The 56,884-nt window shown below is 66.8% G+C and carries 51 protein-coding genes and 1 tRNA gene (1 of these 52 cut by a window edge); 37 read left to right on the forward strand and 15 right to left on the reverse strand.

Features of this window, described 5'->3' with window-relative positions:
- The 4 genes from KBW98_RS06995 to recD all read left to right on the forward strand — a co-directional run.
- Nucleotides 1-2,919 (forward strand): CHASE domain-containing protein (locus KBW98_RS06995; RefSeq protein ID WP_211519410.1); only part of this gene is annotated, 2,919 nt, incomplete at its 5' end.
- 263 nt (nt 2,920-3,182) lie between these two features.
- Entirely contained in the window at nt 3,183-6,569 is a 3,387-nt protein-coding gene (gene recC / locus KBW98_RS07000) for an exodeoxyribonuclease V subunit gamma (protein WP_211519411.1), read from the forward strand.
- On the forward strand, nt 6,566-10,228 hold the full coding sequence (gene recB / locus KBW98_RS07005) for an exodeoxyribonuclease V subunit beta (protein WP_211519412.1): 3,663 nt from the start codon (nt 6,566-6,568) through the stop codon (nt 10,226-10,228). The genes recC and recB overlap by 4 nt, the downstream gene beginning before the upstream one ends.
- On the forward strand, nt 10,215-12,158 hold the full coding sequence (gene recD, locus KBW98_RS07010; protein WP_211519413.1) for an exodeoxyribonuclease V subunit alpha: 1,944 nt from the start codon (nt 10,215-10,217) through the stop codon (nt 12,156-12,158). Before recB ends, recD begins: the two co-directional genes overlap by 14 nt.
- A 48-nt stretch (nt 12,159-12,206) precedes the next feature.
- Here the strand turns inward: recD and KBW98_RS07015 are convergent, their stop codons facing one another.
- Nucleotides 12,207-13,142 carry a serine hydrolase gene (locus tag KBW98_RS07015; protein WP_211519414.1) on the reverse strand — a complete coding sequence of 312 codons (936 nt, stop codon included), beginning with the start codon at nt 13,140-13,142 and terminating at the stop codon, nt 12,207-12,209.
- Nucleotides 13,143-13,438: 296 nt separating this feature from the next.
- Nucleotides 13,439-14,449, reverse strand: a complete 1,011-nt coding sequence (locus KBW98_RS07020; protein ID WP_211519415.1) for a sulfate ABC transporter substrate-binding protein — start codon at nt 14,447-14,449, stop codon at nt 13,439-13,441.
- A 222-nt stretch (nt 14,450-14,671) separates the two neighbouring features.
- Here KBW98_RS07020 and KBW98_RS07025 point away from each other — a divergent pair, with 222 nt between their 5' ends.
- The 5 genes from KBW98_RS07025 to KBW98_RS07045 all read left to right on the forward strand — a co-directional run bounded on the left by KBW98_RS07025 (nt 14,672) and on the right by KBW98_RS07045 (nt 17,325).
- Complete coding sequence (locus KBW98_RS07025; RefSeq protein ID WP_211519416.1) at nt 14,672-15,205, forward strand: GNAT family N-acetyltransferase; 534 nt, start codon at nt 14,672-14,674, stop codon at nt 15,203-15,205.
- A gap of 69 nt (nt 15,206-15,274) precedes the next feature.
- Entirely contained in the window at nt 15,275-15,904 is a 630-nt protein-coding gene (locus KBW98_RS07030) for a DUF882 domain-containing protein (protein ID WP_211519417.1), read from the forward strand.
- A 116-nt stretch (nt 15,905-16,020) separates the two neighbouring features.
- The gene (locus KBW98_RS07035) at nt 16,021-16,314 is read left to right on the forward strand and encodes a DUF378 domain-containing protein (protein ID WP_211519418.1); all 294 of its coding nucleotides are present in this window, start codon (nt 16,021-16,023) and stop codon (nt 16,312-16,314) included.
- Nucleotides 16,315-16,319: 5 nt separating this feature from the next.
- Complete coding sequence (locus KBW98_RS07040; RefSeq protein WP_211519419.1) at nt 16,320-16,781, forward strand: metallophosphoesterase family protein; 462 nt, start codon at nt 16,320-16,322, stop codon at nt 16,779-16,781.
- 139 nt (nt 16,782-16,920) lie between these two features.
- Nucleotides 16,921-17,325 (forward strand): hypothetical protein, encoded by a 405-nt coding sequence (locus tag KBW98_RS07045; protein ID WP_211519420.1) that lies wholly within the window; start codon nt 16,921-16,923, stop codon nt 17,323-17,325.
- Nucleotide 17,326: 1 nt separating this feature from the next.
- Here KBW98_RS07045 and KBW98_RS07050 read toward each other — a convergent pair whose 3' ends face one another.
- Nucleotides 17,327-18,253, reverse strand: coding sequence for an SMP-30/gluconolactonase/LRE family protein (locus KBW98_RS07050; protein ID WP_373888917.1), 927 nt, complete (start codon nt 18,251-18,253; stop codon nt 17,327-17,329).
- 130 nt (nt 18,254-18,383) lie between these two features.
- Here KBW98_RS07050 and KBW98_RS07055 point away from each other — a divergent pair, with 130 nt between their 5' ends.
- From KBW98_RS07055 to KBW98_RS07070, 4 genes are all read left to right on the forward strand, one after another.
- Entirely contained in the window at nt 18,384-19,490 is a 1,107-nt protein-coding gene (locus tag KBW98_RS07055) for a Gfo/Idh/MocA family protein (RefSeq protein ID WP_211519422.1), read from the forward strand.
- Nucleotides 19,491-19,581: 91 nt separating this feature from the next.
- Nucleotides 19,582-20,388 (forward strand): transporter substrate-binding domain-containing protein, encoded by an 807-nt coding sequence (locus tag KBW98_RS07060; RefSeq protein WP_373888918.1) that lies wholly within the window; start codon nt 19,582-19,584, stop codon nt 20,386-20,388.
- Nucleotides 20,389-20,423: 35 nt separating this feature from the next.
- The gene (locus tag KBW98_RS07065) at nt 20,424-21,086 is read left to right on the forward strand and encodes an amino acid ABC transporter permease (protein ID WP_211519487.1); all 663 of its coding nucleotides are present in this window, start codon (nt 20,424-20,426) and stop codon (nt 21,084-21,086) included.
- A gap of 158 nt (nt 21,087-21,244) precedes the next feature.
- Nucleotides 21,245-23,368, forward strand: a complete 2,124-nt coding sequence (locus tag KBW98_RS07070; protein WP_211519424.1) for a bifunctional diguanylate cyclase/phosphodiesterase — start codon at nt 21,245-21,247, stop codon at nt 23,366-23,368.
- A 123-nt stretch (nt 23,369-23,491) separates the two neighbouring features.
- Here KBW98_RS07070 and KBW98_RS07075 read toward each other — a convergent pair whose 3' ends face one another.
- Both KBW98_RS07075 and KBW98_RS07080 read right to left on the reverse strand, forming a co-directional pair.
- Entirely contained in the window at nt 23,492-23,965 is a 474-nt protein-coding gene (locus KBW98_RS07075) for a hypothetical protein (protein ID WP_211519425.1), read from the reverse strand.
- A 198-nt stretch (nt 23,966-24,163) separates the two neighbouring features.
- On the reverse strand, nt 24,164-25,840 hold the full coding sequence (locus KBW98_RS07080) for an electron transfer flavoprotein-ubiquinone oxidoreductase (protein WP_211519426.1): 1,677 nt from the start codon (nt 25,838-25,840) through the stop codon (nt 24,164-24,166).
- 173 nt (nt 25,841-26,013) lie between these two features.
- Between KBW98_RS07080 and KBW98_RS07085 the strand changes: the two genes are divergently transcribed.
- Together KBW98_RS07085 and KBW98_RS07090 are read left to right on the forward strand one after the other, a co-directional pair.
- Nucleotides 26,014-26,790 (forward strand): SDR family oxidoreductase, encoded by a 777-nt coding sequence (locus tag KBW98_RS07085; RefSeq protein ID WP_211519427.1) that lies wholly within the window; start codon nt 26,014-26,016, stop codon nt 26,788-26,790.
- Nucleotides 26,791-26,814: 24 nt separating this feature from the next.
- The gene (locus KBW98_RS07090) at nt 26,815-27,237 is read left to right on the forward strand and encodes a thioesterase family protein (RefSeq protein WP_211519428.1); all 423 of its coding nucleotides are present in this window, start codon (nt 26,815-26,817) and stop codon (nt 27,235-27,237) included.
- A 177-nt stretch (nt 27,238-27,414) separates the two neighbouring features.
- Here KBW98_RS07090 and KBW98_RS07095 read toward each other — a convergent pair whose 3' ends face one another.
- The gene (locus tag KBW98_RS07095; RefSeq protein ID WP_211519488.1) at nt 27,415-27,975 is read right to left on the reverse strand and encodes a PAS and helix-turn-helix domain-containing protein; all 561 of its coding nucleotides are present in this window, start codon (nt 27,973-27,975) and stop codon (nt 27,415-27,417) included.
- 140 nt (nt 27,976-28,115) lie between these two features.
- Between KBW98_RS07095 and KBW98_RS07100 the strand changes: the two genes are divergently transcribed.
- Complete coding sequence (locus KBW98_RS07100) at nt 28,116-28,814, forward strand: CoA transferase subunit A (protein ID WP_211519429.1); 699 nt, start codon at nt 28,116-28,118, stop codon at nt 28,812-28,814.
- Between the two features lie 19 nt (nt 28,815-28,833).
- Nucleotides 28,834-29,484 (forward strand): 3-oxoacid CoA-transferase subunit B, encoded by a 651-nt coding sequence (locus KBW98_RS07105; protein WP_211519430.1) that lies wholly within the window; start codon nt 28,834-28,836, stop codon nt 29,482-29,484.
- A gap of 88 nt (nt 29,485-29,572) precedes the next feature.
- Here the strand turns inward: KBW98_RS07105 and KBW98_RS07110 are convergent, their stop codons facing one another.
- From KBW98_RS07110 to KBW98_RS07130, 5 genes are all read right to left on the reverse strand, one after another.
- Complete coding sequence (locus KBW98_RS07110) at nt 29,573-30,829, reverse strand: M56 family metallopeptidase (RefSeq protein WP_211519431.1); 1,257 nt, start codon at nt 30,827-30,829, stop codon at nt 29,573-29,575.
- Nucleotides 30,826-31,221 (reverse strand): BlaI/MecI/CopY family transcriptional regulator, encoded by a 396-nt coding sequence (locus KBW98_RS07115; protein WP_211519432.1) that lies wholly within the window; start codon nt 31,219-31,221, stop codon nt 30,826-30,828. The genes KBW98_RS07110 and KBW98_RS07115 overlap by 4 nt, the downstream gene beginning before the upstream one ends.
- Nucleotides 31,222-31,354: 133 nt before the next feature.
- Nucleotides 31,355-32,656, reverse strand: a complete 1,302-nt coding sequence (locus KBW98_RS07120) for a dicarboxylate/amino acid:cation symporter (protein ID WP_211519433.1) — start codon at nt 32,654-32,656, stop codon at nt 31,355-31,357.
- A 121-nt stretch (nt 32,657-32,777) separates the two neighbouring features.
- Nucleotides 32,778-34,061, reverse strand: coding sequence for an amidohydrolase family protein (locus tag KBW98_RS07125; protein WP_211519434.1), 1,284 nt, complete (start codon nt 34,059-34,061; stop codon nt 32,778-32,780).
- A gap of 167 nt (nt 34,062-34,228) precedes the next feature.
- The gene (locus KBW98_RS07130) at nt 34,229-35,023 is read right to left on the reverse strand and encodes a 3-hydroxybutyrate dehydrogenase (RefSeq protein ID WP_211519435.1); all 795 of its coding nucleotides are present in this window, start codon (nt 35,021-35,023) and stop codon (nt 34,229-34,231) included.
- Between the two features lie 126 nt (nt 35,024-35,149).
- Between KBW98_RS07130 and KBW98_RS07135 the strand changes: the two genes are divergently transcribed.
- The 6 genes from KBW98_RS07135 to KBW98_RS07160 all read left to right on the forward strand — a co-directional run bounded on the left by KBW98_RS07135 (nt 35,150) and on the right by KBW98_RS07160 (nt 41,219).
- On the forward strand, nt 35,150-36,028 hold the full coding sequence (locus KBW98_RS07135; protein ID WP_211519436.1) for an alpha/beta fold hydrolase: 879 nt from the start codon (nt 35,150-35,152) through the stop codon (nt 36,026-36,028).
- A 37-nt stretch (nt 36,029-36,065) separates the two neighbouring features.
- Nucleotides 36,066-36,416, forward strand: coding sequence for a RidA family protein (locus tag KBW98_RS07140; protein ID WP_211519437.1), 351 nt, complete (start codon nt 36,066-36,068; stop codon nt 36,414-36,416).
- 6 nt (nt 36,417-36,422) lie between these two features.
- A complete protein-coding gene (locus KBW98_RS07145) occupies nt 36,423-38,660 on the forward strand; it encodes a bifunctional (p)ppGpp synthetase/guanosine-3',5'-bis(diphosphate) 3'-pyrophosphohydrolase (RefSeq protein ID WP_211519438.1) in 2,238 nt (745 codons plus the stop codon).
- A 174-nt stretch (nt 38,661-38,834) separates the two neighbouring features.
- A complete protein-coding gene (locus KBW98_RS07150) occupies nt 38,835-39,641 on the forward strand; it encodes an ABC transporter permease (RefSeq protein ID WP_211519439.1) in 807 nt (268 codons plus the stop codon).
- A gap of 16 nt (nt 39,642-39,657) precedes the next feature.
- Nucleotides 39,658-40,590 carry an MlaD family protein gene (locus tag KBW98_RS07155; protein WP_211519440.1) on the forward strand — a complete coding sequence of 311 codons (933 nt, stop codon included), beginning with the start codon at nt 39,658-39,660 and terminating at the stop codon, nt 40,588-40,590.
- Nucleotides 40,587-41,219: a hypothetical protein gene (locus tag KBW98_RS07160; protein ID WP_211519441.1), complete on the forward strand. Its 633-nt coding sequence runs from the start codon at nt 40,587-40,589 to the stop codon at nt 41,217-41,219. Before KBW98_RS07155 ends, KBW98_RS07160 begins: the two co-directional genes overlap by 4 nt.
- 89 nt (nt 41,220-41,308) lie before the next feature.
- On the opposite strand, the gene KBW98_RS07165 is transcribed toward KBW98_RS07160, so the two are convergent.
- The gene (locus KBW98_RS07165; protein ID WP_211519442.1) at nt 41,309-42,238 is read right to left on the reverse strand and encodes an NAD(P)/FAD-dependent oxidoreductase; all 930 of its coding nucleotides are present in this window, start codon (nt 42,236-42,238) and stop codon (nt 41,309-41,311) included.
- A gap of 68 nt (nt 42,239-42,306) precedes the next feature.
- Nucleotides 42,307-43,230 carry a cation diffusion facilitator family transporter gene (locus KBW98_RS07170; protein WP_211519443.1) on the reverse strand — a complete coding sequence of 308 codons (924 nt, stop codon included), beginning with the start codon at nt 43,228-43,230 and terminating at the stop codon, nt 42,307-42,309.
- Nucleotides 43,231-43,361: 131 nt separating this feature from the next.
- Here KBW98_RS07170 and KBW98_RS07175 point away from each other — a divergent pair.
- From KBW98_RS07175 to KBW98_RS07240, 14 genes are all read left to right on the forward strand, one after another.
- A tRNA-Val gene (locus KBW98_RS07175) sits at nt 43,362-43,438 on the forward strand.
- Between the two features lie 223 nt (nt 43,439-43,661).
- Nucleotides 43,662-45,572: a threonine--tRNA ligase gene (gene thrS / locus KBW98_RS07180; RefSeq protein WP_211519444.1), complete on the forward strand. Its 1,911-nt coding sequence runs from the start codon at nt 43,662-43,664 to the stop codon at nt 45,570-45,572.
- Entirely contained in the window at nt 45,572-46,129 is a 558-nt protein-coding gene (gene infC / locus KBW98_RS07185) for a translation initiation factor IF-3 (RefSeq protein ID WP_335557177.1), read from the forward strand. The genes thrS and infC overlap by 1 nt, the downstream gene beginning before the upstream one ends.
- A gap of 719 nt (nt 46,130-46,848) precedes the next feature.
- Nucleotides 46,849-47,031 carry a hypothetical protein gene (locus tag KBW98_RS07190; RefSeq protein WP_211519446.1) on the forward strand — a complete coding sequence of 61 codons (183 nt, stop codon included), beginning with the start codon at nt 46,849-46,851 and terminating at the stop codon, nt 47,029-47,031.
- A 418-nt stretch (nt 47,032-47,449) separates the two neighbouring features.
- Entirely contained in the window at nt 47,450-47,635 is a 186-nt protein-coding gene (locus KBW98_RS07195; protein WP_211519447.1) for a hypothetical protein, read from the forward strand.
- Nucleotides 47,636-47,779: 144 nt separating this feature from the next.
- Nucleotides 47,780-47,959: a hypothetical protein gene (locus KBW98_RS07200; RefSeq protein ID WP_211519448.1), complete on the forward strand. Its 180-nt coding sequence runs from the start codon at nt 47,780-47,782 to the stop codon at nt 47,957-47,959.
- A gap of 61 nt (nt 47,960-48,020) precedes the next feature.
- On the forward strand, nt 48,021-48,935 hold the full coding sequence (locus tag KBW98_RS07205; protein WP_211519449.1) for a RimK family alpha-L-glutamate ligase: 915 nt from the start codon (nt 48,021-48,023) through the stop codon (nt 48,933-48,935).
- A 194-nt stretch (nt 48,936-49,129) separates the two neighbouring features.
- On the forward strand, nt 49,130-49,327 hold the full coding sequence (gene rpmI, locus KBW98_RS07210) for a 50S ribosomal protein L35 (protein WP_056135342.1): 198 nt from the start codon (nt 49,130-49,132) through the stop codon (nt 49,325-49,327).
- Between the two features lie 21 nt (nt 49,328-49,348).
- Nucleotides 49,349-49,708, forward strand: coding sequence for a 50S ribosomal protein L20 (gene rplT, locus KBW98_RS07215; protein ID WP_211519450.1), 360 nt, complete (start codon nt 49,349-49,351; stop codon nt 49,706-49,708).
- Nucleotides 49,709-49,837: 129 nt separating this feature from the next.
- A complete protein-coding gene (gene pheS, locus KBW98_RS07220) occupies nt 49,838-50,854 on the forward strand; it encodes a phenylalanine--tRNA ligase subunit alpha (RefSeq protein WP_211519451.1) in 1,017 nt (338 codons plus the stop codon).
- 41 nt (nt 50,855-50,895) lie between these two features.
- Nucleotides 50,896-53,322 carry a phenylalanine--tRNA ligase subunit beta gene (pheT, locus tag KBW98_RS07225; RefSeq protein ID WP_211519452.1) on the forward strand — a complete coding sequence of 809 codons (2,427 nt, stop codon included), beginning with the start codon at nt 50,896-50,898 and terminating at the stop codon, nt 53,320-53,322.
- Nucleotides 53,323-53,432: 110 nt separating this feature from the next.
- Nucleotides 53,433-53,801: an integration host factor subunit alpha gene (locus tag KBW98_RS07230; protein WP_211519453.1), complete on the forward strand. Its 369-nt coding sequence runs from the start codon at nt 53,433-53,435 to the stop codon at nt 53,799-53,801.
- Nucleotides 53,802-53,820: 19 nt separating this feature from the next.
- A complete protein-coding gene (locus KBW98_RS07235; protein ID WP_211519454.1) occupies nt 53,821-54,231 on the forward strand; it encodes a MerR family transcriptional regulator in 411 nt (136 codons plus the stop codon).
- Between the two features lie 192 nt (nt 54,232-54,423).
- Entirely contained in the window at nt 54,424-55,056 is a 633-nt protein-coding gene (locus tag KBW98_RS07240; RefSeq protein ID WP_027865355.1) for a response regulator transcription factor, read from the forward strand.
- Nucleotides 55,057-55,254: 198 nt separating this feature from the next.
- On the opposite strand, the gene KBW98_RS07245 is transcribed toward KBW98_RS07240, so the two are convergent.
- Together KBW98_RS07245 and KBW98_RS07250 are read right to left on the reverse strand one after the other, a co-directional pair.
- Entirely contained in the window at nt 55,255-55,980 is a 726-nt protein-coding gene (locus KBW98_RS07245; protein ID WP_211519455.1) for a hypothetical protein, read from the reverse strand.
- A gap of 73 nt (nt 55,981-56,053) precedes the next feature.
- A protein-coding gene (locus KBW98_RS07250) for a DUF418 domain-containing protein (protein WP_211519456.1) crosses the window boundary here: on the reverse strand, nt 56,054-56,884 show its 3' portion. Its footprint extends 753 nt past the window's final position; only the last 831 of its 1,584 coding nucleotides appear in the window; its start codon lies off the right edge, out of view; its stop codon occupies nt 56,054-56,056.

Genomic DNA, 56,884 nt, shown 5'->3' on the forward strand with positions numbered 1-56,884 from the left:
GCGCGCGGCGCCCAGGAGCGCCTGAACGTGGCGATCGCCTCGTACGGGCGTGCGGTGCGCGGCCTGGCGGCCCTGCACGCGGCCGGCGACACCCCGGACGGCTCGCTGTCGCGGCGCGCCTTCGAGCGCTACGTGCGCGCCCTCGACCTGGCGCGCGACTATCCGGCGATCGAGGCGGTGACTTTCGCCGCGTATGTACGCGAGGGCGAGCGCGCGGCCTTCGAGGCCGCCATGCGCGCCGACCGCAGCGTCGACCCGGATGGCTATCCCGATTTCACGATCCGCTCCGACGGTCCACGCCCCAGCTACGAAGTGATCGCCTACCAGTTCCCGTCCAGCCTGCCCAGCGGGCGGATCGGGGTCGACATCGCCGCCCAGCCGCTGGTGGCCAGGTCGCTGGCGCGTTCGCGCGACAGCGGCGGCCTGAGCGCGTCGGGCAACCCGGTCCTGATCCGGTATCCGGTGCCGCACAACGTGCTGGGCATGCGCCTGCCGCTGTACCGCGGCGGCGTCCTGCCGCCGACCGTAGAAGCGCGCCGCGCCGCCTACCTGGGCTCGGTGGGGATCGCGTTCTCGGTGCAGGAGCTGGTCAGCGGCGCGCTTGGCTTCCTCGAAGACCAGCCGGTGCGAGTGAGCCTGTACGGCAGCGGGCTGCCGACCGGCAGCACCGGCCTGGCGCCCGGCGCCGGCGACCGCCTGCTGTTCGGCGCCGATGTGCGGGCCGATCTGCGCGCCGGCCGCGGGCAGGAGGGAGGGACCGCGGACGGCCGCTTCGTTTCCCTGCTCGGGGTCGATTACGCCGGCAGCCAGTGGAAGGTGCATTTCTCGGCTCCGCACAGCGGCATGATGGTGGGCGCCGACCCCTATCTGCCGGGCGCCGCGCTGGTGCTGGGCTTTGGCGGCACCCTGCTGGTCTACGGCCTGTTCCTGGCCCAGTACAACGCGCGCCGCCAGGCGGTGCGCCAGCGCCTGCTGCTCGACTCGGTGCTCGACAACCTGGATGCCTGCGTCTACCTGAAGGACGGCGCGCGCCGCTTCCGTTACGTCAACGCCAAGGGCGCCGAGGGCCTGGGCCAGCCGGCTGCGCTGCTGGTCGGCCGGCGCGACCTGGACGTGATGCCCGCCGCCAGCGCCGACGCCCTGTGGGAGCGCGACCGGGCCGTGCTCGAAGGCGGCCAGCGCAGCGCCGGCCAGGTGGAGCAGGCGGCGCCCGGCGGCGCCCCGCGCCAGTTGTGGAGCGTGCGCGTGCCGCTCCAGGTCGGCAGCCACGACCCGGCGGTGCTGTGCGTGTCGACCGACATCACCGAGCTGCACCAGCTCAAGGCGCAGGCCGACGCCGCCAGCAAGGCCAAGAGCGACTTCCTGTCGAACATGAGCCACGAGATCCGCACGCCGATGAACAGCATCATCGGCATGACCCACCTGGCGCTGCAGGGCGCGCCCGACCCGCGCCAGCGCGACTACCTGGAAAAGATCCACCACTCGGGCCAGCACCTGCTGGGCATCATCAACGACATCCTCGATTTCTCCAAGATCGAGGCCGGCATGCTCAAGCTGGACCAGGTCAGCTTCATGCTCGACAGCCTGATGCGCAACGTCGAGACCCAGCTCGGCCAGGCGGCCGCCGCCAAGGGACTGGGCTTCGATGTCGACATCGCGCCCGAGCTGATGCGGCCCCTGCGCGGCGATCCGCTGCGCCTGGGCCAGGTGTTGCTGAATTTCGCCGGCAACGCCGTCAAGTTCTCCTACCGCGGCCGGATCGCGCTGCGGGTGCGGCTGGAGCGCGCCTTCGGCCCCGAGGTGCTGCTGCGCTTCGAGGTGCGCGACCAGGGCATCGGTATCGAGCCCCAGGCCGCCAGGAACCTGTTCACGCCTTTCCAGCAGGCCGACGGCTCGGCCACCCGGCGCCACGGCGGCACCGGCCTGGGCCTGGCGATCAGCCGCCAGCTCGCCGAGCTGATGGGCGGGACGGCCGGCGTCGACAGTAGCCCGGGGCTGGGCAGCACCTTCTGGTTCACGGCGCGCCTGGGCCTGGACGACACCGCCGGCGGGACGGGGGCGGGCCTGGGCGCCGCGCCGGCGACCCAGAGCGCGCGCCTGGATGGCTGCGCGGTGCTGCTGGTCGAGGACAATCCCTTCAACCAGCAGGTGGCGCGCGAACTGCTCGAGCAGGCCGGCGCCGCCGTGGTGGTCGCCAACCAGGGCGAGGAAGCGCTGGCGGCGATGGCCGGGCAGCGCTTCGACTGCGTCCTGATGGACGTGCAGATGCCGGTGATGGACGGCCTGGAAGCGACGCGCCGCATCCGCGCCAACCCGCGGCTGGCCGACACCCTGGTGGTGGCCATGACCGCCAACGCCGGGGTCGACGACCGCACCCGTTGCCTTGAGGCGGGCATGAACGAATTCCTGACCAAGCCGGTGGTGCCGGAGCTGCTGGCCGCCACCATCGCGCGCTGCCTGGGACGCACCTCGGCGCCGGTGCCGGACGTGGCCACCGTCAACCCGGCGGCGTCGATGGCCGCCGCGGCCGGGGGCCTGCTCGACATGGCCCAGCTGGGCGTGACCTCGAGCGGCGATCGCGCCAAGATGCGTAAATACGCCTTCATGTTCCTGGAGGCGGCGCGCGAAGCCCTGCCCGAGATCGACGCCGCGCTGGCCGCAGGCGACCTGGAGCTGGCGGCGCGCGTGGGCCACCGCATCAAGTCCTCGGCGCGCGCCGTGGGCGCGCGCGATTTCGGCGCCGTGTGCGAAGACCTGGAAGCCCAGCCGCGGCGCCAGCATGGCAAGAGCGGCCCCACCAGCACGGCCCAGGCCCGGGCCCTGGTGGCGCGCCTGCGCGCCATGCTGGTGCGGCTCGAGCGCGAGATCACGGCCCAGCTCGGCGACCGCGCCGGAGACCAGCGCGGAGACCCGCGCTAAGAACCTATCCCAGCAGGCGGGAGGAAGCTCATGGCGATGCATGGGAAGTGCAGGCAAGGCGCGAGCAGGCAGTGTGGCTGGCCACACAACGACGAGCAACGCCGCTTGCGCTTGCCAGGCGCGGCATGAGCGAGTCCCGCCTACTGGGATAGGTTCTAAGTGTGCCCGGCAGGGCGGCGGCGCGGCCCCTGTTGGCTGCCATGCACTACCGCCGAGCGCCCAAAACGGGTATCCTTTGCCCCTGAGCTGTCCGAATCGAACCCATGTCCTCCCCCATCAATCCCGGCTTGTTGATCTTGCACGGCAACCACCTCGAGTTGCTGCGCAGCGCCGTGTTCGACTGGATGAGGAGCCACCCGCTCGGGCCGCTGGAAGAAGAAATCATCCTGGTGCAATCGAATGGCGTGGCCGAGTGGCTCAAGATCGCCCTGGCCGAGGAGCTCGGGGTGTGCGCCGCCACCCGCGTGGCCCTGCCGGCGCGTTTCATGTGGGAAGCCTACCGCGGCATGCTGGGGCGCGAGCGCGTGCCCACCCGTTCGCCCTTCGACAAGGATCCGCTCACCTGGCGCCTGATGCGCCTGCTGCCCGAGCTGCTGCAGGAACCGGGCTACGAACCGCTGGCGCGCTTCCTGGCCGACGGCGACGCCGAGCGCCGCCTGCAGCTGGCCGAGCGCCTGGCCGACCTGTACGACCAGTACCAGGTCTACCGCGCCGACTGGCTGATCGACTGGGCCGCCGGGCGCGACCAGCTGCGCCGCGCCGTGGGCGACCCGGTGCCGCTGGCGCCGGACCAGAAGTGGCAGGCCTGCCTGTGGCGCGCCGTCCACGCCAGCGTGCCGCCGGAACAGCGTTTTTCGGGCCGCGCCACCATCCACCAGCAATTCCTGGCCGCCAACCTGGAAAGCCGGCGCCCGGTATCGCGTCTGCCCCGCCGGGTGATCCTGTTCGGCATGTCGACCCTGCCTTACCAGACCCTGCAGGGCTTTGCCGCGCTCTCGCTGCACACCCAGGTGGTGGTGGCGGTGCCGAATCCCTGCCGCTTCTACTGGGGCGACATCATCGAAGGCCGCGAGCTGCTGCGCGCGGCGCGCCGCCGCCAGCCGCTGCGCGCCGGCGCCGACCTGGCCAGCGTGCCGATCGAGGAGCTGCACGCCCACAGCCATCCGCTGCTGGCGAGCTGGGGGCGCCAGGGACGCGATTTCGTGCGCATGCTGGACGAATTCGACAATGGCGAAGGTGCGCGCCAGGGCAACCTGCGCGTCGATTTGTTCTCCGAGGACGACGGCGAGACCCTGCTGGCCCAGGCCCAGGCCGCCGTGCGCGACCTGCTGCCCCTGAGCGAGCACCCGCACGCGCCGCCCGCGCGGGAGGACCGCTCGATCGAGTTCCACATCACCCACAGCGTGCAGCGCGAAGTCGAGGTGCTGCACGACCAGCTGCTGTCCTGGTTCGCCCAGGACCCGAGCCTGCGCCCGCGCGACATCGTGGTGATGGTGCCCGATATCGACGCCTTCTCGGCCGCCATCCACGCCGTGTTCGACCAGCACCGCCGCAGCGACCCGCGCCACATTCCCTTCGAGATCGGCGACGTGCGCGACCGCAGCGTCAACCCGCTGCTGGCCGCCCTCGAATGGCTGCTGCGCCTGCCCCAGCAGCGCTGCCGCCAGAGCGAGGTGCGCGACCTGCTCGACGTGCCGGCGGTGGCGCGCCGCTTCGGCCTGCGCGAAGACGATCTCGCCATCCTGGGCCGCTGGATCGAGGGCGCCGGCGTGCGCTGGGGCCTGGACCGCGAGCACCGCGACGGCCTGGGCCTGGGCTCGGCGGGCGAACAGAACGCCTGGATCTTCGGCGTGCGCCGCATGCTGCTCGGCTACGCCAGCGGCGCGGGGAGCAGCTTCGGCGAGATCGAGCCCTATGCCGAAGTGGGCGGCCTGGACGCCGCCCTGGCCGGTTCGCTGGCCCAGCTGGTCGAAGCCCTGCTGGAGTGGCGCGCCGTGCTGGCCGCGCCGCGCCGCCCGATGGAATGGGGCGAGGTGGCGCGCCGCATGCTGGCCGCCTTCTTCACGGCCCAGGATGAAGCCGACCGCCTGACCCTGGCCCAGCTGAACGAAGGCCTGCAGTGCTGGCTGGAGACGGTCGACGCGGCCGGCTTCGACGAGCCGGTGTCGCTGGCGGTGCTGCGCGAAGCCTGGCTGTCCCAGCTCGACCAGCCGACCCTGAACCACCAGTTCGTCTCCGGCGGCGTCACCTTCTGCACCCTGATGCCGATGCGCGCCGTGCCTTTCCGCGTGGTCTGCCTGCTCGGCATGAACGACGGCGACTTCCCGCGCCGCGCCCAGCAGGCCGACTTCGACCTGCTGGCACTGCCGGGGCTGGCCCGCCCGGGCGACCGCTCGCGCCGCGACGACGACCGCTACCTGATGCTGGAAGCGATGCTGGCGGCGCGCGACAAGTTCTACGTCAGCTGGGTGGGGCGCAACGTGCGCGACAACAGCGAGCAGCCGGCCTCGGTGCTGGTGGCCCAGCTGCGCGACTACCTGGCCAACGGCTGGGACCTCGACCTGTCCGAGCGCACCGTCGAACACGCGCTGCAGCCGTTCAGCCGGCGCTACTTCGAGCGCGGCGGCCTGCTGACCTATGCCGGCGAATGGCGCGCGGCCCACGGCGCCGGGGAAGGGGAGACCGGGGACGCCTTGCCGCCCTACGAACTGGAACCGGGCGCCGTGCTGCGCCTGGGCGAACTGGCCAGCTTCCTGCGCCAGCCGGCGCGCTACTTCTTCCGCCGCCGCCTGGGCGTGAGCTTCGCCGACGCCGCCGTGGTGGGCGAGGACGAGGAACCCTTCGCCCTCGACGCGCTGGAGCGCTTCTTCATCGAGGACCACCTGCTGGACGACAGCGGCCCGGCCGAGGGCCTGCACGAAGTGCGCGCCACCCTCAAGGGCCGCGCCGAGCGCCTGGCGCGCGAAGGCGTGCTGCCGATCGGCCTGCTGGGCCGCCAGTACCAGGAGCAGCTGGTCGAAGGCCTGGTTCCGGTGCGGAGCGCCTGGCTGCGCCTGGGCGCGCGCTTCCCGCAGCCGGCGCCCAAGCTAGCCGTCAGCCTGGTGTTCGACGACGGCCTGGCGCTGGAAGACTGGATCGACCGCCTGCGTAGCGACGGCGAGCGCAGCGCCTGGCTGGTGCAGATCTCGTCCAAGGTGCTGGATAAACAAGGGCGTCCGCGCGGCGACAAGCTGATTGGCCCCTGGCTGCGCCAGCTGGCCAGCGCCGCCTGCGGCACGCCGGTGGCGGGCTGCCTGGTGGCGCGCGACGCCGTGATCGAGATGGCGCCGCTGGAGCAGGACGCCGCCCGGCGCGCCCTGCGCGAACTGGCGCTGCTCTGGCGCAGCAACCTGGACCAGCCGCTGGCCGTGGCCTGCAAGACCGCGCTGGCCTACCTGGCCGAAGGCGATGCGCGCGCCACCTACGACGGCGGCTTCGAGCTCACCGGCGAGGTGGCCGAGCCTTGCCTGGCGCGCCTGTGGCCGGACTTCGAAAGCCTGGCGGCGGCCGGCGACTGGCCCCAGGTGGCGGTCCAGCTCTACGGGCCGCTGGCGCGCTGGCTCGACGAGGGGCTGACGGTGACGCCCCTCGGCGCGGAGGAGGACGCATGAGCATCGAGCTCCAGCCGCTGTCCTTCCCGCTGCACGGCTCGCGCCTGATCGAGGCCTCGGCCGGCACCGGCAAGACCTGGACCATCGCCGCGCTCTACCTGCGCCTGGTGCTGGGGCATGGCGGCGACGATGCTTTCGCCCGACCTCTGTTGCCGTCCGAGATCCTGGTAATGACCTTCACCCGCGCCGCCACGCGCGAGTTGTCGAACCGCGTGCGCGAGCGCCTGGTGCAGGCCGCCGCCTTCTTCCGTGGCGAGCTGGACCTGATCGATCCCTACCTGCGCGACCTGGCCGAGGCCTATCCGGAAGGCAGCGCGCGCAGCGTGGCCGCGCACCGCCTGATGCTGGCCGCCGAGACCATGGACGAGGCGGCGATCTTCACCATCGACGCCTGGTGCCAGCGCATGCTGCGCGAGCATGCCTTCGACAGCGGCAGCCTGTTCGACGAGGAACTGGTCACCGACGAGCGCGCCCTGTTCGAGGACGCGGCCCACGACTACTGGCGCCAGCACGTCTATCCGCTGGGCGCCGAGGCGCTCGAGCAGGTGCTGGCATGCTGGAGCAGCGTCGAGGCGCTCAAGGAAAGCGTGCGTGAGCTGGTCTACCGCACCGCGCTGCTGGGCGACCTGAGCGAGGAACCCCTGGGTGTGCTGGTGGGCCGCCTGGCCGCCGCCCAGCGCGCCCAGCTGGCGCAGCTCAAGGAAGGCTGGCATGAGCGCGCCGGCGAGATGGAACGCTGGATCGCCGGGCACCGCGAGCGCAATCCCAAGTGCTTCAACGGCAACAAGATGCGCGCCGATTCCCTGGTCAAATGGTTCGACGCGCTGCGCGCCTGGGCGCTCGACCCCGACTTGCACCTGCCGCAGCTGCCCGACACCGCCTGGAAGCGCCTGACCGAAGAGGGCGTCGTGGACGCCTTCGGCAAGGACTTCCATGCCGAGGTACCCGAATGCTTCGGCTGCACCGCGCCACTACGCGCCGGACTGGATGCGATCGCGCCGATCGGCCACGCGCTGCTGCGCCACGCCGCCGGCCAGATCGCCCAGCGCATGCGCGAACTCAAGCGCCGCAACCGCCAGTTCGGTTTCGCCGACATGCTCGAACGCCTCAAGGATGCGCTCGAGGGCGAGAATGGCGAGGTCCTGCGGCGCCGCATCGTGGAACAGTATCCGGTGGCGATGGTCGACGAATTCCAGGACACTTCACCCGACCAGTACCGCATCTTCGACCTGCTGTACCGGGTGGCGGACGATGCACCGCAGCAGGGCCTGTTCCTGATCGGCGACCCCAAGCAGTCGATCTACGGCTTCCGCGGCGCCGACATCCACAGCTACCTGTCGGCGCGGCGCGCCACCGAAGGCCGCCACTATAAACTCGGCACCAACTACCGCTCGACCGCGCCGCTGGTGTCGGCCGTGAACCGGGTGTTCGCCTGCGCGGAGGGCGACGGGAATGGCGGCGGCTATCCGCAGGGCGCCTTCCGCTTCCGCCGTGGCGAGGACAATCCCTTGCCTTTCGAACCGGTGGCGGCCAAGGGCCACCGCGAACGCCTGGTCGGCGCCGAGGGCGTGCTGCACGCGATGACGGTGGCCTGCTGCCACCGCGAGGACCTGAAGGGCGACGAGTACCGCGAATTCTTCGCCGGCCACTGCGCCGAGCAGATCGTGCGCCTGCTGAACGACGAGCGGGTCGGCTTCTCGGACGGCGAGCGTTTCCGCCGCCTGATGCCGGCCGATATCGCGATCCTGGTGCGCGACCGGCGCGAGGCCGGGGCCGTGCGCCGCGCCCTGGTGCGGCGCATGGTGGCCAGCGTCTACCTGTCGGACAAGGATTCGGTGATCGAGAGCGAGGAAGCGGCTGACATGCTGCGCTGGCTGTACGCGGTCGCCAATCCGCTCGACGGCGCGCTGGCGCGCGCGGCCTTCGCCACCCGGACCGCCGGCCTGCCGCTAGCCGAGCTGGCGCGCCTCTCGCACGACGAGGAAGCCTGGGAAACGCGGGTGGAGCAGCTCAAGGCCCTGCACGGCAGCTGGCAGCGCCAGGGCGTGCTCGCCATGCTGCGCCGCTTCGTCCACGAACTGAACCTGCCGGGACGCCTGCTGCGCGAGCCGGGCGGCGAACGGCGCCTGACCAACCTGCTGCACCTGGCCGAGCTGCTGCAGGAGGCGAGCACCCAGCTGGAGGGCGAGCAAGCCCTGATCCGCTGGTTCGCCGAGCAGATCGAAGGCCTGGGCGAGGGCGGCGACGAGCGCGTGCTGCGCCTGGAAAGCGACGCCGAGCTGGTCAAGGTGGTCACGGTGCACAAGTCCAAGGGCCTGGAATACCCGCTGGTGTTCCTGCCTTTCGCGGTCACCGCGCGCCCGGTGGAGAAGGGCAGCCGCGCCTTCTTCGAATTCATCGACCAGGACGGCGAGCGGCGCCTCGACCTGAGCCTGAGCGCCGAGGCCCAGGCCGCGGTCGACCGTGCGCGCCTGGAGGAAGACCTGCGCCTGTTCTACGTGGCGCTGACGCGCGCGCGCCACGCCCTGTGGCTGGGCACGGCCGTGGTCCTGCACCGCGGCAAGAACCGCCTGCACGAATCGGCCTTCGGCTACCTGCTGGCGGGCGGCGAGCCGATTCCCGCGCCGGCCTTGCGCGAACGCCTGGAACAGCTGTGCGGCGGCCTCGATTGCATCCGCCTGCTCGACCTGGAGGAAGAACGCGAGGCGCAGCAGCATGCGACGGCTTTCGCGCGCGACGACGAGCGGCCCGACCTGCTGGACGCGCCGCGCTACGCCGCGAGCTTCGAGCGCGACTGGTCGATCGGCTCCTTCACCTCGCTTACCCGCCACGCGGTGGCCGTGGCGGCGCCGGCGCCGATGCGGGCCCAGGAGCAGACCCTGCTCGAGGAAGAGCCGGCGGTGGCGACACCGCCCAGGATCGAGGACGCACCCTGGCACCGCTTCCCGCGCGGCTCGGTGCCAGGCAACTTCATGCACGAGCAGCTCGAGTGGCTGGCCGGCGAAGGCTTCGGCTGCCTGGAAGACCCGGCCTGCGAACTCCGCCTGGTGCAGCGCATCGAGCGCGCCGGCTGGGCCAACCGCCTGGACGACGCCCTGGCCTGGCTGCGCGCCATCGTCGCGGCCGAGCTGCCGCCGCTGGGCGCTTCGCTGGCCGAGCTGCAGGACCCGCTGCCGGAAATGGAATTCTGGTTCCCGAGCGAACGCCTGGACCTGCCGCGCCTGGACCGCCTGTGCCGCGCACACATCTTCGACGGCGCCCAGCGCCCGGTCCTGCCCGAGCGTGCGCTGCACGGCATGCTCAAGGGCTTCGCCGACCTGGTGTTCGAGCACGAGGGGCGCTTCTGGGTGCTGGACTACAAATCGAACGCGCTGGGACCGGGCGACGCCGCCTATACCCAGGCGGCGATGGAGGCCGGCATGCTGGAACACCGCTACGACATCCAGGGCACGATCTACATGCTGGCCCTGCACCGCCTGCTGCGCGCGCGCCTGGGCGACAGCTACCGTCCGCGCGAGCAACTGGGCGGCGCCGTGTTCCTGTTCCTGCGCGGGATCGCCAACCCGGCCACGCGCGGCTGCTGCACCCTGGCGCCGGACCTGGAACTGCTGGACGGACTGGACCGCTTGCTGAACGAGGATCACGATGGCCAAGGCTGAAGGCGGCATCGCCGCCCTGTGGAGCGAAATCGGCCGCCTGACCGAGGAGGGCGAGCTGCGCCGCCTGTCGGGCGCCTTCGCGCGCTTCGTGGCCGCGCTGGGCCATGCTTCGCCGCCGCTGGTGCTGGCCGCCACCGTGCTGTCCGAACTCGAAGGCCATGGCCACAGCTGCCTGCAGCTGGCCGACCTGGCCGACGGCCAGGCTGCCGCCGCGCTGCTGGGCTGGAGCGAGGAGCAGTGGAAGGCCCTGGCGGCGAGCGCCGCCCCCTTGCCGCGCGGCGCCAAGGGCTGGGCGGCCCAGCTGGCGGCCTGCGAGCAGGTCTGGCAGGTCGATGAATTCAACTACGACCAGCCGCTGGTGCTGGACGGCGAGCGGCTCTACCTGCGCCGCTACTGGCGCGACGAGCTGCTGGTGGCGCAATCGGTGCGCGAGCGCGCCAAGCGCGAGCGCCAGGTCGACCCTAGCGCCGTGCGCGCATGGCTCGACATCCTGTTCGCCTCGCAGCGCGCGGCGGAAAAGCCCGACTGGCAAAAGCTCGCCTGCGCCATCGCCCTGCGCGGCGCGGTCGGCATCATCACCGGCGGCCCCGGCACCGGCAAGACCTATACCGTGGCGCGCCTGCTGGCGCTGCTGTTCGCCACCGCGCCGCAAGCGGGCAGCCAGCGCATCGCCCTGGCCGCGCCGACCGGCAAGGCGGCGGCGCGCCTCAAGCAGTCGATCGACAAGGCCCTGAACGAGCTGGCCGAGCGGGTGGGCGACAAGCTGCCGCTGCGCGAGCTGACCGCGCGCATGGGCGCGGCGCGCACCCTGCACAGCCTGCTGGGCGCGCGTCCCGACAGCCGCGCCTTCGCCCACCACCGCGGCAATCCGCTCGACGTCGACGTCCTGATCGTCGACGAAGCCTCGATGGTGCACCTGGAAATGATGGCCAGCCTGCTGGACGCGCTGCCGCCCATGGCGACCCTGGTCCTGCTGGGCGACAAGGACCAGCTGGCCTCGGTCGAGGCGGGCGCGGTACTGGGCGACCTGTGCCACAACGCCCAGGCCGGCGCGTACTCGCCCGCCACGCTGGACTATGTGCGCGAGGCCAGCGGCGAAGAACTCCCCGAGGAATTCCTCGGCGGCGGCGGGCCGCTGGCCCAGCAGACCGTGATGCTGCGCCACAGCCGCCGCTTCGGCGGCCCGATCGGCCAGCTGGCCCTGGCCGTGAATGCGGGCGAGGCCGCGCGCGCCGTGGAAGTACTCGAGCAGGGAAATGCGTCGGGCGACGCCGGTGTGCGCTGGATCGACCATGCCCAGCCCCAGCAGCTCCTGCAGCTGGCGCAATCGGGATACGGCCCCTACCTGGAGCTGCTCCAGGCCGGGCCGCAGGGCCCGCACGACGACTGGGTGCGCCAGGTGCTGCTGCGCTTCGAAGCCTTCCGCATCCTGTGCGCGGTGCGCGAAGGGGAGTGGGGCGTGACCGGCCTGAACGACGCCATCGGCCAGCGCCTGGAATCGGCGCGCCTGCTGCGCCGTGGCGGCGAATGGTATGTCGGGCGCCCGGTGATGGTGACCCGCAACGACTACGGCACTGGCGTGTTCAACGGCGACATCGGCCTGACTCTGATGGACCCGGCGCGCCCGGGTTCGCTGCGCGTCTACTTCCTGGAGGGCGACACGGTGCGCAGCGTGCTGGCCACCCGCCTGCGCAACGTCGAGACGGCGTTCGCGATGACGGTCCACAAGTCGCAGGGCTCGGAATTCCGCCACACGGTGCTGGCCCTGCCGCGCGAGCGCAGCGCCATCCTGACCCGCGAGCTGGTCTATACCGGCATCACGCGCGCCAGCGAGTTCTTCACCCTGGTCACGCCAGCCGGCGAGGTGCTGCTGGATGCGATCGGGCGGCGCATCCACCGCACCAGCGGCCTGCGCGACATGATCGGGTAAAAAAGAAAAGGGGCCTTGCGGCCCCTTGTTCATTCCTGCGTGCGCAGATCAGTTGCGGCGCTTGCGGCTCGGCTTGACCTTCGCCTTGTTGCGCTTCTTGACCGCCTTGACCTTGGCTTTGCCGGCGCTGGCCTTGATGCGGGCGCGGCTCGAGCTGGCCTTGAAGCGCGGCGCGCGGGTCGAGGCGGTGGCCACCGGTTCGCCGCTGATGAAGCGGCGGATCTTCAGCGCATCCAGGATGCGGGCCGACGAGGCGCTGGCGTTCAGCAGCACCATGGTCGCGTTCTTGCCGGCGGCCTTGATGTTCATGATCAGGCAGCGGCCCGCTTCCGAGGTGTAGCCGGTCTTGGACAGACCGATGTCCCAGCCCTTGGCGCCCACCAGGCGGTTGGTGTTGCGGTACTCGACCTGGCGGCCGTTGATGCTGATGAGATCCTTCGACTCCGTGGTCATTTCGGTGATCTCGGGATAGCGGCTCGATGCGGCCGCCATCTTGATCAGGTCGCCTGCGGTCGAGCGGTTGCGCGGCGACAGGCCGGTCGGCTCTTCGATCACGGTCTGGCTCATGCCCAGCGCGGCGGTCTTGCGGCGCACGGCGGCCTTGAAGCCGGCGTCGCCACCCGGGAAGGTGCGGGCCAGCGCGGCGGCGGCGCGGTTGTCCGAGGACATCAGGGCCAGCTGCAGCACGTCGCGGCGCGGGATGTGGGCGCCGACGGGAACGCGCGAGCTGCTGTGCTTGAAGGTGTCGACGTCGCTGCGGTCGATCTCGATCAGCTCGTTCATGTCCTGCCGGGCGTCGAGCACGACCATCGCGGTCATCAGTTTGGTCAGGGAGGCGATTGGCACTACTCGGTCGGCGTTCTTCTCGAGCAGGATTTTGCCGGTATCGTCTTCCACCACGAGCACCGATTGCGAACCGAAGGGCACGGCGAAAGCCGCAGCCGAGATCGACATCAGTACGGTGGCGAACAGTTTTTTGATCATTGCTGGTCTGGAATCCGGGTTGATTTGACAGTTCTGGGAGGCGCCAGGGCGGCGCGCAATCAACATCTATCTGTAGGGCAACTATAGGAGGGACGATAGCACCTATCCGCTAGGCATGTCTATGGCGTACAAACAAAATCCCCCTTGGAAAGGGTGTTTTTCGCGGAAAACATGGCGCGAATGCGTCACTCCTTGTCGAGTGCCTACCAGCTCTGCTCAGCAGTATACCTGGAACCAAAAAAACAAGCCCTGCGCACGGCAGGGCTTGTTTGACAATCGTATTGACGCCGGAAGATTTACTTCGACTGGTAGATCTTGTCGAATTCGCCACCGTCGTCGAAGTGACGGTCTTGCGCCTTTTGCCAGCCGCCGAACAGTTCGTCGACGGTGAACAGGGTGATCGGCTTGTAGTTGGCCGCGTACTTCTTCATCACCGCTTCGTTGCGGACGCGCAGGAAGTGCTTGGCGCCGATCTCCTGGCCCTGCGGCGTGTACAGGAAGTTCAGGTAGGCGGTCGCGGGCTTGCGCAGGTTGCGGCGGTCGACCACCTTGTCGACCACGGCCACCGGCGACTCGGCCAGGATCGAGACCGAGGGGTAGACCACTTCGAAATTGTCGCCGAACTCGGCGCGCACCATGCTCACTTCGTTCTCGAAGGTCACCAGCACGTCGCCGATCTGGCGCTGGGTGAAGGTGGTGGTGGCGGCGCGGCCGCCGGCGTCCAGGATCGGCACGTTCTTGAAGATGCGGCCGACCAGGTCGCGCGCCTGCTGCTCGTTGCCGCCCTTCTTCAGCACCGAGCCCCAGGCCGCCAGGTAGGTGTAGCGGCCATTGCCCGCGGTCTTAGGATTCGGGATGATGACCTGCACGCCCGGACGGGCCAGGTCTTCCCAGTTGCGGATCTGCTTAGGATTACCCTTGCGGACCAGGTAGACCATGGTCGAGTAGTACGGCGCGGCGTTGTTCGGGAATTTCTTGGCCCAGTCCTTCGTCACCAGGCCGCGCTCGGCCAGCATGTCGATGTCGTTGGCCTGGTTCATGGTCACCACCGAGGCTTCCAGGCCGTCGGCGACGGCGCGCGCCTGCTTGCTGGAGCCGCCGTGCGACTGCTTGACGGTCACGGTCTCGCCGGTTTGCTTCTTGTAGGCGTCGATGAAGGCCGGGTTGATGTCCTTGTACAGTTCGCGCGCCACGTCGTAGGACACGTTCAGCAGCTCGGTGCCGGCGGCGCTGGCCTGGAAGGGCAGGGCCGCGCCCAGGGCCAGGGTAAGGATCCAGCGGCGCAGCGAATTCGGGGTGGTGGTCATGTTGTTCTCGCTTGGTCAGTGATGCAGGGGTGGTGCATGAGGTAGTGCACAGGGTACATGTTCACTAATTTCGTGCCGGAACGGAACGACAGATTTGTCATATCCATATACGGCGCCCGTATTGTGCAGTGCGAAAGCAGAGCCTCTACCTTTCGGTGTATAGTCGAGGCCTCGCGACGCGCCGGCGGCGCTCGTCCGTTTCGTTTTCAATGTAGATGATAGATGTCCACCCGTATTGAAATCCGCAAGGCGCTTCCTGATGACGCGCCTGCCGCCTGCACCCTGCTGCGCCGCTCGATCGAGGAGTGCCGCCAGGACGACCACCGGAACCATCCGGAGGTCCTCGGTCCCTGGCTCGGCAACAAGACCCCGGCCACCGTGGCCGCCTGGTTCTCTACGCCCAGCAATTTCGCCCTGGTCGCGGAAAGCGAAGGCCAGCTGGTGGGCATGGCCCTGCTGACCCAGGCCGGCAAGGTGGCCCTGTGCTACGTGCTGCCGGAAGCCCTGCGCTGCGGCGTCGGCCGTGCGCTGCTGTCCGCCCTCGAAGACCAGGCGCGCGCCTGGAACATCGCCAAGCTGCACCTCAACAGCCCGGCCGGCGCCACCGCCTTCTTCGAGCGCCACGGTTATCTCAATGCCGGCAAGGAAAAATCCTGCTTCGGCCTCGACTGCGACCTGATGTGGAAACGCCTCGACGAAACCTGCGCCACCGAGCAAGGCGCGGCGCGCAAGCGTTTCTGCAATTGCAGCGGATAAACCACAGCCCCGTCTTTTGTGCCGTCCCGCCTTAGGCTATAGTACGCGTCTCGCATTGATGAGTTCGTTATGGCTTCACGTAGAGATTTCCTGAAACAGGGCGCCGGCCTGTGTGCCCTGGGCGCCCTCGGCAGCCCGGTCGCGGCAGCCGCAGCCTCCAACACCACCGATATGTCGCCGCCGCCGGACCTGTTCGACGCGCAGCTGCTGGACCTGGATTTCTGGGTCAAGCCGCGCACCCTGTCGGTGGTGCGCCCGGCCAGCGGCGAACGCGCCAAGGTGCTGTACTGGAAGGACGGCGAGGTGATCGATTCGGCCTACCAGGAGCTGTGCCACCTGCTGCGCGACGTGAACGGCCGCGAGACCGCGCCCATCGATCCCAAGCTGCTCGAGATGCTGTGGGGGACGCAGGCCTTCATCGCCCGCTACGGCCTGGTGCAGCCGCTCGAGATCCTGTCGGGCTACCGTACCGAAGCGTCCAACAAGCGCCTGATCGAAGAGGGCATCCCGGCCGCGCGCAAATCCTTGCACATGATGGGCAAGGCGGCCGACATCCGCGTCGCCGCGCTCAACGAGGAAGTGCTGGGCGGCCTGATCCGCAGCTTCCGCCAGGGCGGCGTCGGCTACTACTACCGCTCCGGCCCGAAAGGTGGCTGGATCCACGCCGACACCGGCCTGCAGCGCACCTGGAAGGGCTGAGCCCCCGGACGCGTGCGAGGGGCTTGCGGAACTTGGGCTAGTATTTGCCATCATGGCCTGGGCAGGACGCCCGGGCCGGTCATTCCTTCCCGCATTTCCTTTCCAAGGAGGCTGTGATGGCAACAATGAACGCACCCACGATGGACCGCAGGACCACCGGCGAACGCCGCGTGTCGATGCGCCCCCATGCGCGCTCCGCGATGTCCGCCCTCGATTACCTGGCGATGGCGCTCCTGATCATCGGCGGCCTGAACTGGGGCATGGTCGGCCTGTTCGACGTCGACATGGTTGCCACCCTGTTCGGCCCGGACAGCCCGCTGACCCGCGTGGTCTATGTGCTGGTGGGCGTGGCGGCGCTGTACTCGGTCTACACGATGGCCAAGATGGCCGGCAGCAAGCGCGGCTTGTGAGCCGCATGCGGGTCGGACTGATCTCCGACACGCACGGGCTGCTGCGCCCGCAGGCGCTGGATTTCCTGCGGGGCAGCGCCCACATCCTTCACGCGGGCGACATCGTCGGGCCGGAGATCCTCGAGCGGCTGGGCGAACTGGCGCCCGTCAGCGCGGTGCGCGGGAACAACGACCTCGGCGCCTGGGCCGCCGGCCTGCCGCATGCGCTGCGCCTGGAGCTGGGCGGCGTCGGCGTCTACATGATTCACGATCTCAAGGAACTGGATATCGATCCTGTCGCGGCCGGCGTGCGCGTGGTGGTGGCGGGGCATTCGCACAAGCCGTCGCGTGTGGAGCGGGATGGGGTGTTGTATGTGAATCCGGGGAGTGCGGGGCGGCGCAGATTCACGCTGCCGATTTCGGTGGGAGAGTTGTTCATCGAGGGCGGGGACGTGCGCGTGCGGCTCGTGACGCTCGATGTCGAATGAGGTGGCGTGCTGCGAACTTGGGCGGAACAATGCCAGTGGCATTGTTCCGGCCAAGTTCGCCGAGCCGCCCTTGACATCAAACTTCAGCCCCACCCCCAAAATCCCGTAAGATAGCGCCACTCCCATATACACGCAGCACATGACCTCCCAGCCCGACACACCACCCCGCTTCAAGCCCCGCCCCTGGACGCCCCTCGAGACCCCGCAGGACGTCGAACTCTGGATCGACGAGCACAACCGCTTCCTGCAGGAGACTGTCAAACCCCAGGAAACCGGCGTCGGCATCTGCTTCACCCTGGGCGAAGGCGGCAATGTCACCATGCAGACCACGGCCGACGCCGTGATCCTCGACGTCGACCAGGATGCCGCCTGGATCGCGCCCCTGATCAGCGCCGCCACCGGCGTCGAGCCGCCGCGTGGCCAGATCTGGGTGCTGCCCGACGACAAGCTGGTCCAGCTGATCCTGGGCCTGTCGATGCTGGTCGAGAGCACGACCCTGGTCACTGGCCACAACTTCGGCTCGCAGGGCCGGCGCGCCTGGTGAATCAGTAGGGCAGGCCGCTCACCGCGAGCGGCAGCCGCCACAGCGCGCCCGCGCCGGTGATGTAGAGCGTCTTGCCGCCCTTGCCGCCGAAGGCCGCATTGGTGACGTTGGCGTCGACCCGGATCGTGGCCAGTTCCCGGCCCTGCGGCGAGAATACGCGCACCCGCTTCGCTCCATGCTCGGTCACGTAGATGTTGCCGTGGCAGTCGAGCGTCATGCCGTCGCCGCCTTCCAGGCCGCTCACCAGCGTGCGCCCGGCCTGGGGCGCGCCCTTCACGATGGGATAGGCCTTGAGCAGGCCGTCGCTGGCGTTCACGTACAGCAGCTCGCCCGCCGGCGACAGCGCGATGCCGTTCGGATTGGGACGCGTGCCGTCGACCAGCGTCACCGCGCCATCCGTGCCGACGCGGTAGATCCCCGTCACCGGCTGCCCGCCCGGCGCCGCCGCCTTCTGCCAATCCGGATCGGTGAAGTAGACCGCGCCGTCGGCCGCGATCGCGATGTCGTTCGGCGAGTTGAACACATTCCCCTTGTAGCTGCCCGCGAGCAGCGCGGCCTTGGCGCCGTCCCAGGCATGGCGCAGCAGCGCCTTGTCCTTGTGGCTGGCCAGGACCAGCCTGCCTCCCGCATCGACGGCCAGGCCATTGCTGCCGCCGTCCTCGATCGCGGTGCTCACCTTGCCGTCCGGTCCCAGCCTGCGCACGCGCGAGGGGAAACCCTTGGCGAAACTGAAGTCGGAAAAGTAGAGCGCATCCTTGATCCAAACCGGCCCTTCGTAGAGCCCGGGTTCCGCGCGCGTGGGCGCGGCCGCGGCGACGCGTTCGGCCTTCAGCTCGCCGGCAGGGGCCAGGCCGCAGGACGCGGCCAGGGCGCTGGCGGGAAGCAGCCCGGCGCCGAAGACGAAGCAGGAAAGGGTGGAAAGGGACACGATGGAAATCCGCATGATCATGGTGTTGTTACCGCTATCATTTATCGTGAAACGATTGTATCCTTGTTAAGCCCGGGTGGAAATACCCGGCGCATGGAGACAAGCAAACGAACGAGAACAGGAGATGGGCATGATCGATCAACATCGGCGCGGCATGGTCCTGGCCGCGGGTGCACTGGCGGCTGGCGCGGTTGGCGCTCCCGCCTGGGGGCAGAACGCCGCACAGGGCGGCCGCAAGCTGGGCTACGCCATCGTCGGCCTGGGCGGCTACGGACTGGGCGTCGTGATCCCGCAGTTCAAGCATTGCCGGCACAGCCGCCTGGTGGCGCTGGTGAGCGGCGACCCGGCCAAGGCCAGGCGTGTGGCTCAGGAATACGGGGTGCCGGAAAAGAACCTCTACAACTACGACAACTACGACAGCATCCGCGACAACCCGGCCATCGACATCGTCTACATCTGCCTGCCCGTGTCCATGCATGCCGAGTACACGATCCGCGCCGCCAGGGCGGGCAAGCACGTGCTGTGCGAAAAGCCGATGGCGGTGTCCTCGCGCGAATGCGAAGCCATGATCGCGGCCTGCCGCCAGGCGGTCAAGAAGCTGATGATCGGCTACCGCTGCCACTTCGAGCCGTACAACCTGGAAGCGATCCGCCGCGCGCGCGCGGGCGAAATCGGCAAGCTGCGCTACTTCCGGTCCGAGCATGGCTTCAACTTCGGCAATCCGAATGCCTGGCGCCTCAAGAAGGCGATGTCGGGCGGCGGCTCGATGATGGACATCGGCATCTACGCGCTGCAGGCGGCGCGCTACATGACCGGCGAGGAGCCCGTCGCCCTGTATGCCAAGGAGACCACCGACAAGCGCGACCCGCGCTTCCGCGAGGTCGAGGACATGGTCGAGTTCCAGCTCGAGTTCCCGTCCGGCGTGATCGGCTCCTGCATGTCGATGTACAGCGCCAACCAGAATCACATCCTCCTGATGGGCGACAAGGGCCGCATCGAAATGGAGCCCGGCACCGGCTACGGCGGCAACCGCCTGTGGGTGGGCAAGGGGCGCGAGACCGAGATCACGCCGCCGAACGCCGAGGCCAACCAGTGGGCCGGCCAGCTCGACCACCTGGCGCAATGCGTGCTACAGAACCGCGAACCGATCGTGGCCGGCGAAGAGGGCTTGCGCGACATCCGCATCATCGAGGCGGTGTACAAGTCGGCGCGCGAGGGGCGCAGGATCGTGCTGTAAGGACCGCCAGGCGAACGCCGCGCGCTAGGCACCGCCGCCGGTTTTCGGTTATAAAGGCAGCTCGATTGTTGTACGGAGTAAAGTGATGGGTATGGGAATCACGAAGCTTGGCCGGCGCGGCGCGCTGGCCCTCGGTCTGGCAACGGGTATGCTGCTGGCGCTGCCGCAGGTGCAGGCGGCCGACCTGCTGGCGGACACCAAGGCGCGCGGCACCCTGCGCATCGCCATGGAAGGCACCTACCCGCCGTTCAACTTCAAGGACCCGAAGACCGGCCAGCTGGCCGGCTACGACGTCGACGTCGCCCGCCTGGTGGCCGGCAAGCTGGGCCTGCGGCCCGAGTTCGTCAGCACCGAGTGGGCCGCCATCCTGGCCGGCCTGGCGGCGGGCAAGTACGACGTGATCATCAGCCAGGTCGGGATCACGGAGAAACGCCGGCAGGCCTTCGATTTTTCGGTCCCTTACACCTATTCGAGCCCGCAGCTCATCGTGCGCAAGAACGAGCGCGCCAGCTACGCCAGCCTGAATGACCTGAAGGGCCGCAAGGTCGGCGTGGGGCAGGGCAGCGTGTTCGAGCAGCAGGTCAAGGCGGTGCCGGGCATCGAGGTCAAGAGCTATCCGGCGGCGCCGGAGAACCTGCAGGACCTGGCCTTCGGGCGCATCGACGCGGCCCTCAACGACAGCCTGATGGTGGCCTACCTGCTCAAGAATTCGCGCCTGCCGATCAAGGCCGGGCCGCGCGTGGGCGCGGTCGAGCGCATGGGCGTCGCCATGCGCAAGGGGAATCCGCAGTTCAAGGCGGCGGTCGACAAGATCCTCGAGGACGCCCGCAAGGATGGCACGCTCAAGGGGCTGTCGCTCAAGTGGTTCGGCGCCGACGCGAGCCAGGAACCGAAGTGATTCCCGCCGACGCGGCCTCCGGGGGCGCCGCGCTCCTGGAGCTGGCCGGCCTGCTGCGCGACGCGGCGCCGGTGATGCTGGCCGGCGCAGGCTACACCCTGCTGTTCGCGGTCGCCTCGATGGTGGGCGGGCTGGCGCTGGGCTTTCCCGTGGCCCTGATGCGCCTGGCGCCCTGGCGCCTGGTGCGCCTGCCGGCTTCGCTCTATGTGAGCGTGATGCGCGGCACGCCGCTGCTGGTGCAGATCTTCGTCATCTACTACGGCTTGCCGAGCGTCGGCATCGAGTTCACGCCAGTCACGGCGGGCGTGCTGGCGCTCTCGCTCAACGGCGGCGCCTACCTGTCCGAAAGCCTGCGCGGCGCGATCCGCAGCGTCAGCGAAGGGCAGTGGCGCGCCAGCTTCAGCCTCGGCCTGGGCTGGTGGCAGACCCTCGGCCACGTGATCCTGCCACAGGCGCTGCGCGTGGCCGTGCCGTCGATGAGCAACACCTTGATCAGCCTGATCAAGGACACTTCGCTGGTGTCGGTGATCGCGCTCACCGAGCTGATGCTGGCGACCAAGGAAGTCATCGCCGTCACCTTCCAGCCCTTGCCCCTCTACCTGGCGGCGGCCGCCATCTACTGGTGCCTGAGCCTGTTCTTCGAAGCCCTCCAGCGCCGCGCCGAGCGGCGCCTGAACCGGGCGCACCAGCCGCGCTGAGCCGGCCGGTGTGTTGTAGAAATGCCGATTGCATATGCACAACATACCTCGACAGCCGTTTCGACCAGTGTTAGTCTTTTTGGAAATACTGACAATCGGCAACGATCGGCGGAGGAATTATGGAACACGGCCCGCTACGGCCGCCCCTTGCGTCTCCCATGTCCCGGGACGCGGAACCTGAAGCCGAAGCCGTTACGCTGCCCGGCGGCGCCATGTTCTCGGCGCCTGCCCAGCCTACCGCCGGCTACAACGAGCTGTTCCTGCTGGCGCCCTTCGGTTTCTTCGTGCTCGGGCAGGGCGGCGTCATCCTCCAGGCCAACCTGTGCGGCGCCCGCATGCTGGGCCTGCCGCGCAGCGCCCTCGTCGGCCTGCGCCTGCGCGACTTCGCCGGCGGGGCCGACATCGAGGTCCTCGAGCGCTTCCTGGCCGATTCCTGCGGCGCCGGCCTGGAACCGCGCTGTGAGCTCATGCTGCGTGCGCGCGACGGCGGCGCCAGCTGGGTCAGCCTGGTGGGCAGTTACGACATCGGCACGCGCGCCTGTCGCGTGGTGGCCGAGCAGGCCGGCAGCCGGATCGAGGCCCTGGCGCGCAGCGAGGAGCGCCTGCGCCGCATCGTGCACTGCGCCGACGAGGGCGTATGGGAGGTCGATGCCTTCGGTCACACCACCTTCGTCAACCCGCGCATGGCGGCGCTGCTCGGCTATCCGATCGAAGACATTCTCGACCTGCCGGTGGGACGCTTCATGGACGACGAGGGCAGGGCCCTGCTGGAGCGCAACATCGCGCGCCGGCGCCAGGGCGAAGTGCGGCGCTACGAGTTCAAGTTCATCCGCAGCGACGGCGCCGAGCTGTGGGCCTGCGTGGCCATCAACCCGCTGTTCGACGCCGGCGGGCGCTACCTGGGCGCGCTGGCGCTGGTGAACGACATCACCAGCCAGCGCGCGGCCACCGCCCGCATCTGGCGCCGCGCCAACTACGACGACCTGACCGGCCTGCCCAACCGCCACATGTTCATGGACCGGCTGGCGCAGGAAACCCGGCGCGCCGACCGCTGCACCGACGGCAGCGCGGCCTTCCTGGCGCTGCTGTTCATCGACCTCGACCACTTCAAGGAAGTCAACGACCGCCTCGGCCACGCGGCCGGCGACTGCCTGCTGGCCGAGGCCGCCCAGCGCATCGGCGGCTGCGTGCGCGCGTCCGACACCATCGGCCGCCTGGGCGGCGACGAATTCACCGTGGTGCTGTCCGGGCTGGACCGGGTCGGCACCGTGGACCGCATCGCCCAGGGCATCGTCGACGCGCTGGCGGCGCCATTCACGCTGGATGCGGGAGCGGAGCCGGTACAGGCCGGGGTTTCGGCCTCGGTCGGCATCGCGCTCTACCCGGCGGACGCCGGCCAGGTCTGCGACCTGATGGCGCGCGCCGACCAGGCCATGTACGTGGCCAAGCACGCCGGCCGCAACCGCTATGCCTACTACACCGACGGCGCCCAGCAGGCCATGCTGGCGCGCCAGGCCATCGCCGCCGAACTGCGCGCGGCGCTGGCCGGGAACCAGTTCGAACTGCTGTACCAGCCGATCGCCTCGCTGCATGACGGCCGGGTGCGCAAGGCCGAGGCCCTGCTGCGCTGGCGCCATCCGCGCCGCGGGCTGCTGCGTCCGGCGGAATTCATGCCCTTTGCCGAGTCGAGCGGATTGATGGTCGAGATCGGCGACTGGGTGCTGCGCGAGGCGGCGCTCCAGGTGCAGCGCTGGCAGGCGAGCGTGGATGCCGGCTTCCAGGTGAGCGTCAACAAGTCGCCGGCCCAGATCCAGCGCGAGCCGGGCGACTACGACAGCTGGCTGGCCTTCCTGAAGGAACGCGCCCTGCCGCCGCGCAGCGTGGTGGTGGAGATCGGCGAAGCGATGCTGCTCGAGGGCATGGACGCCGTGATCGAGCGCCTGCGTCCCTACCGCGCCATGGGCCTGCAGGTGGCGCTGGACCATTTCGGCGCCGGGTACTCTTCGCTGGCCCACCTGGTGCGCTACGAGCTCGACTACATCAAGATCGACCAGGGTTTCGTCGAGGCCCTGGAGCACGAAGCCAATGGGCTGGCGGCCTGCGAAGCCATCATCGCCATGGCGCACAAGCTGGGCATGAAGGTGGTGGCGGAGGGTGTCGAGACCGAACTCCAGCGCAGCTTGCTGCGCGAGGCCGGCTGCGATTATGCGCAAGGCTATGTCGTCGGCGGGCCGATGCCGGCCGGCGAACTGGAGCGCCTGGCCCGGACGGCCGGACGCTAGGCAGGGTTCGCCCGGCGCACAATGGGAACGGCCGGTCATGAGGACCGGCCGCGGAAAATGGAACGGCTGGCACTGAGGGCCAGCCGTTGGGCGCGCTGTGCGCCCTATGCGAAGCCTACCGCCTTAGCGGTTGCCGCGCTGCTTGTCGACGCTGTTGTCCTGGCTCCAGGCTTGAGACGCATCCTTCGCGCTCTCGCCCTTCGAACCCAGGTCGTCCAGTGCCGGCGTACCGCCGGAAGCATGCTGGCCGCCCGACTGCTGGCTGCCCTGCCGGCCCGACTGCTGACTACCTTGTTGCTGGCCGGATTGCTGGCTGCCCTGCTGGTTGATGTTGGACTGCCTGCTTCCTTGCTGCTGCTGCCCCGACTGCTGGCTGCCTTGCTGCTGCTTGCCGGATTGCTGACTACCTTGCTGCTGTTGACCTGATTGCTGGCTACCCTGTTGTTGCTGCTCCGACTGCTGGCTACCGGATTGCCGCCCCGACTGCATGTTGCCCGATTGTTGCTGGTTCAGCTTGTCACGCTGGACATTGGTGTCCATATCGTTCAGCTGGTCGTAGCTCGGGCCTTTGGTGCCATGTCCTTTGTTCTCACCCATGGATCCTCCGTGTTTAGTGCTTCGAGACCTTCATTCTAGGCTTCTGGCCCGTCAGGACAATCGGAGTGTGGGAGGCACGACCGTAGGACAGGTCGGACATAGTCGGCAGTAGAATCATGCCGTGGAGAAGGTGTTTTCAGCCGCATAAATGTGGCCAAGGAAATACACCGCCCCGGGCGGGGCGGTGCGGAACGACCCTTACATGTTCGGGTAGTTCGGACCGCCGCCGCCTTCCGGGGTGACCCAGACGATGTTCTGGGTCGGGTCCTTGATGTCGCAGGTCTTGCAGTGCACGCAGTTCTGGGCGTTGATCTGCAGGCGGTCCTTGCCGTCGTCGGTCTTGACGAACTCGTACACGCCGGCCGGGCAGTAGCGCTGTTCGGGACCGGCATAGGTGGCCAGGTTCACGTCCACTGGAACGCTCGCGTTCTTCAGGGTCAGGTGCACCGGCTGGTCTTCGCCGTGGTTGGTGTTCGAGATGAACACCGAGGACAGGCGATCAAAAGTCAGCTTGCCGTCCGGCTTCGGATAGACGATCGGCTTGAACTGCGAGGCCGGTTTCAGGCACTCGTGGTCGGCGTGCTTGTGGCGGAGGGTCCATGGCGCCTTGCCGCGGAAGACGATCTGGTCGATGCCGGTCATGATCGTGCCCATCACCAGGCCCTTGGCCATCCAGGGCTTGAAGTTGCGCGCGATGTGCAGTTCCTCGTGCAGCCAGGACTGTTCGAAGGCGGCCGGATAGCTGCTCAGCTCGTCAGCCTGGCGGCCGGCGGCCAGCGCCTCGTAGGCGGCGTCGGCGGCCAGCATGCCGGTCTTGATCGCGGCGTGGCTGCCCTTGATGCGGCTGGTGTTCAGGAAGCCGGCGTCGCAGCCGATCAGGGCGCCGCCCGGGAACACGGTCTTCGGCAAGGATTGCAGACCCCCTGCCGTGATCGCGCGCGCGCCGTAGGAAATGCGCTTGCCGCCTTCGAAGAAGTGGCGGATCGCCGGGTGGGTTTTATAGCGCTGGAATTCCTCGTAGGGCGACAGGTAGGGGTTCTGGTAGGACAGGCCCACCACGAAGCCGACCGCGACCTGGTTGTTTTCCAGGTGGTAGAGGAAGGAGCCGCCGTAGGTGCTGTTGTCCAGCGGCCAGCCGGCGGTGTGGATCACCAGGCCGGGCTTGTGCTTGGCCGGGTCGATTTCCCACAGTTCCTTGATGCCGATGCCGTAGGTCTGCGGATCCTTGCCTTTGTTGAGGTCGTATTTCGCCATCAGCTGCTTGCCGAGGTGGCCTCGCGAGCCTTCCGCGAACAGGGTGTACTTGGCGTGCAGTTCCATGCCGAGCTGGAAGTCCGGACCCGGCTCGCCGTCGCGCTTGACGCCCATGTTGCCGGTGGCCACGCCCTTGACCGAGCCGTCCTCGTTATACAGGATCTCGGCGGCCGGGAAGCCCGGGAAGATCTCGACGCCCAGGCTTTCCGCCTGCTGGCCCAGCCAGCGCACCACGTTGGCGAGCGAGATCACGTAGTTGCCATGATTGGTCAGCGCCTTCGGGATCGCGAACGACGGGGTCGCATAGGACTTGGTCTCGGTCAGGAACAGGACGCGGTCCTCGGTGACGGCGGTGTTCAGCGGCGCGCCTTTTTCCTTCCAGTCAGGAATCAGCTCGTTCAGCGCGCGCGGGTCCATCACCGCGCCCGACAGGATGTGCGCGCCGACTTCGCTGCCTTTTTCCAGAACGCAGACCGACACGTCCTGGCCTTTTTCCGCGGCCAGCTGCTTGAGCCGGATCGCCGCGGACAGGCCTGCGGGGCCGCCGCCGACGATGACGACGTCGTACTCCATCGCCTCACGCGGCCCGTATTGTTCAAGAATGTTGGTTGGCTCTGTCATGGTTTTTATATGAAGAAATAAATTTAAGCACGAGTGTGCCTTTTTTTGGTCCCGAATGCAACTGCGCCGCCATTTTACGGGCAATATTGGATGCGGCAATCTAATACTGATGTTTTGTGTAATGATGATGGCTTCGCAACAAGGTCATGCGCAGTGCGCCAAGGGAGCCATCCGTGGGGATTGAAGTCAATTTCGAAGGCAAGATTGCAATGGTCACGGGCGCGTCGAGCGGGCTCGGCGCGCGCTTCGCGAAGGCGCTGGCGGGAGCGGGCGCCCAGGTGGTGCTGGCTTCGCGCCGGGTCGAGCGGCTCAAGGAATTGCGGGCCGAGATCGAAGCCGACGGCGGCGCGGCCCATGTGGTGCGCCTCGACGTCACCGACCTGGACAGCATCAAGGCGGCCATTGCGCATGCCGAGACCGAAGCCGGGCCGATCGACATCCTGGTGAACAACTCGGGCGTGTCGGCCACCCAGAAGCTGCTGGACGTCTCCGAGGACGACTACGGCTACATCATGGACACCAACCTGCGCGGCGCCTTCTTCGTGGCCCAGCAGACCGCCAAGCGCATGATCGCGCGCGCCAAGGGCGACCCGCGCAAGCAGCACCGCATCGTGAACATCGCGTCGGTGGCGGGCTTGCGCGTGCTGCCCCAGATCGGCGTGTACTGCATGAGCAAGGCGGCGGTGGTGCAGATGACCAAGGCGATGGCGGTCGAATGGGGCAAGTACGGGATCAACGTGAATGCGATCTGTCCGGGCTACATCTCGACCGAAATGAACGAGGATTATTTCGATACCGAACAGGGGCGCAAGCTGATCGACGGGCTGCCGCGCAAGCGCCCCGGCAAGCCGGAAGACCTCGACGGGCTGCTGCTGCTGCTGGCGGCGGAGGAAGCCCACTTTATCAACGGCGCCATCATCACGGCCGATGACGGGATGACGGCGCAGTAACAGATGTAGACGTAAAAGGACGCAATGAGCAGTAAGAAGTTCGTGCATGCGATGCGCATGCCTATCCGTTGGGGCGACATGGACGCCATGGGTCACGTCAACAACACCAACTATTTCCGATATATCGAATCGGCCCGCATCGCGTGGCTGGAAAGCGTGGGCGGCCTGCCCGATCCGCGCGGGGAAGGGCCGGTGATCGTCAATGCCTCGATGAATTTCCTGAAGCAGCTGACCTATCCGGGCGAGATCGAGGTACGCACTTTCGTGGCGCCGCCGGGCCGCTCCAGTGTCGAGGTCTCGCACGAGATCCGCCTGGTGGGGGCGGACGGTGAGGCCGGCGAGCTGCATGCCGAAGGACTGGCCAAGGTCGTGTGGGTGGATTTCGCGAAGCAGAAGTCGGCGCCGCTGCCGGAGGCCTTGAGGGGGCAGTTGCCGGCGGGTGATTGAAAAGATTGACTGGCTGATCGGACAAACTTGGGTCCCCGCCTGCGCGGGGAGTCATTGCCGCCAGTGGCGGGAATGACGTGCTATAGGGCGTGTCCGAAGTTACTCACGTAGTTTGCCGGCGCAAGCGGTCAACGTCATCCCCGCGAAGGCGGGGACCCAAGTTCCCCACCGAAGCCGCTACCTCGCCACCCCCACCAGCTTGTGCACCAGCTCCGACGAGGTCGACGCCGAGAACTTGCGCATCAGGCTGGCCCGGTGCATCTCCACCGTCCGCGGCGACAAGTCCGTCTCCCGCGCAATGATCTTGCTGGTCTTCCCCTCGACCAGCAAGGCCGCGATCTCGCGCTCGCGCGGCGTCAGCTCCGCCGTCACCGGCCGCTTTTCGCTCACGTCCTCGAAGGTCCACACCCCCGCGCCCAGCGGCTGCGTTGAATCCAGGGCACGCCCGGTCACGTGGCACCAGAACAGCTCCCCGTTTGCACGGCGCATGATGCGCTCGTCCGAATAGCGTCCCTTGGCGTTCATGATGGGAACGATGCGGTCGCCGGTGCGCAGGAACTCGTCCATGGTCGGGTAGAGCACGCTGAACGACTGGCCCTCCAGCCGGCCGCGCTCGACGCCGAACATCGACGCCAGCGCCTCGTTGCAGGACTGGATGACGCGGTCGACCGAGACGCACATACCCACCGGCGCGTGCTGGAAGATCATCTCGTAGTCGATGGTATAGGGGGCGTTCATCTGAGGCAGGTCGACGGCAATGTTCATGGGGTGTGGCCGTATTTTTACGGTATTGTGCTTCGGTCCGGGCTATTTTATGCTGAGAATCTACTCTTGCAGTATAGAAGAGCTGTTCGGCTTAATTGATAAAAGGGACGGGTATGAACAAAGTGTATCCTGATGCGAAATCGGCCCTGGCCGGTATCGTTGCAGACGGCCAGACCATCGCCGTCGGCGGCTTCGGCCTGTGCGGCATTCCTGAGGCGCTGATCGCGGCGCTGCGCGATTCGGGCGCGAAGAACCTGACCGCGATCTCGAACAACGCCGGCGTCGACGGCTTCGGCCTGGGCCAGCTGCTGGAAACGCGCCAGATCAAGAAGATGATCTCGTCCTATGTGGGCGAGAACAAGGAGTTCGCGCGCCAGTTCCTGGCCGGCGAGCTGGAACTCGAATTCACCCCGCAGGGCACCCTGGCCGAGAAGCTGCGCGCCGGCGGCGCCGGCATCCCGGCTTTCTTCACCAAGACCGGCTACGGCACCATCGTCGCCGAAGGCAAGGAAACCCGCGAGTTCGACGGCGAGCACTACGTGATGGAACGCGCCCTGGTGCCGGACGTGTCGCTGGTCAAGGCGTGGAAGGCCGACAAGGCGGGCAACCTGATCTTCCGCAAGACAGCGCGTAACTTCAACCCGAACGTCGCTACCGCGGGCAAGGTCTGCATCGTGGAAGTCGAAGAGCTGGTCGAGATCGGCGAGATCGATCCGGACCAGGTGCACACCCCGAGCATCTTCGTGCACCGCATCGTCCACAATCCGACGCCGGAAAAGCGCATCGAACAGCGCACCGTGCGCGCCAACTAAGATCAAGCGGAGACAGAACATGGCATGGACTCGTGATGAAATGGCCGCGCGCGCGGCGAAGGAACTGCAGGACGGTTTTTATGTGAACCTGGGCATCGGCCTGCCGACCCTGGTGGCGAACTACGTTCCGAACGATATGGAAGTTTTCCTGCAGTCGGAAAACGGCCTGCTGGGCATCGGTCCTTTCCCGCTTGAGGCGGAAGTCGACGCCGACCTGATCAACGCCGGCAAGCAGACCGTGACCGCGCTGCCGGGCGCCGCCTACTTCAGCTCGGCCGATTCCTTCGGCATGATCCGCGGCGGCAAGATCAACCTGGCGATCCTGGGCGCGATGCAGGTCTCCGAGCGCGGCGACCTGGCCAACTGGATGATTCCGGGCAAGATGGTGAAGGGCATGGGCGGCGCGATGGACCTGGTGGCCGGCGTCAAGCGCGTGGTCGTGGTGATGGAACACGTCGCCACCGCCAAGGACGGCACGACCTCGCACAAGATCCTCAAGAAGTGCGACCTGCCGCTGACCGGCGTGGGCGTGGTGGACCGCATCATCACCGACCTCGGCGTGATCGACGTGACCGACACCGGCCTCAAGCTGGTCGAGCTGGCTCCCGGCGTCACCAAGGAGCAGGTGCTGGCCGCGACCGGCTGCGAGCTGGACGTCGCGGCGGTCTAAAAAACAGATGGGCGGCTCGCGCCGCCCATCGTGGTAATGGCATGAACAGCCCGGCGAGCGTCCTCGTCCGGGCTGTTTTTATTCTAGCCTACTGCAGGGACCAGACATACTGGACCTTGGCCCAGGCCTCGACCGGCAGGCCGGCGGTGCGCGCCGGGTAGAAGCGGCACACCGCCAGCGCGCTGCGCGCCGCTTCGTCCAGCGCCGGATAGCCCGCCGACTGGATCACCTTGCTGTCCTTGACCCTGCCGTCGACGCCGATCAGGAAGTTCAGGCTGACGGTGCCGGTCTGGCTCTTGGCGATCGACTCCTTCGGATACTGGGGCTTGGGGCAGGACTGGAAGTCCACCAGGGCCTCGGTATCCGGCTTGGCCGGCTTGGCCGGCGCGGCATGGGCGAACAGCCCGATGCTCATGACCGCCAGTCCCAGCGCGGGAATGGCCGCCTTCCAGTTCGAACCCCGCGACTCGGGACGTAGCAAGCGTGTGATGCGTGACATAAGATCTCCTCCGTTGGCCGCCTGGGCCAGGTGGTGGGTTGAGAACTGGAGTTTCTCCAGTTCGGAAAGCGCAAGGGCCAGGCGCCGCGGTTCGCCGAGTATCCTTGCTGCGACATCGTCTGCGATCTGTTCACGCTCGGTGCGGATGCGGTGCGACAGCCACCACACGGCCGGGTGATAGAACAGCAGGGTCTCCACGACGTTCTGGAACAGGTTCACCAGGTAGTCGTGGCGTTTGATATGGGCCAGCTCGTGGGCCAGCAGGGCCTCGAGCAGGTTGGGCGCCATGCCCGACACCAGCGAGGCGGGCACCAGCACCACCGGGCGCCACCAGCCGGCCGTGACCGGGCTGGCCAGGTGTCCGACCACGCGCAGGCCGACGCTGCGCGCGATGCCGAACTGCCCGGCCAGGCGCTGCAGGCGCGCCTGCCAGAGCGGGTCGCTTGGTTCGCGGGCGGCGGTGCGGCGTATCCACAGCAGTCCGGCCGCCATGCGCAGCGAGAGCAGGGCGGCGCACACCGCCCAGCCGAGCACGATCCAGCCCAGGTGTTCCTGGACCAGGGCTTCCCAGCCCGCGCCCCCGGCGCCGCCCTGGCGGCCCGCGCCGCCACGGAGGAAGGCGGCGGCGCTGCCCGCGCCGGCATCGTGCAGGCGCTGCGCGAGCGTCGCCGCCGGCCATGCGACGCAGGCCAGCAGCCCAAAGCAGGCCGCCAGGTAGCGCTGTTCCGGACGCGCATGGCGCAGCAGGCCGAGCACGGCCGCGGTGAGGCCCGCGACCAGCGCGCCTTGCCACAGGAAATCGACCAGGGTCCAGCCCAGCGCGGCCATCAGGGTGGCGGCGCTCATGCCTTGTCCTCCGGCTTGTCCTCCTTGAGCAGCCTTTCGATCTCGTCGCGCTCCTTCTTCGAGATGCCGCTCTTGAGCGCGGCCAGCACCAGGGCCTTGGCCGAGCCCGCGAAGGCGCGCTGCATCAGGTCTTTCAGCAAATTGGTCTGCAGGGCGTCGCGCGCATGGGCGGGGGCGTAGACGTGAGAACGTTCGCTCTCGTCGCGGATCAGCAGGCCCTTGCCGTGCATCACCTGCATCAGACGCAGCACGGTGGCATAGGTCACGTCGGGCCGCTCCTTGAGCATTTCCTCGTGCACCTGCTTGGCGGTGGCGGAACTCATCGGCCACAGCACTTGCAGCAGGTCGAGTTCGGCGGGCGTGGGCTTGGGCGCGTCGGCGGGGCGGGGCATGGCATCCTCTCTTAAGCTTGAATGCTTACTAGAGTAGTTGGTCTAGACCGACGTGTCTACAAGTTTCTTCAAGCGGAACGCATAAAAAAACCGCGCCGGGTGGCGCGGTTTCCTGGGGGCGGGAACAAGCCGGTCAGGCCGCTTCGCGCACTTCCTTCAGGCGCTTGTCGTCATCGATGGCGACGCGGCCGTCCAGGACCTCGTGCATGCGCTCGGTATCGAGCTCCTTCTCCCACTTCGACACCACCACCGTCGCCACGCCGTTGCCGACGAAGTTGGTCAGGGCGCGGCATTCGCTCATGAAGCGGTCGATGCCGAGGATCAGGGCCATGCCCGCCACCGGGATGGTCGGCACCACGGCCAGGGTCGCGGCCAGGGTGATGAAGCCGGCGCCGGTGATGCCCGAGGCGCCCTTCGAGGTCAGCATGGCCACGAACAGGATGGTCAGTTCCTGGGTCAGGGTCAGGTCGGTGTTGGTGGCCTGGGCCACGAACAGGGCCGCCATGGTCATGTAGATGTTGGTGCCGTCCAGGTTGAAGGAGTAGCCGGTCGGGACCACCAGGCCCACCACGGGCTTGGAGCAGCCCAGCTTTTCCAGCTTGCGCATCAGGGCCGGCAGGGCGCTCTCCGAGGAGCTGGTCCCGAGCACGATCAGCAGTTCTTCCTTGATGTAGGCGATGAACTTGAAGATCGAGAAGCCGGTCATCTTCGCAATGGCGCCCAGCACCACCGCGACGAACAGGAAGCAGGTCAGGTAGAAGGAGCCCATCAGCTTGGCCAGCGGCAGCAGCGAATCCAGGCCGTACTTACCGATGGTGAAGGCCATCGCGCCGAAGGCGCCGATCGGGGCGACCTTCATGACGATGTTGACGACGCCGAAGATCACGTGCGAGAAGTCCTCGATCAGCTTGGTGACCGGACGGCCGCGCTCGCCCATCATCGACAGCGAGAAGCCGAACAGGATCGCGATCAGGAGCACCTGCAGGATGTCGCCCTTGGCGAAGGCATCGACGAAGGTGTTCGGGATGATGTTCATGATGAAGTCCACCGTGCTCTGGCTGTGCGCCTTCTCGGTGTACTGGGCGATCGACTTGGTGTCCAGGTGGGCCGGGTCGACGTTGAAGCCGGCGCCCGGCTTGACCACGTTGGCCACCACCAGGCCGATGGCCAGGGCGAAGGTCGAGACGACCTCGAAGTAGAGCAGGGCCTTGCCGCCGACGCGGCCGATCTTCTTCATGTCCTGCATGCCGGCGATGCCGGCGACCACGGTACAGAAGATCACCGGGGCGATGATCATCTTGATCAGCTTGATGAAGCCGTCTCCCAAGGGCTTCATCTTGGTGCCGAGTTCAGGATGGAACACCCCGAGCAGTACGCCGACGAAGATGGCGAACAGCACCTGGACATACAGGATTTTATAGAATGGCTTTTTCATGACAACTCTTCAACGAGGTTGGTGATGAGGCCATCTTCGTTGAATCGCGCAGGCGTCGCTATTGTGGAAATCCGCAGGCGGGCGCGCGCCTGTCGCCATGGGACGACAGGCGCTGCAGGGCTCAAGGGCGGCGGTAGATTGCGCCGCCTTTCATCACGAAACTCACTTTGGCGGCGGCGCCGATGTCCTCGAGCGGGTCGCCGTCGACGGCGGCGAGATCGGCCAGCATGCCCGGCTTGATCGCGCCCAGCTCCTTCGATTTGCCCAGGATGCCGGCCGCCACGCCCGTGGCCGCGCGCAGCGCTTCCAGCGGCGTCATGCCGAGCCTGACCATCCACGCCAGCTCGCGCGCATTGGTCCCGTGCGCGAACACGCCGACGTCGCTGCCATGGCCGATGGTTACCCCGAGGCGCCGCGCCAGGCGGAAGGCGGCGTGGGCCTGCTGCATCGCCGGTGTCGGCGCGCCGCCGCGCACGTGCTTCTGGAAGTACTCGCCGATCGCTTCCGGCGCCGTCAGGGTCGGGATATAGGCCGTGCCGCGCTGGGCCATCAGCTTGAAGGTGACTTCCGAGGCGCCGTAGCCGTGCTCGATGGTGTCGGCGCCGGCCAGCACCGCCATCCGGATCGCCTCGTCGCTGCTGGCGTGGGCCGCCACCTTGCGTCCGCTGACGTGGGCGGCGGCCACCATCGCCTTCATCTCTTCGAGGGTGAAAGTCGGACGCGCGCTGCCGTCGATGCCGGTGCGGTAGTCGGCATAGAACTTGATCCAGTCGGCGCCGCGCGCGGACTGCTCGCGCACCGCCTTCGTCACTTCGTCGACGCCGGTCGCGGGCTGGGCGCCGTAGGGCAGTTCCATGTCGGGGCGGTAGTTCTTCTCGGCCGGCCCGTAGCTGTAGCTGGCCACGATGGCGCGGGTGGCGATCAGGAGGCGCGGGCCGGGCGCCACCCCTTCCTCGATGGCGCGCTTGATGCCGGCGTCGGCGTAGTCCGCGCCTTCGGTGCCCAGGTCGCGCAGGGTGGTGAAGCCGGCCTGCAGGGTGTCCGCCGCGTGCCTGGCGGCCAGCATGATGCGGTAGGCGACCGGTTCCTTGATCACCTGGTCGTCCCAGGTGGTCTCGTTGTACGGGTGCAGCAGCACGTGGGAGTGCAGGTCGATCATGCCCGGTATCAGGGTCTTGCCGGGGAGGGCGATGCGCTCGGCATCCTGGGGTGCATCGATCGCGCCGGCCGGGCCGGCGGCCTCGATGCGGCCGTTCGCGACCAGCACGGCCCAGCCGCGCTGGGGCGCGCCGTCGCCGGTCCAGACGCGTTCGGGAGTGAGCAGGATGGGACGCTGGCCGGCGGCGTGGCCGGATGGGGAAAGGAAGGCGAGAGTGAGTGCGAGCGTCGTGGCCCAGATCCGCATGGTGGTCGTCTCATTCATATTGTGGAGACATTAGCATCGTAGGGTGGACGGCTCTGCCGTCCACGCGGGATCGTTATCGGCTCCGATCTCGGACGGGATGATCTCGCCGTCAACTATCACCGCGTGGACGGCTCCGCCGTCCACCCTACGACACCGTGAGGAATCTCTTACTGCGCCGCCCAGCCGCCGTCCATGTTCCAGGCTACGCCGCGCACCTGGCTGCCGGCCGGGCTGCAGAAGAACACGGCCAGGGCGCCCAGTTCTTCCGGGGTAACGAATTCGCCCGAAGGCTGTTTTTCGGCCAGCAGGGCGCGGCGCGCCTCGTCGTTGCTCAGCTTGTCGCGCGCGGCGCGGTCGTCGACCTGTTTTTGGACCAGCGGGGTCAGGACCCAGCCCGGGCAGATCGCGTTGCAGGTGACGCCGGTGTGCGCGGTCTCGAGCGCGGTGACCTTGGTAAAGCCGACCAGGCCGTGCTTGGCGGCGACATAGGCCGACTTCTGGGCCGAGCCGACCAGGCCATGCACCGAGGCCAGGTTGATGATGCGGCCCCAGTTCTTCTGCTTCATGCCGGGCAGGGCCAGGCGGGTGGTGTGGAAGGCCGAGCTCAGGTTGATGGCCAGGATGGCGTCCCATTTCTCGGCCGGGAATTCCTCGACCGGGGCCACGTGCTGGATGCCGGCGTTGTTGACCAGGATGTCGACGCCGCCAAACTTGTCGGCCGCGAACTTCATCATGGCCTCGATCTGTTCCGGCCTGGACATGTCGGCGTTGTGGTAGGCCGTCTGGACACCGAACTCGGCGCCGATGTCGGTGTGGAGCTTCTCGATCTGCTGGGCGTCGCCGAAGCCGTTGAACACGATGTTCGCACCCTGTTCGGCCAGGCTGCGGGCGATGCCCAGGCCGATGCCGGACGTCGAGCCGGTCACGAGAGCGGTCTTGCCAACTAACATCTTCGAATCCATTGTGTCCTCTATGTGAAAGTGATCGGGAAGCTTCCTCGGAATTGGTAGAATTCTAATCGCATTGCCCTGTAAAATGTTGCATTGCAGTGTAGGGAAGTGATTAATCTTGTCATATGGAGCGGCCCCATGTCTGAACCCAGCTTGAAGAGCGTGCAGTGCAGTTCGCCTGCAGGCCTGCACCGGGTCGCCTACAAGGAGTGGGGCGACCCCCTCAACCCCAAGGTCCTGGTCTGCGTGCACGGCGTTACCCGCGTCGGCGACGACTTCGATCACCTGGCGCGCGCCCTGTGCGGCGAATACCGTGTCGTGTGCCCGGACGTGGTCGGCCGCGGCCGCTCCGAGCGGCTGCGCGATCCGGCGCACTACGTCATCCCGCAGTACGTGTCCGACATGGTCACCCTGATCGCGCGCGTCACCGCCCCCGGCGAGGCGCGCGAGGTGCACTGGTTCGGCACCTCGATGGGCGGCCTGATCGGCATGGTGCTGGCCTCGCTCGAAGGCACGCCCATCAGCCGCATGGTGCTCAACGATATCGGGCCGGTGCTCGACCAGGCGGCCCTGCAGCGCATCGGCGAGTACATCGGCCAGGATATCCGCTTCCCCAGCTTCGAGGCGGGTGCGGAATACGTCAAGGCGGTGTCGATGTCCTTCGGTCCGCACACCGAGGAAGAGTGGTTCAAGCTCTCCAGCGACGTGCTGCGCCGCCAGGACGACGGCCAGTGGGTGCGCCACTATGACCTCGGCCTGGCCCAGCCGTTCAAGGCCATCACGCCCGAGCGCGCGGCCGGCGACGAGGCGGCCCTGTGGGCCGCCTGGGACGCGATCCGCTGTCCCACCCTGCTGGTGCGCGGCGAGCACTCCGACCTGCTGTCGCGCGAGACCGCAGCCGAGATGACGAGGCGCGGCCCCAAGCCGCGCCTGGTCGAGATCCAGGGCGTGGGCCATGCGCCTACCTTCATCCAGGCAAACCAGATCGCCATCGCGCGAGAATTCTTGATCGGCTGACGGACGCCGGGTCCCAGCCAAACTTACGAAAGCAACCATGGAAATCAAACGTATCCACGTCGGCAAGCGCCTCTCCGAAATCGCCATCCACAACGGCACCGTCTACCTGGCCGGCCAGATCGCCGAAGACACCGCCCAGGGCATCGATGGCCAGATGCGCGAGGTGCTGGGGCACGTCGACCGCCTGCTGGGCGAGGCGGGCAGCGACAAGTCCTGCATCCTGATGTGCCAGATCTTCATCTCCGACATGGCCAACTTCGCCGGCATGAACGCGGTGTGGGACGAATGGGTCGCCCAGGGCCACACCCCGCCGCGCGCCACCGTCGAGGCCAAGCTCGCCAATCCCGCATGCCTGGTGGAGGTCTGCATCACCGCCGCCCTGCGCTAAGCCGGCATGGTATCGACCGCCGCTCTCGGCGACGCCAGGGCCCAGCTGGTCCAGGGATTGAGCCCCGAGGATTGCGCGCGCGTGCACGGCGCGCTCGACTACGCCAGCGAGGCCTACGGCGAGCGCCTCGCCAGCTCGGGCCAGAACGCTTTCGAGTTTTCGCTGGGCGTGGCCGGCACCCTGGCCTATCTGCGCACCGACACCGAGACCCGCATCGCCGGCCTGCTGTTCGAGCTGGCGATTTTCGACGCGGCGGCCGCCGACAAGCTCGAGGAGCGCTTCGGCAAGGAAGTGGCGGACCTGGTGCGCGGGCAGTTCCAGCTGATCCGCCTGCGCGACCTGACCGCGGTCCAGGCGCCGGTGGGCAGCGGCAAGAACGCGGCCCAGCAGGCCGCCCAGCAGGTGGAAACCCTGCGCAAGATGCTGCTGGCGATGGCCTCCGACATGCGGGTGGTGCTGATGCGCCTGGCCTCGTGCGCGGCCAGTCTGCGCTATTTCGCCGACCAGAAGCGTTTCGACGAGGTCACCCGCGCCTACGGGCGCGAGGTGCTGGACTTCTACGCGCCGCTGGCCAACCGCCTGGGCGTGTGGCAGCTCAAGTGGGAGCTCGAGGACCTGTCCTTCCGCTTCATCGAACCCGAGACCTACAAGCGCATCGCCAGGATGCTCGAGGAAAAGCGCATGCAGCGCGAAGGCTTCGTGGCATCCTCGATCGGCCGCCTGCAGGAGGAGCTCGCGCAGGCCGGCGTCAAGGCCGAGGTGTCGGGCCGGCCGAAGCACATCTACAGCATCTGGAACAAGATGCGCGGCAAGGAGCTCGACTTCACCGACCTGTACGACGTGCGCGCCTTCCGCGTGATCGTGCCGGACGTGAAGACCTGCTACACGGTGCTGGGCGTGGTCCACAACATCTGGACCCCGATCCCCAAGGAATTCGACGACTATATCTCGCGCCCCAAGCCCAATGGCTACCAGTCGCTGCACACGGTGGTGACGGCCGAGGACGGGCGCCCGCTCGAGGTGCAGATCCGCACCCAGGAGATGCACAATTTCGCCGAATACGGCATCGCCGCCCACTGGCGCTACAAGGAAGAGGGCGGCTCCAACTTCAAGAGCCAGAAGTACGACGAGAAGATCGCCTGGCTACGCCAGCTGCTGGCCTGGAAGAGCGACGTCGCCGACGTCGTCGCCGGCCAGGAAGACCTGCAGCGCGAGTGGGTGGAAAAGCTCAAGGCCGCCACGCTCGACGACCGCATCTTCGTGCTCACGCCGCAGGCGCGGGTGCTGGAGCTGCCGGTGGGCGCCACGCCGATCGACTTCGCCTACCACCTGCACAGCGAGGTGGGGCACCGCTGCCGCGGCGCCAAGATCGACGGCGTCATGGTGCCGCTCAACACCCCGCTGAAGAACGGCCAGACCTGCGAGATCATCACCGCCAAGGGCGGCAGCGGCAGCCAGGGCCCGTCGCGCGACTGGCTCAGCCCCGGCTACACGGTGTCGAGCCGCACCCGCACCAAGATCCGGGCCTGGTTCCACGCCCAGGAACTGGCCGAGACCCTGGCCCAGGGCCGCGCCATGGTCGAGAAGTCGCTCCAGCGCGAGGGCAAGACTGCGGTCAACCTGGAAGCGCTGGCGCACAAGCTGGGCTTCGCCAAGGTGGACGACCTGTTCATCCAGGTCGGCAAGGAGAAGTTCAGCCTGCGCCACGTGGAAGCCGCCCTGCACGAGGGCGAGCCGGCGCCGCAGGAAGACGCCGCCGTCATCAGCAAGAGCCGCGCCTCCAGCGTGGAGCAGGGCGCAAAGTCCGGGGTGCTGGTGGTGGGCACCGAAGGCCTGATGACGATGCTGGCCAAATGCTGCAAGCCGGCGCCGCCCGACCCCATCGTGGGCTTCGTCACGCGCGGCAAGGGCGTGTCGATCCACCGCCTCACCTGCAAGAACTTCGCCGAGATGCAGGCCAAGGCGCCGGAACGGGTGATCGAGACCGAGTGGGGGCTGGCGGGCAGCGAGACCGTGTACCCGGTCGACCTGTTCATCCTGGCCCAGGACCGGCAAGGCCTGCTGCGCGACATCTCCGAGGTGTTCTCGCGCGAGAAGATCAACGTGACCGGGGTGAACACCCAGAGCAGCAAGGGACAGGCGCGCATGGTGTTCACGGCGGAGATCGGGTCGACGGCGCAGCTGCAGAAGGCGCTGGGGGCGATCGGGGAAGTGTCGGGGGTGGTGGAGGCACGCAGGCAGTAGCGGTTTGCATGCAGACTTGGGTCCCCGCCTGCGCGGGGATGACGGTTTTTAGGCCACGTATATAAAAAGGTCATCCCCGCGCAGGCGGGGACCCAAGTTCCGCACCGCCGCCCATAACGTATCCAGTTGTCACCAACCCGCGCAAACCGTTGCTAAAGCAGTATCATTCCTCCCATGCGCCGAACCCTCACCCTGACAGCCCGCCCCAGCCTCTGGGGCCTCGCCCTGGCGCGCTACCTGCGCAGCTGGTGGTACATGGTCCACCTGGGCGCGGTCGCCATCGTGATGGCGCTGTCGCCCTCGACCTATCACCGCGCCAACCGCCTGGCGGCCTCGCGCTACATCTATGCCAGCACCTGGCAGGTGCTGCCCTGGTTCACGCTTGCCTCCGCCCTGGTCGGCCTGGTCATCATCCGCATCGTGCTGGTCACGGCCAAGAGCTACGGCCTGTCGCACTACGCCCTCGAGATGGTGGTGCGGGTGCTGGTGCTGGAACTGATTCCCCTGTCGGCCGCGATGTTCGTGGCCCTGCGCGCGGGCATGGCTTTCGACGCTTCGGCCCTGGGGCTGGCGCGCGCCGGCCTGTCGCCGCAAGCCGCCAGTGACGAGGCCCTGCGCCGGGTGCGGCGCGACCTGGTGCCCCAGTTGATCGCCAATGCGGTCGCGGTCCTGAGCCTGGCCATGGTGACTTCCACCGTGGTGCTGGTGCTGGCCTACCTGAACGTCTACGGCCTGTCGCCCTGGGGCGTGGCCGACTATACCCGCACGGTGGGGCGCGTGTTCGAGCCGGTGGTCACCGCCGGCTTCGTGCTCAAGACCGTGCTGTTCGGCCTGGCCGTGGCCCTGATCCCGACCGCCGCCATCCTGGAATTGCAGCGCTACCCGCGGCGCGTCGTCTCCACCGTCCAGCCAGGCGCGCTGCGCCTGCTGTTCGTGCTATTGGTGATCGAGGCCGCCTCGCTCGCCCTGAAATATATTTGATCAACAAAGGAAGTCCATGACCGAAGCGCAACCCGACGAACCAGCCCATGTCGAAGCCAAGGCCATCATCCTTCTGGTGCTGGTCGGCGCCCTGATCGCCGGCTTCGTCCTGTACGTGATGTACGCGCGCGGCGTGTTCGAGCCGACCCAGCGCCTGACCCTGGTCACCGACGATTCCTCGGGCGTCATTCCCGGCATGGACATGAGCTTCGCCGGCTTTCCGATCGGGCGCGTGCGCCAGGTCGACCTGGCCGACGACGGCAAGGTGCAGATCCAGGTCGACGTCCAGAGCAAGGACGCCAAGTGGCTGCGCACCTCCAGCGTGTTCACGCTGGAGTCGAGCATCGTCGGCGAGACCCGGCTGCGCGCCTATACCGGCCTGCTGAACGACCCGCCGCTGCCGCCGAATTCCACCCGCACCGTGCTGCGCGGCGACGCCACCGCCGAGATCCCGCGCATCGTCGCCACCGCGCGCGCGCTGCTGGAGAACCTGGAAACCATGACGGCGGCGGAATCGGACATCAACGCCAGCCTGGCGAACATCCAGGCCGTGACCGGCCGCATGTCGGGCAAATACGGCGTGCTGGGCGGCGTGCTGGGCGGCGACGAGGAGGCGCGCAAGCTGGGCGAGGCCCTCGACCGCGTGAACGCCATCCTGGCCAAGGCCGATACCCGCGTGTTCGGCAAGAACGGCGTGATGGACGACAGCCAGGCCGCCATCCAGCAGCTGAACGTGGTGCTGAAGGACGCCAGCGAAACGTTGAAGAAGGTGGACGCGGTGCTGGTCGAGGCCCAGGCCGTGGGCGCCAACGCCCGCGTCGCCACCCAGGACCTGGGCGCGCTGCGCGGCGAGGTCGACGCCAGCCTGCGCAAGGTGAACCGCCTGGTGGACGAGATCAACCGCAAGTGGCCCTTCGCCAAGAGCAACCAGGAGATCAAGCTGCCATGAGAACCGTTTCCCTCCTCATCCTGGCGCTGCTGGCCGGCTGCGGCAGCAAGCCGCTGCCGCCCGACTGGCAGGCCAACGCCAAGGGCTCGCTCGACGCCTTTACCGACGACTACCTGAAGGGCAACAGCGCCGCCGCCGAGGCCGAGTTCCGCCGCGCGCGCATGGAAACCACGGCCACCGGCCGGCTCGAGCATGTGGCCCAGGTCGAGCTGGTGCGCTGCGCCGCCCAGGCGGCCAGCCTGGTATTCGAGGACTGCCCCGGCTATGCGGCGCTGGCAACGGACGCCACGCCGGAGCAGCGCGCCTATGCCGACTACCTGGCCGGGCGCTGGGACGGCTTGAACGGGGCGCTGCTGCCCGAGCAGCACCGGCCGGTGCTGGCCGGCGGCCAGCTGGCCGGCGTGGCCGATCCATTGGCGCGCATGGTGGCGGCGGGCGCGCTGTTCAAAGCCGGGCGCATCACGCCCGAGGGCATTGCGCAGGCGGTCGACACGGCCTCGAACCAGGGTTGGCGCCGGCCTCTGCTGACCTGGTTGGGCGTCCAGGCCCAGCGCGCCGAGAAGGCGGGCGATACGGCGGCGCTGGAACAGGTCCGCAAGCGGATCGCGCTGGCGTCCGGGCAGCGCTGAACGCTGTCGCAATAACGTCGTACCCGCCACTGGCGGCTACGACTTCCGGCCTTCGCCGGAACGCCGTGCTGATGGCGCAAGCCTGGGGTTTAACGCAGCGACCAGGGCAGGGTGTTGTGAATGGTGGTCGCCGCGATCGCCGCCTGCCCGGTCGCGACCGCGATCTGGTTCAGCCCGCGCGTGACGTCGCCGATGGCGTAGAGGCCCGGCACCGAGGTGCGCAGGTGGTCGTCCACCAGCAGCTTGCGGCATTCCACCGTCTCGGCGCCCAGCGCCGCGGCAAGGTCCGAGCGCGCGGTCTCGCCCAGCATCGGATAGAACACGTCGCAGGGATAGTCCTCGCCGTCGGCCGTATGCAGGACCGGCTTCAGATCCTCGCTCATGGTCACGCCCACCAGCGGCGAGCCGACCAGGCGAACGTTGGCCGCGTCCAGCTGGCGCCGCTCCTCGTCGTTGATGGCCGATTCCGCGCTGCGCTCGAACAGCAGCACGTCCTTGCTGAAGGTGCGCATGAACAGCGCGTGCCCGACCGGATTGACTTCCGAGGTCACCACGCCGATGCGCTTGTCGATCACGTCGTAGCCGTCGCAGATGGGGCAGAGGCGCACCGCGCCGCTGGCGACCGCCTCGTCCCAGCGCTCGACCGGCATGCCGGCGTCGGCCACGCCGGTGGCCAGCAGCACCGTATGGGCGCGCAGCAGGGTCAGGTCGCCGTCCGGGCCCACGCACTCGCCTACGAACAGGCCGTCCTCGATGCGCAGGCTGGTGACTTCCCCGGGGATGACGTGGCCGCCATAGTTGGCGAGCTGGACGCGCAGGTTCTCCAGCAGCAGCTTGCCGTTGATTCCGTCGGGAAAGCCGGGATAGTTGTGGGAGACGGGGATCCAGCCCAGCCGGCTGTGGCCCTTGTCGACCAGGGCGACGTTGCGGGTGAAGCGGCGCAGGTAGATGGCGGCCGTCAGGCCGCCAGGTCCACCGCCGACGATGAGGGTATCGAATACGGTCTGGTCGAAGTCCATGCGCCGATTATCCGGACCGTGGCCGGTCCGCCAATCGGCGTGCTCCTCAGCGCTTGGTAAGAACGGGCTTACAGCGGCTTGCCGCCGGCGGCCTCGGGCTGCAGGGTGACGTGGTCGATGCCGTGGCGCGTGCGCAGCATGGCGCGCACCGCCTCCAGCACCGCCGGCCATTCTTCCAGCGAATGGATCTCGAGGTGGCCGATCAGGGCCGGTTCGCCCGGCGACATGTCCCACACGTGCAGGTCGTGCACGGAGAGCACGCCCTTGACCCCGGCGATGTCGTTGCCGACCTGCAGGTAGTCGATCTGGTGCGGCACGCCTTCCATCAGGAAGTGGTAGGACTCGCGCAGGATGCCGACCGTCGACTTGAGGATCAGCAGCGAGACGAAGATCGAGAGGATGGGGTCGACCCGGTACCAGTCGGTGAAATAGATGATGACGCCGGCGGCGATCGCGGCGAGCGAACCCAGCAGGTCGCCCATGACATTGACCAGGGCGGCGCGGGTGTTGATGCTCGTGTTGTCGCGCGACAGCACCCAGGCCACCAGCAGGTTGATGCCGGCGCCGATCGCCGCGACCACCAGCACCACGCCGCCCTGCACGGGTTCCGGGTGCAGCAGGCGCTGCACGGCTTCCCAGCCGATCCAGGCCACCAGGGCCAGCATGGCCAGGCTGTTGACGAAAGCGGCCAGCGCCTCGGCGCGCACGAAGCCGAAGGAATGGCGGGCCGAAGGAGGGCGCTTGGCGATGAGCTGGGCCAGCAGGGCCAGGCCGAGGGCGGCGGCGTCGGTCACCATGTGGCCGGCGTCCGAGATCAGGGCCAGCGAATTCGAGATGAAGCCGGTGACGACTTCGATCACCGCGAACAGCAGGGTCAGGCCGAGGGCGACCGAGAGCGCCTTCTGGCTGCGTCCTTCGATGGTGTGGGAATGGCGCGCATCGCCGTCCAGGTGGGCGTGCAAGTGGGAAGGATCGACAGGCCGCGAAGTCATGTGGAACGTGGTGGTTTGACAATCCGCTAGTGTAAAGCAAAGCCGCCATGTCGATGCGGACGGGGCTGCCAGGCAAGTATTTCCGTGCAAGGGTTGCTTAACGGGAGCCCGGTCCCTATAATGGCGGCATCGGGCGGTTAGTTCAGCTGGTTAGAATACTTGGTCGACATCCAAGGGGTCGCAGATTCGAATTCTGCACCGCCCACCAGAATACGTGCTTCAGTGCACACTGTGTAAGAGCGAGAAAGGCACCGACGGTTATGACACCGCGAACTACAACCTGGTTGTGGGGGAATCGCTAGACGCGAAGGGGTGTGCTTTTGCTCAACACAACGAAAAAACGCGGCTAGTGCCGCGTTTTTTTTCGTCCGTACATTTTTCACAAGTTTCAAACCTACTCACCGGCGCCCGCGCCACGATTGGAGAACAGCATGCTGAACGTTCGACTTCCCGATGGTTCGAACCGTCAATTCGACGGTCCCGTCACGGTCGCCCAGGTGGCCCAGAACATCGCCCCCAGCCTCGCCAAGGCCGCGCTGGCCGGCAAGGTCAACGGCAAAGTGGTCGACACCTCCTTCCTGATCGAATCCGATGCCGACCTGGCCATCGTCACCGACAAGGATCCCGAAGGCCTGGACGTGATTCGCCACTCGACCGCCCACCTGCTGGCCTATGCGGTCAAGGAATTGTTCCCGGACGCCCAGGTCACCATCGGCCCGGTGATCGAGAACGGCTTCTACTACGATTTCTCGTACAAGCGCCCGTTCACCCCCGACGACCTGCAGGCGATCGAGAAGAAAATGCTCGAGCTGGCCAAGAAGGATGAGCCGGTGACCCGCAAGGTGCTGCCGCGCGACGAGGCCGTGGCCTATTTCAAGTCGATCGGCGAAGCCTACAAGGCCGAGATCATCGCCTCGATCCCGGCCAACGAGGACGTGTCCCTGTATAGCGAAGGCGGTTTCACCGACCTGTGCCGTGGCCCGCACGTACCTTCGACCGGCAAGCTGAAGGTCTTCAAGCTGATGAAGCTGGCAGGCGCCTACTGGCGCGGCGACTCCAGGAACGAGATGCTGCAGCGCGTCTACGGCACCGCCTGGACCAAGAAGGAAGACCAGGAGCAATACCTGCACATGCTGGAAGAGGCCGAGAAGCGCGATCACCGCAAACTGGGCAAGGCACTGGACCTGTTCCACTTCCAGGAAGAAGCGCCGGGCCTGATCTTCTGGCACCCGAAGGGCTGGACCGTCTGGCAGCAGGTGGAGCAGTACATGCGCACCAAGTACCAGGTCAACGGCTACAGCGAAGTCAAGGCGCCGCAGATCCTCGACCGCAGCCTGTGGGAAAAGACCGGCCACTGGGAAAACTACCGCGACAACATGTTCACTACCGAGTCGGAGAACCGTTCGTACGCGCTCAAGCCCATGAACTGCCCGGGCCACGTGCAGATCTATAACGCCGGCCTGCGCTCCTACCGCGACCTGCCGCTGCGCTACGGCGAGTTCGGCCAGTGCCACCGCAACGAGTCCTCGGGCGCGCTGCACGGCCTGATGCGCGTGCGCGGCTTCACCCAGGACGACGGCCACATCTTCTGCACCGAAGAGCAGATCGAGGCCGAAGTGACCGCCTTCCACGCCCAGGCGATGGAAGTCTACGACGACTTCGGCTTCGAGAACATCGACGTCAAGATCGCCCTGCGTCCGGACAGCCGCATCGGTTCGGACGGGGTCTGGGACCAGGCCGAGGAAGCGCTGCGCTCGGCGCTGCGCGCCTGCGGCGTGAGCTGGACCGAGCTGCCGGGCGAGGGCGCCTTCTACGGCCCGAAGATCGAGTACCACCTGAAGGACAGCCTGGGCCGTCCATGGCAGGTCGGCACCATGCAGGTCGACTTCTCGATGCCGGGCCGCCTGGGCTCCGAATATGTCGCCGAAGACAATACCCGCAAGGTTCCGGTGATGCTGCACCGTGCGATCGTGGGCTCGATGGAACGCTTCATCGGCATTCTGATCGAGAACTACGCCGGCGCGCTGCCGCTGTGGCTTGCGCCTGTGCAAGTGGCCATCCTGAACATTTCGGATGCCCAGGCCGATTACGTCAAACAGGTCGAAGCGCAACTGCGCAAGGCCGGCCTGCGCGTGCACGCTGATTTGCGGAACGAGAAGATCACCTATAAAATACGTGAGCATTCCGTCCAAAAGCTGCCTTACATCCTCGTTGTCGGGGATAAGGAGCGGGATGCCAACACTGTGGCCGTGCGTGCCCGCGGCAATGTCGACCTGGGCGTGATGTCCGTCGATGCGATCGTGGAGCGTCTGGTAGGCGAAGTTGCTGCCAAGACGAAATAATCCCGGCCGAACTTTATACTCTCAAAGGAAACAACATAGCTACTGACAAGCAGAATCGCATCAATGGCGAAATCACCCATCCCGAAATGCGTCTGAACGGGATCGACAATGAGCCGCTGGGTATTGTGACCCTGGCCGAAGCGTTTCGTCTGGCTGAAGAAGCGAACGTAGACCTGGTGGAGATTGCGCCGAACGCCGTCCCGCCGGTTTGCCGCCTGATGGATTACGGCAAGTTCAAGTATTCGGAGCAGAAGAAGGCGCACGAAGCCAAGCTCAAGCAGAAGATCATCCAGGTCAAGGAAATCAAGTTCCGTCCGGGCACCGATGAAGGCGACTACAGCATCAAGCTGCGCAACCTCATCAAGTTCCTGGAAGAGGGCGACAAGACCAAGATTACCCTGCGCTTCCGCGGCCGTGAAATGGCCCACCAGGACATCGGCATGCGCATGCTCGAGCGTCTGCGCGGCGACCTGGAGCCCTACGGCCAGGTCGAGCAGTTCCCGAAGCTCGAAGGCCGCCAGATGATCATGGTGGTTGCGCCGAAAAAGAAGAAGTAATTCTTCGTTCAGTAGTAGTAGTGCCAGGACCGGATTCGGGGCGCAGCGATGCTGCGCTCCGCGCCGGTTTTGGTCGTTCTGGTTCTTTTCCCGCATTCTCGCGCCAGTTCGGCTGCGATTCCGGCGTCCACGCCATTTTAGGCCCTGCGCGGCGCATCACCTTGCACGCAGGCCTGCCGCCGTCTCTGCCAGGCGCCCCGCTGTAGCGCCCCTGTCCCATTCCTCCATATCGCCTCGCGCGCTGCCATGGCGTGCGCCACTGCCGCCTCTTTCCTATGGCCGGCCTGCCGTGCGCGCCCGTTCTTTTCTTGTTTGACACGCCACATATTCAGATCGCGGCTGCGACAAATTGCGGCGTATGCCCCGGGAATATGGAATGAGCTGGTGTCATTTCGATGCCGATTCAATATCTCCGCGGCGCGCGATAACGCTCTTGATAAATATGTACGTGGCATGGCGTCATAATGCTCGGCAGCCTCCTTGTTTTTGGCAGGTGCTGGATGAAGTCTGCGTTGTCCGGTCGCTTGGTGGGTGCATTTCTATCGAATTCTATCACCGCATGCCGCACGGATATCCGGCATCAATAAAATAAGTCGGTGTGGGGAAATTATCTTGTTTTTCCTTGTGATGGATTAAGGTGCTTGTTATATTTAGTGCGCCCGTTTTTGCCGGATGGCGAATCGGGAAAATATAAACAATTGAAAGAGACAAGGAAAGTTATGCATCCATTTGCTTTGAATGACGACGCCCTGGACCAGGTCGGTGGTGGCGACAGCCGCATCATCCTTATCGGCGGCATCATCGCCAACCCGCTGACCCCGGCACCGAAACTCCCGATCGAGGCGACCACGCTGGCAATCGGCGAAGAGGGCGGCGGCTACGTCGTGCCCGAGCTGGCCTGATCGTACTTCCGCCGGCGCGCCGGCGGCATCCCCACGCGCCTTCCAATGGCGAAGTTCCCGCTGTGGGCAAACGCGTTTAACTATTTCGCAAGGATCGACATGCAAACCCTGAATACCCAAGAAATCGACCTGGTCGCCGGCGGCGCCAGCCCTGTCCAAATCGACCTCTCGAACGGTCCTGGTCCGTACAATCCGCTCCCGGAGACCATTTTCGGCTGAATTCGCCGGCTGCGTCATTCGGGTGATGTTGGCTGAATAAGCCAGCAGGATAAGCCGGCCGAATAGCCCGGCTGAATAAACCCGCTGGAAAAGCCCGGCGCAGGGTGGGGAATAATCCGTGAATAAGTCGTCGGTATTATTCGATTAAATTATTCCGATATGCAGGTGCCTCGAGCGTGTATTGAAGAGAGATTGAAAAATGCATCCATTTTCGCTGACTGAAGAACAAATCGACGCCGTGTCCGGCGCCGCCGCAAGCTATACCGAGAGCGAACTCTCGCATCTCACCACCAACGGATACGGCACCATCGGCTGGCCTTGCATCCTTACCTGGGGCATTGGCGAAGCCGGCGGTCCGCTGCCGGACAGCCGCGACATGATGTAAGGCAGAGTTTGGTTTGCCACCGGCATTGCCCGGATCCGTTTTTGGGCGCCGCTCCCGCGTGAGGCGGCGCCGTTTTTGCTTCTGCGGCCGGCGTCCGGGCCATTCCGGGCTGGCGCAGCCCACATTGATAATTGAAAGAGAACAATGCATCCATTTTCCCTGACTGAGCAACAAATCGAACAAGTCTCCGGCGCCAACTTCGAGCTGGTGCTCGAGCCATTCTCGGCAGGCATGGTCACTGCCGGCGATGGCGAAAGCGGTAGCTGCTTCCCGGAAATGCCGTTCCCGGCGCCGGCGATCCCGCTCCCTGGCCTGGTCCGCTGAGCTAGCCTGCCCTGCGCCGCCGCCATGCCGGCGGCGCCTTGTCTTCTTGTCCAGAAATCTTATGAAACACTTGGTATTAGGGCATGCGCGCGATCCGCATGCGCAGCACATGCTGGCCCGGCTTGCCGCGCGCGGCCACAGTGCCGGCCTGGTGCAGACCCAGGTCTTCCCGTCCGCGTTCACGATCAGCATGTATCCCGGCCGTTCGCTCGGCGCGCTGCGGCTGGAGGACGGCACGGCTGTCGACCTGGAGGACATCGGCTCGGTGTACTGGCGCAACTTCGGCGGCGTCGAGGCGGAGTCGACCAGGGCAACCCGCGGCACGCCGGCGGACATTGCCTATTACGACAGCATGGCCTGCCTGCGCACCTGGTTCCAGGCCAGGAACCAGACGCGCTGGTTCAATAGCTGGGAAGCCTTCCAGTCGCACCAGGAAAAGCCCCATCAGCTGGCGCTGGTCGCGCGGGAAGGGGTGCGGATTCCCCATACCTACGTCGGCAACGATCCGGAGCGCATCCTGGCCTTCGCGCGCATGGTGCCGGAGCTGATCTTCAAGCCGGTCTATGGCGGATCGCACACCCAGCGCATCACCGGGCGCCACCTGGCGGGCGAGCATCTTGCCAAGGCCTTGAAGCAGGCGCCGATCACGCTGCAGGAATTCATCGACGGGACCAATGTCCGGACCTATGCGATCGGCGACCAATGCTTCACGGCTGAATTGCACAGCGACCAGGTCGACTTCCGCGCCGACAGCGGGACCAGGGTGGTGCCGATCGCGACCCCGCCCGAGCTCGCCGCCGCCGCGGCCGCGATCATGCGCGTGCTGGGCCTGCGCTGGACCGCGATCGACTGGCGCCGCAGCCACGATGGCGAATATTTTTTCCTGGAAGCGAATCCGAGCCCGATGTTCGGCGCTTTCGAGCGTCAGTCCGGCTATCCGATCACCGACGTCCTGATCGACGCCATGACGGCCTAGAGGTGTTGCACGATCCCGCCGGATGTGCTCTTGAGCGCAAACTGTGCTAGAATCGACGGTTCCTGTTTTTAGGAACAGGTTGTAGCGGGCTCGCACTCGCTGCAGGACAAGTGAAAGTAGGCATCTAAGAGCAGCGTCGCTGCCACCTGCAATCCTGTCGTACATATGAGGCTGTCCCGAAAGGACAGATGACTATGCCAAAAATGAAAACCAAAAGCTCCGCGAAGAAGCGTTTTCGCGTGCGTCCGGGCGGTACCGTCAAGTCGGGCATGGCGTTCAAGCGCCACATCCTGACCAAGAAGACCACCAAGAACAAGCGCCAGCTGCGCGGCACCCGTAACATCAATGCGTCCGACGTCCAAAGCGTCTACCGCATGATGCCATCTGCTTAATCTCACACAAAAGGAGCTATTATGCCTCGAGTAAAACGTGGGGTTACTGCACGTGCCCGTCACAAGAAGGTTCTTGAACTTGCCAAAGGCTACCGTGGCCGTCGCAGTAAAGTATTCCGTATTGCCAAGCAAGCAGTCATGCGCGCTGGCCAGTACGCATACCGCGACCGCCGCAACAAGAAGCGCGTCTTCCGCGCACTGTGGATCACCCGTATCAACGCGGCTTCGCGTTCGCACGGCATGACCTACAGCGCGTTCATGAACGGCCTGAAGAAGTCCGCGATTGAACTGGACCGTAAAGTCCTGGCCGACATGGCTGTGCACGACAAGCCGGCATTCGCCGCGATTGTCAACGCAGTCAAGGCCAAGCTGGCTGCTTAATCAGCACGTCTGCTAGCAAGACCAGCACTGCGGCAACGCAGTGCGAAAAGAGCGGGGCAAGGTTCACACCTGTGCCCCGTTTTTGATTGTGGCGTCTCCCGCCATCACAAAAACAGGAAAAGAATAAGCATGAACTCGCTGGAAGAACTCGTCGTCGCGGCCCAGGCTGACTTTGCCGCCGCAGCGGACGCCGCCGCGCTCGAAAATGCAAAAGCCAAGTACCTGGGCAAGACCGGCCAGGTCACCGACCTGATGAAGGGCCTGGGCAAGCTGGACCCCGAGCAGCGCAAGGCGCAGGGCGCCCTGATCAATGCCGCCAAAGAAAAAATCGAACAGGCACTGACCGGCCGCCGCGACGCGCTCGCGAACGCCCAGCTCGAAGCCCGCCTCAACCTCGAAGCGATCGACGTGACCCTGCCGGGCCGCGGCCGCGCCAAGGGCGGCATCCATCCGGTGATGCGCACCTGGGAACGGGTCGAGCAGATCTTCCGCTCCATCGGCTTCGACGTGGCCGACGGTCCCGAGATCGAAACCGACTGGACCAATTTCACCGCGCTGAACAGCCCGGAAAACCATCCGGCGCGTTCGATGCAGGACACCTTCTACATCGAGGGCAATGACAGCCAGGGCAAGCCGCTGCTGCTGCGCACCCACACCAGCCCGATGCAGGTGCGCTACGCGCGCACCCACACGCCGCCGATCAAGGTGATCGCGCCGGGCCGCACTTACCGCGTCGACAGCGACGCCACCCACTCGCCCATGTTCCACCAGGTCGAAGGCCTGTGGATCGGCGAGGACATCAGCTTCGCCGACCTCAAGGGCGTCTACCTCAACTTCGTCAAGGCCTTCTTCGAGACCGACGACCTGCAGGTCCGCTTCCGTCCGTCCTACTTCCCGTTCACCGAGCCATCGGCCGAGATCGACATCGCCTTCGGCAGCGGTCCGCTGAAAGGGCGCTGGCTGGAAGTCTCGGGCGCCGGCCAGGTGCACCCGACCGTGGTGCGCAATTTCGGCCTGGATCCGGAAAAGTTCATCGGCTTCGCGTTCGGCTCCGGCCTCGAGCGCCTGACGATGCTGCGCTACGGGATCAATGACCTGCGCCTGTTCTACGAAGGCGACCTGCGTTTCCTGAAACAGTTCAATTGAACTTTGGCTGAACCCTCGAAGTAAGAAGAAGGCAAACGAATATGCAATTCTCCGAAAACTGGCTCCGTTCCATGGTCGACCCGAAGATGAATTCGGACGAACTGTCGCACCTGCTCACCATGTCCGGCCTGGAAGTGGAAGAAGTCGAAGCGGTCGCGCCCCCGTTCTCGAACGTGGTGGTGGCCGAAGTCAAGGAAGTGGCCAAGCATCCGGATGCGGACCGCCTCAACGTCTGCCAGGTGGACGTCGGCACCGGCACCCTGCTGAACATCGTGTGCGGCGCGCCCAATGTGCGCGCCGGCATGAAGGCGATCTGCGCCAAGGCCGGCGCCGTGCTGCCGCCGGGCGCGGACGGCAAGCCTTTCGAGATCAAGGTCGGTAAGCTCCGCGGCGTCGAGTCGCAGGGCATGATGTGCTCGGCCAAGGAACTGAAAATCTCGGAAGAGAGCAGCGGCCTGATGGAACTGCCGGCCGACGCGCCGGTCGGGACCAACATCCGCGACTATCTGGGCCTGAACGACCTGAAGTTCACCATCAAGCTGACCCCGAACAAGGCGGACTGCCTGTCGGTGCTGGGCGTGGCGCGCGAAGTCGCGGCCCTGACCGGCTCGCCGCTGCACCTGCCGACCACCCGCCAGGTGCCGGTCACCAGCGACGAGAAGCTGCCGGTGAAGGTCTCGGCGCCGGACCTGTGCGGCCGCTTCGCCGGCCGCGTGATCCGCGGCCTGAACGCGCGCGCCGCCACCCCCGAGTGGATGAAGCGCCGCCTGGAACGCAGCGGCCAGCGCTCGGTATCAAGCCTGGTCGACATCTCGAACTACGTCATGCTGGAAGTCGGCCGTCCCTCGCACGTGTTCGACCTGGCCAAGATCCACGGCGGCCTGGACGTGCGCTGGGGCCGGAAGGGCGAATCGCTCAAGCTTCTGAACGGCAATACGATCGAGATCGACGACTGGGTCGGCGTGATCGCGGACGACAAAGAGATCGAATCGTTGGCCGGCATCATGGGCGGCGACTCCACCGCCGTGTCCCTCGACACCGCCGATATCTACCTGGAAGCCGCATTCTGGTGGCCGAACGCCATCCAGGGCCGCGCGCGCCGCTACAACTTCTCGACCGATGCGGCGCACCGCTTCGAGCGCGGCGTCGACTACGCGACCATCCCCGAGCACATCGAGCGCATCACCGCGCTGATCGTCGAGATCTGCGGCACCGCCGAGACCAAGGTCGGACCGCTGGACGACCAGGTCGTCAACCTGCCGCAGCCCAAGGCCGTGACGATGCGCACCGCGCGCGCCGCCAAGGTGATCGGCGTGCCGCTCACCGACGAGACCGTGGCCGACATCTTCACCCGCCTGGCGCTGCCGTTCAGCTTCGACCAGGGCGTCTTCAGCGTGACCGCGCCGAGCTACCGCTTCGACATCGAGATCGAGGAAGACCTGATCGAGGAAGTCGCGCGCGTCTACGGCTTCGAGAACATCCCGGCGCTGCCCCCGGTCGCGCCGAGCGCGATGCTGATCGAGCCGGAGAACACCCGCTCGCTGTTCGCGATCCGCCACCAGCTGGCCGACCTGGGCTACCAGGAAGTGGTCAACATGAGCTTCGTGGAAGCCCAGTGGGAGCAGGACTTCGCCGCGAACGCCGAGCCGATCCGTCTGCAGAACCCGATCGCCAGCCAGATGAGCGTGATGCGCTCGAACCTGATCGGCAGCCTGGTCGCCAACGTGCGCTACAACGTCAACCGCAAGGCCGGCCGCGTGCGTGCCTTCGAGGTGGGCGCCGTGTTCCACCGTAACCCCGCCGCCGCCGACGGTCCGCTGGCCATCGCCGGCTTCGACCAGCCCAAGCGCGTCGCCGCCATCGCCTACGGTCCGGCCGTGGACGAGCAGTGGGGCGAGAAGACCCGCGCCGTCGACTTCTTCGATGTGAAGGCCGACCTCGAGGCGCTGTTCGCCCCGGCCGTGCTGCGCTTCGTGAAGGGCGAGCATCCGGCGCTGCATCCGGGCCGTTCCGCTTTCGTGGAACTGGACGGCCAGCGCATCGGCTTCATCGGCGAGCTGCATCCGCGCTGGCTGCAGAAGTACGACCTGCCGCAAGCCCCGGTGCTGTTCGAGGTCGACGCCGAAGCGCTGCGCCGCCGCGCCGTGCCGAGCTATGCCGAGATCTCCAAGTTCCCGGGGGCGACGCGCGACCTGGCGCTGGTGCTGAAGCAGGACGTGGCGGCCCAGGACGTGCTCGACGCATTCCAGGCCGAGCTGGCCTCGAATCCGGCCGGCAAGATCGTGCAAGGTATTGTTTTGTTTGATGAATACCGCGGCAAAGGCCTGGATTCGGATGAAAAAAGCCTTGCTTTCCGCTTTAGCTTGCAAGATACTCAATCGACGCTGCAGGACGACGCGGTGGACGCCATCATGGCTGCCGTGGCCGATGCCGCAAAGCGCAAGCTCAACGCGAAACAGCGTGCTTGAGACATCTCTCCAGAACTCGTTTGACTTGAAGGCAGGGCTTCAAAATTAATAACAACGACGTTGATTCGGCCGTACTCCAGGAGGCTCTCGCGGCCGACCTGGATCGCGCGATGCACGTGGCGCGGGTGCGGAAGGAACAAGAAAAGGCATTACCGACCTTGACCAAGGCCGAGCTCGCCGAGCTGCTCTTCGAGCAGGTCGGCCTGAACAAGCGCGAAGCCAAGGACATGGTCGAAACCTTTTTCGATGAGATCCGCAACGCGCTCGAACGTGGCGAGGCGGTCAAGCTGTCCGGCTTCGGCAATTTCCAGTTGCGCGACAAGCCGCAGCGGCCTGGCCGCAATCCAAAAACCGGGGAAGAGATTCCCATCACGGCGCGCCGCGTCGTGACTTTCCACGCCAGCCAGAAGCTCAAGGGCATGGTCGAAGAGACCAGTCCCTCGGGTTCGCCATCCGGCTCGCTGGCACGTGCCGCTTGAATAGCGGGTGAATGCGCCGATGAACGACCGTCCGAACAAGACCGAGCCGACCCCGCTGCCGCCGATCCCGGCGAAGCGCTACTTCACCATCGGCGAGGTCAGTGAATTGTGCGGGGTCAAGCCCCACGTCCTGCGTTACTGGGAACAGGAATTTACCCAGCTGAAGCCTGTCAAACGCCGTGGGAACCGACGCTATTACCAGCACCACGAAGTCCTCCTGATCCGCCGCATCCGCGAGCTGTTGTACGAGCAGGGCTTCACCATCAGCGGCGCCCGCAATCGCCTCGACAACCGCGCCAGTGCCCTGGCCGGGGTGGAAGAACAGGACGTGCCGGAAACCGCCGCAGCGGCAGCCGTCGACGTCGAACATCTGCGTGCCGAATTGCTGGGAATTCTCGACCTGCTCCAGCACGGCCAGCAGCCGGCCTGAGCTAAACCAAGCCGATGCCGCGCGTGGCAGGACGCCGCGCGAGCTCGACTGCTGCTCAGGCATTCGTGCGGCTGTTGAAGGTCCGCGCCGGAGTGTTAAAATGTCACTCGCGGTTATGCTGACTCAACGCATGCAAGCTGGGCGAATGAGAACCCGGTACTTTCCTGCGCAAGGAAAATTTAAGGGAAGACAATGATACGCGTTGCCATTTGTGACGATCACCAAATAGTTCGAGCAGGTTTCAAACAGATTTTCTCGTCGTCGGGCGAGTTCGAAGTGGTTGCCGAGGGCGCTACCGGCCGCGAGGCCCTCGACATTGCACGCCGCGAGATCTGCGACGTGCTCCTGCTCGACATCGCGATGCCGGACCAGAGCGGCATCGACATCCTGCGCACCATCCGCCAGGGCCAGCCCAACCTGCCGGTGCTGATCCTGTCCGGCTATCCGGCGCAGCAATACGCGCTCAACCTGTTCAAGATGGGCGCCAACGGCTACCTGAACAAGGAGTGCGAAGCCGACGAACTCAAGACCGCCGTGCGCACCGTCTACCAGGGCCGCCGCTATGTCAGCTCGACCGTCGGCGAACTGCTGGCCCAGAGCTTCGACCGCGATCCCAACACGGCGCTGCACACCGAGCTGTCGGACCGCGAATTCCAGGTCTTCCTGCGCCTGGCCAAGGGCGCGACCGTGTCCGATATCGGCAATGCCTTGTCGCTCTCGATCAAGACCGTGTCCACCTACCGTACCCGCATCATGGAAAAGATGGGTCTGCAGTCGAACAGCGACCTGACCTATTACGCCATGAAGAACAATCTCCTCGATTGATTCCCTCCGCGCGCGTTCCCCGCGCGCGCATTACCCCATACCGTAGGGGGGGGGGGGGGGGCCCCCCCCCCCCGCGGGGGTGGGGGGGGGGGGGGGGGCCCCCGCCGGGGGGGGGGGGGGCCCCCCCCCCCCCCCCCCCCCCGCGCGCCCCCCCCCCCCCCCCCCCCCCCCCCCCCCCACCCTACGTGCGCGGCAACGTCAAATGAAGAGCACCTGCGCTCCCTCCGGCAACACCAGCCTGGCCCGCCCATCAAACGGCTCCTTCCCATCAAACCGCCTGCAATACACCGGCGCATTCACATGATTGCGCCGCGCCTCCGTGATCGGATAACTTGCCAGCAGCCGCTCCCCATCCACGATATCGACATGCGCCCGCGACGAGGGGCTGCACACTGACAGGCTCAGCTTGCGCGTCATCGCCCAGGTCAGCAGCCGGTGGTGCCAGGGCACCAGCGGGTCAATGGTGCGGGGAATGTCTTCCAGCAAGCTGCGCACCGCGCCGATGGTCCAGGCGTCGTCGGCCAGGGTCGGCACCAGCACCAGGTTCACGCGCAGGTCGGAAGGCTTCTTGTTGATCGAAAAGCTGCCGTCCTGCGCCGCGATCTCGTCCTCGACCGGCACCATGTACAGGCCGTGCCTGTCCAGCTGGACCGGCAGTGAGCGTCCGGCGCCGTCGAGCCAGATCGCCAGGTCGTCGGTGCGTACGCCCGGATGCGCGGGACGCAATTGCACGCCCAGGGCGACCCGCCCGGCGAGGTGCTGCCGCACCGCTTTCGCCATTGGATAAAACAGGTCTTTGTAAGGCACCAGGCGCTCGCGCGCCGCCTTCACCTCGACGGTCTGGACCGGGGGCGCCTCAAGACCGGCAGCCGCGGCGCTGGCGCAGCACAGGGCGAAGGCAAGGAGTCGGGGAAAGAAAGCCATGCTCGGAAAGGACTGGTCGGGACCGGGCTATCCTTACATGGCGAACAGGAAATTACAATATATGCATCAATTTTCACTCAGCCTGCGTAGCATCCCGGCGCGGCAGCTTCAGGTAAGTGAGCACTCGCCATAGCCACTCGGCCGGCCCCTGGCTGAAGCGCGCCAGCCACCAGTGGCTGAATACGACCTGGGCCGCGCACAGGGCCAGGGCGACAGCCACCTGGGCGGCGCGTCCCATGCCCCACAGCCCCGCGCCATAGCCGTAGAACAGCAGCGACAGGACCACGCTCTGGACCAAGTAGTGGGTGAGCGCCATGCGGCCGAAGGGAGCGAGGAAGGCGACGGCGGCGCGGGCGCGGCTGTGCAGCAGCAGGACCACCGCCGCCATGTAGCCGAGCGAGGCGGGCAGGGCGCCCAGCATCAGCAGGGCGTGGGCGAAGTCGTAGCCTTTGTCGGCAACGCCCGCGGGACGCCCGGTGGCGATCAGGCCGCCAGCCAGGCCGAGCAGCAGGCCGAAGGGAATACCGAAGGTGGCCAGGCGGCGGAACAGGGGCAGGTGTTCGCGCGCGTTGGCGATCACGCCCGAGCGCACGAACCAGACGCCGACCAGGAACACCCCGACCAGCACCACGCCGAAGCCCATTTCGTCGCGCAGGCGTTCGCCCAGCTGGCGCGTGCGCATGGCGACGGCATCGCCATGGCTGCCCCGGGTGAGAACCTTGCGCTCCTGCGCGCTGCGGCGCACGCGTTCTCCGTGGCGCAGCCGGCGGGCGTCGGCCTCGCTGGCGGTTTCGCCATGCTCGCTGGTGGCGCTCGCCGCCGACAGCGCCGCCGCCCTGGGCGCGAAATAACGCATGCCGCCGTCGAGGGCGAGCAGGCCGAAGCAAACGACGAAGATCGCAAC

Origin of the sequence: Massilia sp. ST3, assembly GCF_018119405.1 — a bacterium.
Taxonomy (GTDB): Bacteria; Pseudomonadota; Gammaproteobacteria; order Burkholderiales; family Burkholderiaceae_D; genus Telluria.

Coding starts and splice junctions, on each gene's coding strand:
- recC (WP_211519411.1), top strand. CDS start 3,183: ATGTCCTCCCCCATCAATCCCGGCTTGTTGATCTTGCACGGCAACCAC.
- recB (WP_211519412.1), top strand. CDS start 6,566: ATGAGCATCGAGCTCCAGCCGCTGTCCTTCCCGCTGCACGGCTCGCGC.
- recD (WP_211519413.1), top strand. CDS start 10,215: ATGGCCAAGGCTGAAGGCGGCATCGCCGCCCTGTGGAGCGAAATCGGC.
- KBW98_RS07015 (WP_211519414.1), bottom strand. CDS start 13,142: ATGATCAAAAAACTGTTCGCCACCGTACTGATGTCGATCTCGGCTGCG.
- KBW98_RS07020 (WP_211519415.1), bottom strand. CDS start 14,449: ATGACCACCACCCCGAATTCGCTGCGCCGCTGGATCCTTACCCTGGCC.
- KBW98_RS07025 (WP_211519416.1), top strand. CDS start 14,672: ATGTCCACCCGTATTGAAATCCGCAAGGCGCTTCCTGATGACGCGCCT.
- KBW98_RS07030 (WP_211519417.1), top strand. CDS start 15,275: ATGGCTTCACGTAGAGATTTCCTGAAACAGGGCGCCGGCCTGTGTGCC.
- KBW98_RS07035 (WP_211519418.1), top strand. CDS start 16,021: ATGGCAACAATGAACGCACCCACGATGGACCGCAGGACCACCGGCGAA.
- KBW98_RS07040 (WP_211519419.1), top strand. CDS start 16,320: ATGCGGGTCGGACTGATCTCCGACACGCACGGGCTGCTGCGCCCGCAG.
- KBW98_RS07045 (WP_211519420.1), top strand. CDS start 16,921: ATGACCTCCCAGCCCGACACACCACCCCGCTTCAAGCCCCGCCCCTGG.
- KBW98_RS07055 (WP_211519422.1), top strand. CDS start 18,384: ATGATCGATCAACATCGGCGCGGCATGGTCCTGGCCGCGGGTGCACTG.
- KBW98_RS07060 (WP_373888918.1), top strand. CDS start 19,582: ATGGGAATCACGAAGCTTGGCCGGCGCGGCGCGCTGGCCCTCGGTCTG.
- KBW98_RS07070 (WP_211519424.1), top strand. CDS start 21,245: ATGTCCCGGGACGCGGAACCTGAAGCCGAAGCCGTTACGCTGCCCGGC.
- KBW98_RS07075 (WP_211519425.1), bottom strand. CDS start 23,965: ATGGGTGAGAACAAAGGACATGGCACCAAAGGCCCGAGCTACGACCAG.
- KBW98_RS07080 (WP_211519426.1), bottom strand. CDS start 25,840: ATGACAGAGCCAACCAACATTCTTGAACAATACGGGCCGCGTGAGGCG.
- KBW98_RS07090 (WP_211519428.1), top strand. CDS start 26,815: ATGAGCAGTAAGAAGTTCGTGCATGCGATGCGCATGCCTATCCGTTGG.
- KBW98_RS07095 (WP_211519488.1), bottom strand. CDS start 27,975: ATGAACGCCCCCTATACCATCGACTACGAGATGATCTTCCAGCACGCG.
- KBW98_RS07100 (WP_211519429.1), top strand. CDS start 28,116: ATGAACAAAGTGTATCCTGATGCGAAATCGGCCCTGGCCGGTATCGTT.
- KBW98_RS07105 (WP_211519430.1), top strand. CDS start 28,834: ATGGCATGGACTCGTGATGAAATGGCCGCGCGCGCGGCGAAGGAACTG.
- KBW98_RS07110 (WP_211519431.1), bottom strand. CDS start 30,829: ATGAGCGCCGCCACCCTGATGGCCGCGCTGGGCTGGACCCTGGTCGAT.
- KBW98_RS07115 (WP_211519432.1), bottom strand. CDS start 31,221: ATGCCCCGCCCCGCCGACGCGCCCAAGCCCACGCCCGCCGAACTCGAC.
- KBW98_RS07120 (WP_211519433.1), bottom strand. CDS start 32,656: ATGAAAAAGCCATTCTATAAAATCCTGTATGTCCAGGTGCTGTTCGCC.
- KBW98_RS07125 (WP_211519434.1), bottom strand. CDS start 34,061: ATGCGGATCTGGGCCACGACGCTCGCACTCACTCTCGCCTTCCTTTCC.
- KBW98_RS07130 (WP_211519435.1), bottom strand. CDS start 35,023: ATGGATTCGAAGATGTTAGTTGGCAAGACCGCTCTCGTGACCGGCTCG.
- KBW98_RS07135 (WP_211519436.1), top strand. CDS start 35,150: ATGTCTGAACCCAGCTTGAAGAGCGTGCAGTGCAGTTCGCCTGCAGGC.
- KBW98_RS07140 (WP_211519437.1), top strand. CDS start 36,066: ATGGAAATCAAACGTATCCACGTCGGCAAGCGCCTCTCCGAAATCGCC.
- KBW98_RS07145 (WP_211519438.1), top strand. CDS start 36,423: ATGGTATCGACCGCCGCTCTCGGCGACGCCAGGGCCCAGCTGGTCCAG.
- KBW98_RS07150 (WP_211519439.1), top strand. CDS start 38,835: ATGCGCCGAACCCTCACCCTGACAGCCCGCCCCAGCCTCTGGGGCCTC.
- KBW98_RS07155 (WP_211519440.1), top strand. CDS start 39,658: ATGACCGAAGCGCAACCCGACGAACCAGCCCATGTCGAAGCCAAGGCC.
- KBW98_RS07160 (WP_211519441.1), top strand. CDS start 40,587: ATGAGAACCGTTTCCCTCCTCATCCTGGCGCTGCTGGCCGGCTGCGGC.
- KBW98_RS07165 (WP_211519442.1), bottom strand. CDS start 42,238: ATGGACTTCGACCAGACCGTATTCGATACCCTCATCGTCGGCGGTGGA.
- KBW98_RS07170 (WP_211519443.1), bottom strand. CDS start 43,230: ATGACTTCGCGGCCTGTCGATCCTTCCCACTTGCACGCCCACCTGGAC.
- thrS (WP_211519444.1), top strand. CDS start 43,662: ATGCTGAACGTTCGACTTCCCGATGGTTCGAACCGTCAATTCGACGGT.
- KBW98_RS07190 (WP_211519446.1), top strand. CDS start 46,849: ATGCATCCATTTGCTTTGAATGACGACGCCCTGGACCAGGTCGGTGGT.
- KBW98_RS07195 (WP_211519447.1), top strand. CDS start 47,450: ATGCATCCATTTTCGCTGACTGAAGAACAAATCGACGCCGTGTCCGGC.
- KBW98_RS07200 (WP_211519448.1), top strand. CDS start 47,780: ATGCATCCATTTTCCCTGACTGAGCAACAAATCGAACAAGTCTCCGGC.
- KBW98_RS07205 (WP_211519449.1), top strand. CDS start 48,021: ATGAAACACTTGGTATTAGGGCATGCGCGCGATCCGCATGCGCAGCAC.
- rpmI (WP_056135342.1), top strand. CDS start 49,130: ATGCCAAAAATGAAAACCAAAAGCTCCGCGAAGAAGCGTTTTCGCGTG.
- rplT (WP_211519450.1), top strand. CDS start 49,349: ATGCCTCGAGTAAAACGTGGGGTTACTGCACGTGCCCGTCACAAGAAG.
- pheS (WP_211519451.1), top strand. CDS start 49,838: ATGAACTCGCTGGAAGAACTCGTCGTCGCGGCCCAGGCTGACTTTGCC.
- pheT (WP_211519452.1), top strand. CDS start 50,896: ATGCAATTCTCCGAAAACTGGCTCCGTTCCATGGTCGACCCGAAGATG.
- KBW98_RS07230 (WP_211519453.1), top strand. CDS start 53,433: ATGCACGTGGCGCGGGTGCGGAAGGAACAAGAAAAGGCATTACCGACC.
- KBW98_RS07235 (WP_211519454.1), top strand. CDS start 53,821: ATGAACGACCGTCCGAACAAGACCGAGCCGACCCCGCTGCCGCCGATC.
- KBW98_RS07240 (WP_027865355.1), top strand. CDS start 54,424: ATGATACGCGTTGCCATTTGTGACGATCACCAAATAGTTCGAGCAGGT.
- KBW98_RS07245 (WP_211519455.1), bottom strand. CDS start 55,980: ATGGCTTTCTTTCCCCGACTCCTTGCCTTCGCCCTGTGCTGCGCCAGC.